We start from the raw sequence: 54672 nt of genomic DNA on the forward strand, positions 1-54672 counted from the left end.
CATCCGCGCCACGCTCGGCCCCAGAGGCGCTGGCGCCCAGCCCGCCCAGCCCGCCGCGCTGCGCGGCAGCTCCAGCCTGTCCAAAAAGCCGTGAGCGAGTCTGCTTCCAACCTCACGGCGCCCGCGCCTGCCAGCTCGCTGCAAGTGCGCAACCTGCGCAAGCACTACGGCGCGCGCCGCGTGGTGCAAGACGTGTCGCTCACCGTCAAAAGCGGCGAGGTGGTCGGCCTGCTCGGCCCCAACGGCGCGGGCAAGACCACATCGTTTTACATGATCGTCGGCCTGCTGCGCGCCGACGCGGGCAGCATCACCATTGATGGCCGCGCCATCGAAAAAATGCCCATTCACCAGCGCTCGCGCCTGGGCCTGTCTTATTTGCCGCAAGAAGCGTCCATCTTCCGGCGGCTGACGGTGGCCGAAAACGTGCGCGCCGTGCTGGAGCTGCAACGCGGGCCGGACGGCCGCCCGCTGCCCGCGCCTGAAATCGAGCGCCGCCTGGACGAGCTGCTGAAGCAGCTTTCTGTTTCCGAACTGCGCGACACCCCCGCGCCGGCGCTTTCGGGCGGCGAGCGGCGGCGCGTGGAAATCGCGCGGGCGCTGGCCACGCAGCCGCGCTTCATCCTGCTGGACGAACCCTTCGCGGGCATCGACCCGATTGCCGTCATTGAAATCCAGCGCATCGTCACCTTCCTGAAAGAGCAAGGCATCGGCGTGCTGATTACCGACCACAGCGTGCGCGAAACGCTGGGCATTTGCGACCACGCCGTCATCATCAGCGAAGGCCGCGTGCTGGCCGCTGGCACGCCCGCCGAAATCGTCGCCAACCCCGACGTGCGCCGCATCTACCTGGGCGAGCACTTCCACCTCTGAAGGCCGCAAGCCAAGTGAGCACCGGCCTGTCACTGCGCGTCTCGCAGAACCTTGCCCTCACGCCCCAGTTGCAACAAGCCATCCGCCTGCTGCAACTGTCCACCGTCGATCTGGAGCGTGAAGTGCAAACCATGCTCGACGAAAACCCCTTTCTGGAGCGCGCCGACGACGCCGCCCCGCGCGAAGAATTCGGCCTGGCGCGCGCCGATGCCCCCGTGAGCGAAGGCGACCGCAGCAGCGAGGCGGCCGCCAGCAGCGACGGCGGAAACGACGGCGAAGGCAGTGACAGCGAAACCGCCGCCCCCGACGACTGGGACGGCGACGGCAGCAGCGACCTGGCCCCTGACGACGGCGAATGGGGCGGCGAAGCTCCCGCCCGCCAGCCGGGCGACGACACGCTCGACCCCGCCGAACGCGCCAGCCTGCAAGAAAGCCTGACCGAACACCTGCACCGCCAGGCGCTGGCCCTGCGCCTGGCGCCCGAAGACATGGCTGCGCTGCGCTTTCTCATCGAATCCGTCGATGACGACGGCTACCTGCCAGACTCCCTGGCCCAGCTGGCCGCCACCCTCATGGACGACGACGACGGCGTGGAAGAAATGCAGGAACTCGTGCACCGCTTCACCCTGGCCCTGAAGCTGCTGCAATCGCTGGAACCCACGGGCGTGGGCGCGCGCAACCTGCCCGAATGCCTGGCCCTGCAACTGAAAGAACGCCTGGGCGCGTCAGACCCGAGCGATCCCGGGCGGGCGGCCATCGAAAACGCGCTGAAGCTCTGCACCCGCCACGGCGCGCTGGAGCTGCTGGCCCGCCGCGACACGCGCCGCCTGGCCGCGCAACTGGGCATCAGCGAAGACGAGCTGCGCGCCGCCCAGGCCGTCATCGCCCGGCTCGAACCCAAGCCGGGCCGGCGCTTTGCCAATGCAGAGCGCGAAATCATCGTGCCCGATGTCATCGTCACCGCCAGCGGCAGCGGCCCCACGCAGAAATTTCACGTACGCCTCAACCACGACCTCATCCCGCGCCTGCGCGTGCACGACGCCTACGCTAGCGCCCTGCGCGGCAGCAAAAATGCCGATCTGGGCCAGCGCCTGCAAGAAGCGCGCTGGTTCGTGCGCAACGTGCAGCAGCGCTTTGACACCATCTTGCGCGTGGCCGAACTCATCGTCGAGCGCCAGCGCGGCTTTTTCGTGCATGGCCCCATCGCCATGCGCCCCATGCTCCAGAAAGACATCGCTGAAGCGCTGGGCGTGAACGAATCCACCATCAGCCGCGTCACCACCGCCAAATACATGGCCACGCCGCAAGGCACCTTCGAGCTGAAGCACTTTTTCAGCTCGTCGCTGGGCACCGAAGCGGGCGGCAGCGCCTCTTCCATCGCCGTGCGCGCGCTCATCAAGCAATTCATCGAAAACGAAAACCCCGCCCAGCCCCTGCCCGATGGCCAGATTGCCGATTTGCTGAAAGAGCAAGGCATCGACTGCGCCCGCCGCACCGTCGCCAAATACCGCGAGGAAATGCACATTCCCGCCGCGCCCCAGCGCAGGCACAAGGGCTGAAAGCTTGCTGGAGCCTGCTGGCAAACAGGCCCCCAGGGCCTGCGCCATGAGCCAGACCGGGCGCAACGATGGCCAAAAGCCATGCTCTCCGGCTGGCTCCATCTGCCAAGCCGCCTTGAAAAGAAGGAGCAAATTCAAGGGGGTCGAAAAGCTGCCTGGCGCAATTTCTACTAGGACCTAATGCTATTGTTTGAGGAGCTGATTTGACTGCTTCAGCGGCTATTCCACCGTGACGCTTTTGGCGAGGTTGCGGGGCTTGTCCACGTCGGTGCCGCGCGCCACGGCGGTGTGGTAGGAGAGCAGTTGCAGCGGCACGGCGTGCAAGATGGGCGAGAGCAGGCCGTAGTGCTCGGGCATGCGGATGACGTGCAGGCCCTCGCCGCTTTCAATGCGCGTGCCGGCATCGGCCAGCACGTAGAGCACGCCGCCGCGCGCGCGCACTTCCTGGAGGTTGCTTTTGAGCTTTTCGAGCAGCGCGTCGTTGGGGGCAACGGTGACGACGGGCATGGCGCTGGTCACGAGCGCGAGCGGGCCGTGCTTGAGTTCGCCAGCGGCATAGGCTTCGGCGTGGATGTAGCTGATTTCCTTGAGCTTGAGCGCGCCTTCTTGCGCGATGGGGTAGTGCAGGCCACGGCCCAGGAAGAGGGCGTTTTCCTTGCTGGCGAACTGGCTGGCCCAGGAGATGATTTGCGGCTCCAGCGCGAGCACGGCTTGCAAGGCGGCGGGCAGGTGGCGCAAGGCCTTGAGGTGGGCGGCTTCGTCGGCGGCTGGCAGGCGCGCGCGCGTTTTGGCCAGGGTGAGCGCAAGCAGAAACAGCCCCACAAGCTGGGTGGTGAAGGCTTTGGTGGAGGCCACGCCGATTTCAACGCCCGCGCGGGTGAGCAAGGCCAGGCGGCATTCGCGCGCCAGGGCGCTGGCGGCGACGTTGCAGATGGCGAGGGTGTGCGCCATGCCCAGGCTTTGGGCGTGGCGCAGGGCGGCCAGGGTGTCGGCGGTTTCGCCGCTTTGGCTGACGGTGACCACGAGCGTGCGCGCATCGGGCACGGACTGGCGGTAGCGGTATTCGCTGGCGATTTCCACGCTGCAGGGCAGGGCGGCAAGGGCTTCGATCCAGTCGCGCGCCACGCAGCCGGCGTAGTAGCTGGTGCCGCAGGCGAGGATGAGCACGCGCTCGATTTGTGCGAAGGCGCCGGCGGCGTCGCTTTGGCCGCTAGCGCCGGTTTTGTCGAACAGGGCAGGGGTGACGGCCTGCACGCCTTCGAGCGTGTCGGCAATGGCGCGGGGCTGCTCGAAGATTTCTTTTTGCATGTAATGGCGATACGGCCCCAGTTCGACCGCGCCGCCGCTGGCCGGCACGGTTTGCACGGGGCGGCTGGCGGCGTCCAGGCGGCGGCCCCGGGCGTCGGCAATCCAGTATTTGCCGGGCTGCACGTCGGCGATGTCGCCTTCTTCCAGGTAGATGATTTGGTCGCTCACGCCCGCCAGCGCCAGGGCGTCGCTGGCCAGCCAGGTTTCGCCGTGGGCTGTGAGGCCCAGCACCAGCGGCGAGCCAGCGCGTGCGCCAATCAGGCGATGGGGTTCATCGCGGTGCAGCACGGCGATGGAGTAGCTGCCGCGCAGGTGGGCGCAGGCAGCCTGCACGGCTTCAAGCAGATCGCCCTCGTAGAGGCTGTCGATGAGGTGGACGATGACTTCGGTGTCGGTCTGGCTGGCGAAGCGGTAGCCCCGGGCCTGAAGGCGCGCGCGCAGCTCTTCATGGTTTTCGATGATGCCGTTGTGCACCAGCGTGACGCGGCCCTGGGCGTCATCGCCTGTTTGCGCGAGCGGCCCCATGCTGAAGTGCGGATGGGCGTTGTCAATGGCGGGTGCGCCGTGTGTGGCCCAGCGCGTGTGCGCGATGCCGGTGCAGCCGTGCAGGTTTTCGGCCTGCGCCTGGCGGGCCAGATCGGCCACGCGCGCGATGCCGCGCACCCGCGCCAGCCCGCGCCCGGTGTGCACGGCCACGCCGCAGGAGTCGTACCCCCGGTATTCCAGCCGCTGCAAGCCCTGTATCAGCAAGCCCACGATGTCGCGCGAAGAAACCGCGCCTACGATGCCGCACATGTTTTCTATCCTTTTGAACGGGTGAGATGCGAAGGGGCGATGCTAGGCGCTATGAGATGAAATGTGCTGTTGAAAAATCGGTTTTTAAGAATTCAAATTTCATTTCAGGATGAATGTGAAATCTGATTTCGTGAAAATATCTTTTATGGAAGAAGCGGAACTGGATGCGGTGGACTGGGCTTTGCTGGATGCCTTGCAGCAGGATGCGGCTTTGAGCAATCAGGCGCTGGCCGCGCGCGTGCATGTGTCGCCGCCCACGGCTTTGCGCCGCGTGCGGCGTTTGCATGAGCTGGGGCTGATTGAGCGGCAAGTGGCCGTTCTCAATGAAGACGCCGTGGCGCGGCGGCTGGGGCATGGGCTGAGCGTGATTGCCGAGGTGTCGCTGGACCGGCAGGGCAGCGAGTGGCTGGATGCCTTTGAGCGCCGCGCCGTGCAGGAAGCGGCCGTGCAGCAGTGCTGGCGCGTTTCGCCGGGGCCGGATTTCGTGCTGGTGCTGCGCGTGCGCGACATGCCCGGCTGGCATGCGCTGGCCCAGCGTTTGTTCACGCAGGATGCCAATGTGCGCAACGTGAAGACGTTTTTCGCCGTGCATCGCGGCAAGTTTGAAACGCGCCTGCCCCTTGACAAAGAGAAGGAGGCGGGCCGCTAAACAGGTCTGATTGCATTACAATCTGCCGCTTTTGCTTTTCTTGGAAGGACGCTTGACGGGCGTTCTTTCGTCTTTTCACGCTAGGGAAATATCCAATGCCAACCATCAATCAACTGGTGCGTCAGGGGCGGACGGTCGAGAAGATCAAGTCCAAAAGCCCCGCGATGCAAGACTGTCCGCAGCGCCGGGGCGTCTGCACCCGCGTTTACACCACAACGCCCAAGAAGCCGAATTCGGCCCTGCGCAAAGTCGCCAAAGTGCGCCTGACCAATGGTTTCGAGGTCATCTCCTACATCGGCGGCGAAGGCCATAACCTGCAAGAGCACTCGGTGGTGCTCGTGCGCGGCGGCCGCGTGAAGGACCTGCCGGGTGTGCGCTACCACATCGTGCGCGGCTCGCTCGACTTGCAAGGCGTGAAAGATCGCAAGCAGGCGCGTTCCAAGTACGGCGCCAAGCGTCCGAAGAAGGCTTGAGCGTCTTTTTCGCAGTGAGTGAATCAAAAAAGGTGTCTGAATCGGAAGGCTGACGGCCCGGATTCAGGCGTAGTGATCGAAGACAAAGATCGAGTAAGTGCAGGCCCCGGATGGACCTGCGAGGCAGCCAGGCCAAACATGACGCGCCCCGGCTGTCGGCTGAAGCAAATGAGGTGAAAACATGCCACGTCGTCGCGAAGTTCCCAAGCGTGAAATCCTGCCGGATCCCAAGTACGGCAATGTCGAGCTGTCCAAGTTCATGAACGTCATCATGGAAGGCGGCAAAAAAGCAGTGGCCGAGCGCATCATTTATGGTGCGCTGGAACACATGGAAAAGAAAAGCGGCAAAGACCCGCTGGAGCTTTTTTCCACGGCCATCAACAACGTCAAGCCCGTGGTGGAAGTCAAGTCCCGCCGTGTGGGTGGCGCCAACTATCAGGTGCCCGTGGAAGTGCGTCCGGTGCGCCGTCTGGCGCTGTCGATGCGCTGGATCAAGGAAGCAGCCCGCAAGCGTGGCGAGAAATCCATGGCTTTGCGCCTTGCCAATGAACTGCTGGAAGCCAATGAAGGCCGTGGCGGCGCCATGAAAAAGCGCGATGAAGTGCACCGCATGGCCGAGGCCAACAAGGCATTCAGCCACTTCCGCTTTTGAGCATCAAGTCGTTCCCGTTTTAGTTGTTTGAAATGCGGCCCGCCACTGTGCGGGCCTGCATGTTTCAAGAAAGAGATTCATCATGGCTCGCAATACCCCCATCGAGCGCTATCGCAACATTGGCATTTCTGCGCACATTGACGCTGGCAAGACAACGACCACCGAACGCATCTTGTTTTACACAGGTGTGAATCACAAGCTGGGCGAGGTGCATGACGGCGCTGCCACCATGGACTGGATGGAGCAGGAGCAAGAGCGCGGCATCACGATTACTTCGGCGGCCACGACCTGCTTCTGGAAGGGCATGGATATGTCCTATCCGGCTCACCGCTTCAACATCATTGACACCCCGGGCCACGTGGACTTCACGATTGAGGTTGAACGTTCCATGCGTGTGCTGGACGGCGCCTGCATGGTGTATTGCGCCGTGGGCGGTGTGCAGCCGCAGTCTGAAACAGTTTGGCGCCAGGCCAACAAATACAAAGTGCCGCGTCTGGCTTTTGTAAACAAGATGGACCGCACGGGCGCCAATTTCTTCAAGGTGGTCGAGCAGATTCAAACGCGCCTGAAAGGCAATCCGGTGCCCATCGTCATCCCCATTGGGGCGGAAGAGAACTTCCAGGGCGTGGTGGATTTGCTCAAGATGAAAGCCATCATCTGGGATGAAGCCAGCCAGGGCATGAAGTTCGAATACAAGGATGTTCCGGCAGAACTTCTGGATACCGCCAAGGAGTGGCGCGAAAAGATGGTGGAGGCTGCGGCTGAAGCCAACGAGGAGCTGATGAACAAGTACCTGGAAGAGGGCGGCTTGTCAGAAGATGAGATCAAGCAAGGCTTGCGTCAGCGCACGATTGCCACGGAAGTTCAGCCCATGCTTTGCGGCACGGCCTTCAAGAACAAAGGCGTGCAGCGCATGCTGGATGCGGTGATCGATTTTCTACCTTCGCCAGTGGATATTCCGCCGGTGGCTGGCACCGATGAGGATGAGCAGCCTGCGACCCGCAAGGCGGATGATGGCGAGAAGTTCTCTGCGCTGGCTTTCAAATTGATGACGGATCCTTTTGTGGGGCAGCTGACCTTCGTGCGCGTGTATTCAGGCGTTCTGAAGAAAGGCGACACGGTGCTCAATACCGTCAAAGGCAAGAAAGAACGTATCGGCCGTATCGTGCAGATGCACGCCAACAACCGCGAAGAAATCGAGGAAATCATTGCAGGCGATATTGCTGCCTGCGTGGGCTTGAAGGAAGTGACGACAGGCGAAACGTTGTCTGATCCATCGGCGCCTGTCATCCTGGAGCGCATGGTGTTCCCCGAGCCTGTGATTGCCCAGGCGGTGGAGCCCAAGTCCAAGGCTGACCAGGAGAAGATGGGCATCGCCTTGTCGCGCCTGGCTGCTGAAGATCCGTCGTTCCGTGTGCGCACGGATGAAGAGTCTGGTCAGACCATCATCGCCGGCATGGGCGAGCTGCACCTTGAAATCATCGTGGATCGCATGAAGCGCGAGTTCAATGTGGAGGCCAATGTGGGCAAGCCCCAGGTGGCTTACCGCGAGACTGTGCGCAAAGCAGTTTCCGATGTGGAAGGCAAGTTTGTGCGCCAATCAGGCGGCAAGGGCCAGTATGGTCACGTTGTGTTCCGCCTGGAGCCCAACGAGCCGGGCAAGGGCTTCGAGTTCATCGATGAAATCAAGGGTGGCGTCGTGCCGCGCGAATACATCCCTGCAGTGCAAAAGGGTGTGGAAGAAGCATTGACCAGCGGCGTGCTGGCGGGCTACCCCGTTGTTGACGTGAAGGTGGCGCTCACCTTCGGCTCATACCACGACGTGGACTCGTCTGAACAGGCGTTCAAGATGGCTGCCATCTTTGGTTTCAAGGAAGCGGCACGCAAAGCCAATCCTGTCATTCTGGAACCCATGATGGCGGTGGAAGTGGAAACGCCTGAAGAGTACGCTGGCACGGTTATGGGCGATCTTTCAAGCCGCCGTGGCATGGTTCAGGGTATGGACGATATGGTGGGCGGTGGCAAAGCCATCAAGGCGGAAGTTCCGCTCTCCGAAATGTTTGGCTATGCAACTTCGTTGCGCTCCATGACGCAAGGTCGCGCCAACTACACGATGGAATTCAAGCATTATGCAGAGGCGCCCAAGAATGTAGCCGACGCCATCATTGCGGCGCGCGCCAAATAAGCGTTTCTGGAAAGGACTGCCAGTGTTCGCGACAAGCGGGCTTGGCAGTGCTTTCATTTTGGCGAGCGATGTGCTTGCCAAGTCTGCGATGTGGAGTCCGCGTTGCGCCCGTGCGATGCGATCAATGGCATTCAGATGCAGACTTGAAACCAGTACGCGGGCATTGTTCATTCAATTCAGTAAAGGAAAGCCATCATGGCGAAAGAGAAATTCGAGCGGACGAAGCCGCACGTAAACGTAGGCACGATTGGTCACGTTGACCACGGCAAGACCACGCTGACGGCGGCGATCACGACTGTGCTGTCCAAGAAGTTTGGCGGCCAAGCTAAAGCTTATGACCAGATTGACGCTGCTCCCGAAGAAAAAGCGCGCGGCATCACCATCAACACAGCGCACGTGGAATATGAAACGGCCACACGCCACTACGCCCACGTGGACTGCCCTGGTCACGCCGACTACGTCAAAAACATGATCACTGGTGCGGCCCAGATGGACGGCGCCATCCTTGTTGTCTCTGCCGCTGACGGCCCCATGCCGCAAACGCGCGAACACATCCTGCTGTCCCGTCAAGTGGGCGTGCCCTACATCATCGTCTTCCTCAACAAAGCCGACATGGTTGACGACGCCGAGCTGCTCGAGCTCGTGGAAATGGAAGTTCGCGAACTCCTCTCCAAATACGAATTCCCTGGCGACGACACCCCCATCATCAAAGGCTCCGCCAAACTCGCCCTGGAAGGCGATACAGGCGAGTTGGGCGAACAAGCCATCCTGAAGCTGGCAGATGCTCTGGACAGCTACATCCCCACGCCTGAGCGCGCGGTGGACGGCACCTTCCTCATGCCCGTAGAAGACGTCTTCTCCATCTCTGGTCGTGGCACCGTGGTCACTGGCCGCGTGGAACGCGGCGTCATCAAAGTTGGCGAAGAAATCGAAATCGTCGGCATTCGCCCCACACAGAAAACCACCTGCACCGGCGTCGAAATGTTCCGCAAACTGCTGGATCAAGGTCAAGCAGGCGACAACGTCGGCATTTTGCTGCGCGGCACCAAGCGCGAAGAAGTGGAGCGTGGCCAGGTTCTGGCCAAGCCGGGCACCATCACGCCGCACACGCACTTTACTGGCGAGGTCTATGTGCTCAGCAAGGAAGAAGGCGGCCGTCACACACCCTTCTTCAACAACTATCGTCCTCAGTTTTACTTCCGCACCACGGACGTCACAGGCTCTATTGAGCTGCCTGAAGGCAAGGAAATGGTCATGCCTGGCGACAACGTGAGCATCACGGTCAAGCTGATTGCGCCGATTGCCATGGAAGAAGGTCTGCGCTTTGCCATCCGCGAAGGCGGCCGCACGGTGGGCGCTGGCGTGGTGGCAAAAATTATCGAGTAAGGCGAGTGTCGAGATGCTCAAGCAAAAAATCCGTATTCGCCTTAAAGCGTTTGACTACAAGCTGATCGATCAATCTGCCGCTGAAATTGTTGATACAGCCAAACGCACTGGCGCTGTCGTCAAGGGGCCAGTGCCATTGCCAACGCGCATGCGCCGTTTCGACATCTTGCGCTCGCCGCATGTGAACAAGACAAGTCGCGATCAGTTTGAAATTCGCACGCATCAACGCTTGATGGATATTGTCGATCCGACCGACAAAACGGTCGATGCTTTGATGAAACTTGATCTGCCTGCGGGCGTTGATGTTGAGATCAAGCTGCAATGACGCAGCTTGACAGCAGTGAACTGACGATGAAGGGTGTCTGAAACGCAAGTTTGCTGCTATACTTCTCCTCTTGCCTTGAAGCAACTCTTAACTTTTTGAGTGCTTTGAGGCAAGTCGTTCAACCCTCTTTCGCGCATCAACACACGGGCCAATTGCAGAACGTGTGGCGAAAGTTCAGGAGCTATAAATGAGTCAAAGCAATCGTTTAGGGTTGCTTGGGCGTAAGGTTGGCATGACGCGTTTTTTTACCGATGATGGCGAATCTGTTCCCGTCACGGTGGTGGATGTGTCTAACAATCGTGTGACCCAAGTTAAAACCCAAGAAAATGACGGATATGTCGCTATTCAGGTGACGTTCGGTTCGCGTCGTTCCTCTCGTGTTACCAAGCCGCAAGCGGGGCACCTCTCTAAAGCAGGAGTGGAGGCTGGAGAGATTGTTCGTGAATTTCGCGTTGATGAGGCGGTGGCGAGTAAATATCCCGCAGGGGCCGTTTTGCCGCTTGCGGATATATTTGCGAGCGGTCAGAAAGTGGATGTTCAGGGAACATCTATCGGCAAGGGTTATGCGGGTACGATAAAGCGTCATAACTTTGGGTCGCAGCGCGCTTCTCATGGCAATAGTCGCTCGCATAATGTTCCTGGTTCTATCGGCATGGCCCAGGATCCGGGACGGGTTTTCCCCGGTAAAAAGATGACGGGGCACTTGGGGTGCGAATCCGTCACAACCCAAAATCTTGATCTGTTTCGTGTGGACGCTGAGCGTCAATTGCTGCTCATTAAAGGAGCTGTTCCGGGTTCCAAAGGTGGTTTTGTAACGGTGCGTCCCGCCATCAAAAATCGGTCGGCTGCCAAAGGAGATGCTCAATGATGCAAATTGACCTTCTTAATGAGCAAGGGCAGGCTGTATCGAAGTTGGATGTGCCCGAGACTGTTTTTGGTCGCGAATACAATGAGGCACTGGTACATCAGCTGGTGGTTGCTTATCAGGCAAATGCCCGTCAAGGGACTCGTGCGCAAAAAGATCGCGAGGCGGTTCGCCATTCTACTAAAAAGCCTTTTCGTCAAAAAGGAACGGGTAACGCTCGCGCTGGTATGACGTCTTCGCCTCTGTGGCGTGGGGGCGGACGTATCTTTCCGAATTCTCCGGAAGAAAATTTCGGCCAGAAAATCAATAAAAAAATGTATCGTGCTGGAATGGCTTCCATTTTTTCGCAATTGGTACGCGAGGGGCGTATTGCTGCTGTTGAGTCCATAAAGCTGGATGCGCCGAAGACCAAATTGTTTGCGTCTAGGCTCAAGGCAATGAATCTACCTGAAACGGTTTTGCTAATTGCTGACGAAGTGGATGAGAATCTGTTTTTAGCCTCTCGTAATCTCGGCGGTGCGCTGGTGGTAGAGCCGCGTTATGCAGATCCTGTTTCGCTGGTGCATTATAAAAAAGTGCTGGTTACTAAAGGCGCTGTCGAAATGCTGAAGGAGATGTTCTCATGAGCCGAGTTAATCCGACTCCCGCAGAACGCAAGTTTGACGAAGGGCGCTTGATGCAAGTTCTTGTTGCGCCTGTCGTTTCGGAGAAGGCAACCCTTGCTGCGGAAAAGTCTAACGCAGTAGTTTTTAAGGTGCTTCAGGATGCCACCAAGCTAGAAATAAAGGCTGCTGTCGAGTTGATGTTTCCGGTGAAAGTGCAAAGCGTTTCTGTTGTTAATGTAAAAGGCAAGGCCAAGCGTTTTGGTCGAAGCATTGGCCGCCGCTCCAACGTGCGCAAGGCCTATGTGTTGCTGAAAGAGGGGCAAGACCTCAACTTTTCCGGGGAGGCTGCGTAATTTATGGCTGTCATTAAAATGAAACCGACCTCACCCGGCCGCCGTGCTGCGGTGAAGGTGACGCGTGATCATCTTTATAAAGGGGCGGCTTATGCTCCTCTGCTAGAAGCACAGTCCCAGAAAGCGGGTCGCAATAATAATGGTCATATCACGACGCGTCACAGGGGCGGCGGACATCGTCATCATTATCGAATCGTGGATTTTCGTCGCGATAAAGATGGAATCCCTGCAAAAGTTGAACGTATCGAATATGACCCTAATCGCTCGGCTCATATTGCTTTGGTGTGTTATGCGGATGGTGAGCGCCGCTATATCATTGCGCCGCGTGGAGTAGAGCCAGGTGCGCAGCTGCTGAGCGGATCTGAATCTCCAATTCGTGTCGGCAATGCGTTGCCAATTCGCAATATCCCTGTGGGTTCCACAATTCACTGTATAGAATTGAAACCAGGTGCCGGTGCGCAAATTGCCCGATCTGCTGGAGCTTCTGCAACGCTGTTGGCTCGTGAAGGGGTCTATGCCCAAGTCAGGATGCGATCTGGAGAGGTCCGAAAAATCCATATTGAATGCCGGGCTACGATTGGCGAAGTTGCTAACGAAGAGCACAGTTTGCGTCAGTATGGCAAAGCAGGTGTTAAGCGCTGGATGGGGATTCGCCCGACGGTGCGCGGCGTCGTTATGAATCCGATTGATCACCCGCATGGCGGTGGTGAAGGCCGTACGGGTGAGGGGCGTGCTCCGGTTGATCCGTGGGGTAATTTGACCAAAGGTTATCGCACTCGCAACAACAAGCGCACTCAAAATATGATTGTGTCGCGTCGTAAAAAATAAGAGGTAGCAAATGACTCGTTCTCTCAAAAAGGGTCCGTTTGTTGACCATCATCTGTTGGCCAAAGTTGATAAGGCCGCAGCATCAAAAGATAAAAGGCCCATTAAAACGTGGTCGCGCCGCTCGATGATCTTGCCTGAATTTATCGGTTTGACGATCGCTGTCCACAATGGAAAGCAACATGTGCCAGTTTACGTGACTGACCAAATGGTGGGTCACAAGCTCGGTGAATTTGCACTGACGCGTACCTTTAAGGGGCATGCGGCGGACAAAAAAGCCAAGAAATAAGGATCTGACCAATGGAAACTCGTGCAGTCCTACGTGGCGTGCGTCTCTCTGCTGACAAGGGACGCCTTGTGGCTGATCTGATTCGCGGCAAGAAAGTGGAGCAGGCGCTCAACATTCTTGCATTCACGCCCAAGAAAGCCGCAGTTATTGTCAAGAAAGTGCTGGAGTCGGCGGTTGCCAATGCCGAACATAATGACTCTGCTGATATTGATGAGCTGCGTGTTACCTCAATTTATATTGAACAGGGCACAACCCTCAAGCGCTTCACGGCTCGCGCCAAAGGTCGTGGCAACCGTATCAGCAAACCGACGTGCCATGTGTACGTGACGGTTGGTTATTGAAAGGCGGTATTCATGGGACAGAAAATTCATCCTACTGGTTTTCGCCTTGCGGTCAGCCATAACTGGGCGAGTCGCTGGTATGCCAACAACCGTGATTTCGCTGGTATGCTGGCGGAAGATGTGAAGGTGCGAGAGTACCTGAAAGCGAAGCTGAAAAATGCAGCTGTTTCTCGCGTTTTGATTGAGCGGCCTGCTAAAAGCGCGCGCATTACCATTTATTCTGCTCGTCCGGGCGTGGTGATTGGTCGCAAAGGCGAAGATATTGAAAAGCTCAAGAAGGATCTGGCCGAGAAGCTGGGAGTGCCGGTCGCGGTTAATATCGAAGAAGTTCGCAAGCCTGAAGTGGATGCCCAGTTGATTGCCGACAGCATTACGCAGCAGCTTGAAAAGCGCATCATGTTCCGCCGGGCCATGAAGCGCGCCATGCAGAATGCGATGCGTCTTGGCGCTCAGGGCATCAAGATTATGTCTTCTGGCCGCTTGAATGGTATTGAGATTGCCCGTACCGAATGGTATCGGGAAGGTCGCGTGCCGCTTCATACTTTGCGCGCCGATATTGACTATGGTTTTAGCGAAGCCAAGACGACATATGGCGTTATCGGCGTCAAGGTGTGGGTCTACAAAGGGGATACGCTGGGACGCAGCGATGTTCCCTCACTGGATAGCACACCTCGTCCCGAGGGAGATGAGCGCCGCGGTCCGCGCTCTGCTCGGCGGGGTGCTTCTCGTCGTGACCGGACTGTTGCAAATGCCGCTCCTGTTGATGGCAGCGATAAACCAGCGGAAGCAACAGGAGGTGATGCCAAATTAGCCGTTAAGCGCGTTCGTCAAGTCGCCGCGCCCGCTGCAGCAGCGGACGGCGCTCAAGGAGAATAAATATGCTGCAACCTGCACGCAGAAAATATCGCAAGGAACAGAAGGGCCGGAATACCGGTCTGGCGACTCGTGGAAATACTGTCGCTTTTGGTGAATTTGGACTGAAATCAACTGATCGCGGTCGACTGACGGCCCGGCAGATTGAAGCTGCGCGTCGTGCCATCACGCGTCATGTCAAGCGAGGTGGCCGTATTTGGATTCGTGTGTTTCCAGACAAGCCAATTTCTACCAAGCCTGCAGAAGTTCGCATGGGTAATGGCAAAGGCAACCCTGAGTACTATGTGGCTGAGATTCAGCCAGGTAAGGTGCTCTATGAAATTGTCGGTGTTCCCGAGGTGCTGGCACGGGAAGCTTTTGCTCTGGCTGCTGCCAAGTTGCCGCTGCGGACAACTTTTGTGACCCGCATGATTGGTCAGTAATCCAGAAAGGACTAAGCAGATGAACGCCAAAGAACTGCGCCAGAAGGACGAAGCTGCGCTAAAAGCAGAGGTCAAGGAATTGCAGAAGGCGCATTTTAACTTGCGCATGCAGAAAGCGACCCAGCAATTGAACAATACCAGTCAATTGCGTATGACGCGCCGTGCTATTGCACGGGCGAAAACTATTCTTGCCGAAAAGAAGGCTGCAGCCAAATAAGGAAGTGAGATGACGGAAGAAAAAAGATCCCTCAAGCGCACCCTCGTTGGTAAAGTGGTCAGTGACAAGCGTGCCAAAACTGTGACGGTGCTTATTGAGCGACGGGTGAAACATCCGATTTACGATAAGATTGTGGTCAAATCCAGCAAGTATCATGCTCATGATGAGAAAGGTGAGTACAAGCTGGGCGATGTGGTAGAAATCACGGAGAGCCGTCCCATTTCAAAAACGAAGAATTGGGTGGCTACTCGTTTGGTGCAGAAAGCCTCTGTGGTTTGATGTGGCCTGATAACCTTTGAGAAAAGGTGTTTTATAAAACCCGCGCTTCGCGCGGGTTTTATTTTGCCCGCTGGATAGGCTCTGGATGCTCACTTTGTATGTATCTGATTGATGTCGCTGGATGGCCAAAGATGGGTTGATTAATGGCTTTGCTGCTGCGACCGATATCTTGCTTGATGAGGGCAGATCTTGTTAATTTGAATTTCATGATTTTTGCGCCATGAAAATGCACCAACCAGTTGCTCATTTGTCATTCGAAACCTCGTTAGGCATGATGCGCCTGGCCGCTTCTGTGCAGGGTCTGTCTGGCGCATGGTTTGTGCAGGGGCAAAAGGACTGCCCCGATATCAGAGGCTGGGGAGAGGAGCGGTCTGATCACGAGGTGCTGGCGCAGGCAATGTGCGAAATCAATGATTTTTTAGCAGGGAAGCGAAATAGCTTTGACGTGCCTCTGGACTTGTCCGCCGGAACGCCTTTTCAACAAGCCGTTTGGCGCGCTTTGATAGGCATTCCATTTGGCTCTTCCTGTAGTTATGGGCAGATAGCTGCCGTTATTGGGCGTTCCGGGGCGGTGCGTGCGGTTGGGGCGGCGGTGGGAGCCAATCCCATCAGCATCATTGTTCCCTGTCATCGGGTTCTGGGAGGGAATGGTTCGTTGACGGGTTATTCAGGGGGACTGTCCAGAAAGGCGGCGCTGTTGCGCGTGGAGGGCTGGGCAATGGAGCATTTTGTGAATGACGAATTACCTCGTCATTTAAGACCCTTGCCTCCAGGAGGGCAGACGAAAAAATTTGATTGGCAAGAGAACGATGGATGCGATTGGCTGAAATTACCACCATACAGCTGAAGTTTGTCTGGCCAGACGGTGCATGGTTAGATATATGGAGAGCTTGGTGGAGTTAAAGACATTCAATGTCATTGGGAAGTAACTTGATAATTAGTGGAAATTAATTGCAGCCAGCCGGGTGAATAACAGCGGCAAAGCCGCTACTGCCCCTTGTCGCTGCACATGGCAAGGCGCTTGATCTCGCCAAAGAAGTTTTTGATTGGATAACGCCTGCTGTCCATGCGTTCGGCGATTGACAGTTGTATGCAGCGGCCGGGCCATCTGCGAGAGCATCGCTTTCGCCTTCTCGCCTCAAGCGCTTGAATCAGCCCGGTGGCATCGCGCTTTGTTGGGCAAGCTACGTTCCAAACGCGAGGCCATCAATACGCGAGCGCCCTATAGGCTGATTTCGGGCCGCTCTTTTGTGCTTGTCTGTGGCAGCAAGCTTTCATGCTTGTGGTATTCGTCATGGCGTATTCCTATCGGGCTTGCCGCTTGCCACATCGCAGATGCCCGTGTGAAGCACATCGGTCTTGATTCAATCGCGGCCGCGTCTGAACTTACGCTGCGGCGTTGCTGGTACGTATTGTTTATTACACGGCCTCGATGGATAGACGGCGGTTCGCACTCTTTCGCCCTGTATCGCCAGGCTTTGCAGGATCAAGGCAGGGTTATAAATTTCTACTGTTTTGCGCTTAATACTTTTGCATCGTCGCACAGTGGATATGTCCATTTTCAAAAAAACCCAACTGCTTGTGCTTGAGAAAGCCAAAAATGGGCTTTGCAGTCTGCGAGGCTTTCAAAACCGGAATGCGGTTTGTCTGGAGCAAGAGGCAGGCGCGCTTCGCTCGCTGTGGGCGGGTGCGGAATGAACGGGAGGGTCTTTCGAGCTGCTCCTGGCTTGCCCAGTTCGTCTTGAGGTATTAAAAATAGGAGCAAATTCAAGGGAGGTGAAACTTATTCTTGCGCACATTACACTAGGACATCGTGCTATGAATAAAGAAGCTAGAAGTGCTGCTTCGCCCCTGGCTCAGGTTTGGCTATTCCGATTCGATCACTTCTCTCGCAGGCAGGGCAAGCGACGAATAGACTTTTAGTTTGGCGAATGCGCTTGCGTGTATCGGCGCTGCTGCGCGCGGATAGGCATGCAATGAGACAGAATCATGGGCCGTTAAATTCAAGATCAATGGGTGAAACGCTTTTTCGATTTACGCCTTGCTGATTTTGAAAGGCGTGAGGCAATCATTTTCTGAATAGAGGCGCTTTAAACATATCCAGCTTATTTGTGACGCGAATGGCGGATCCAAATGAGACGGCGCTGGCGTTGTCAAGTGAGGACGGCTTGGCGAGCGGGTTGAATACTGGAGCTGGCGCGCCGTGTTTTAACGCACCCATACGCCGCGCGCCAGCATGACGGCGGCGATGGGGATGAGCGTCATCACGTGTGCTTCCACCATCACCAGCCGGCGCGTGCGGTTGAGCGCGGCGGCATCGGGCAAGATGCCTTTGGCGTCCAGATTGCGCTGCCAGCGGCGAATGTCACGGTGCACGAATATTCCCAAGCCGACCATGATGGCGAACAGCGTGATCTTGATGTGCAGGAGCGGCTGCCCCCAGAGCCACTGGGCGCTTTTGACGCTGAACTGCACTCGCGCCAGTCCGCTGAGCAATACGGTGACGGCAAAGATGACGACCCAGCGGTCCAGCACGGCCAGTCTGCGGATGGCGGCGGCGTTGGCCCAGTCGCTGCGGCACAGCGCCGCCTGGCTGGCGATGAAAACGGTCAGGCTCAGAAAGGCCAGAATATGGCAATAGGCAAGAATGGATTCGAGCAGCATGATGGCGCGCGATTGTGGCAGCGGGCGCGGCAGAAGCTGACGGCTGGCGCGCCTGCCCGCATGGACGGCATGGACACTGTGCGATCATGCGCGGTCTGTCTGTTTCTGCCGCTATTGCCGCAAGAGTTTCTCCATGCCTGACGACAAACACCACGCCAAGCCGCAAATTGATGTGCGCACGCTCAATTTGGCCCAGCTCAAGATGCTGGCTGATAAAGGGAGCCGGCGCGCGCGCGCCGAATTGGAGGCGCGCATGAGGGCGATGTCGGCGGGCGCCGCGCCTGAAGCCGCCAGCCGCGCCCGCAGCGGCGCACCAGCGCAGCCTTCAGCTTCTTCGGGATTCGCGCCGGTCACGGATTTTTCCGCGCTTTTGGCCCAGCCGGCTACGCAGCCAGCTTCATTGCAAAGCAGCGCGCCGCAGCCGTCGCCAGCCGCCATGCCTCTTTCGCGAGCTGCGGTACCGCCCATGCCTGCCGTGCCAGCGGCACAGAACGAGCCGCTTCATGAACATGACGCCATGCTGGAGCGCCTGCACTTGCTGGGTCAGCAGGAAGACGCACGCCGCCGCACTGAAGGGCCGCCGCGGCTGGTGGGCATGGTGCTGATGGGCTGGGGCGGGCTGGTCGTGTTGGCCGGTTTGGTCACCATACTGGCAGGCAGCCATTACCGGGGCATTGGCGGCTATTACCTTTTGGGGGGCGTGCTGTGCGCAGTGGCAGGCAAGCTGCTGTGGAATAACCGCCGCCTGGCTATTTACGTGCATGCGGCTGCATCGGCGCTGATGTTGCTTTGGGGTATGTACTGGAGCCGCTCGGATGGCGTGTTTTCAGCGCTGATGCAGTCAGCGCCCATCTGGCTGTCTGCCTGCTGGATGGTCGTGGGAGCCATCCGGGATCCGCTGGAGTGAATTCCCCGGCCGTCCATGCAGCAAAAAGCCCCCTGGCGCCCGGTGCGCCAGGGGGCTTTTTGCTGCAATCAGGCACGCGCCGCGCGCTGTTTTTGCTCCCAGCGTGATTTGCATTGGACGCAATGCTGGGTCATTGGCTCCACCTTCAAGCGCTCGAAGGGAATATTGCAGCCGCATTCCTCGCATTCGCCGTATTCGCCGGTTTCAATCAGCTCCAGCGCGCGATCAATGCGGGCCAGGTCGGCCGCGTCCAGCGCCGTCAGCGTGGCATCGACTTCGCGGGTCTGGTTGCTCAGGCGCGCGCTTTCGTCTTGCGAAACGCTGCCAGCGTGATTGACGGCGGGTGCCAGGTTCTCGCGGTTTTGCGCCATTTGCGCTTGCAGGTCACGGCGGCGCTCCAGCAGCAGTTCTTTTAATTCGGCGCGTTGGGCGGGGGTCAGTTTCGGGGTCATGATGCGAGCTTCTCCTGCAAAAAAATGTGTCGCTGGCACAGAATAGCATTCCTCATCTGTGCCATCGCGCATTCCAGAACAAGAAAGCCTGAAAGACACCCGCCATGTGCCAGCTGCTCGGCATGAATTGCAATACCCCGACCGATGTCACCTTCAGCTTCGCCGGCTTTGCGCAGCGCGGCGGGCGCACCGACCATCATGCCGATGGCTGGGGCATTGCCTTTTTTGAGGGGCGGGGCGCGCGCCTTTTCATTGACAGCAGCGCGGCCTGCTCTTCGCCCGTGGCCGAGCTGATCCGGCGCTACCCCATCAAAAGCAGGAACGTCATTTCCCACATTCGCAAGGCCACCGTGGGCGATGTGCGGCTGGAGAACTGCCACCCCTTCGTGCGTGAGCTGTGGGGGCGTTACTGGGTGTTTGCCCACAATGGCGATCTCAAGGACTACGCGCCGCGCCTGCACGGCCATTTTCACCCTGTGGGCGATACCGACAGCGAGAGCGCCTTTTGCTGGCTGATGCAGGAGCTGGCCAAGGCGCATGCCAGCGTGCCGCCCGTGGAGGAACTCACCCGCACTTTGCGTGAGCTGACGCCGCAGATTGCCTCGCATGGCACTTTCAACATGCTGCTGTCCAATGGCCAGGCGCTTTGGGCGCATGCTTCCACCAAGCTGTGCTACGTGGTGCGTCAGCACCCGTTTTCAAACGCGCGGCTGGCTGATGAAGACCTTTGCGTCAATTTCGCAGAGCACACCACCCCCAGCGACCGCGTGGCCGTGGTTGCCACCACGCCGCTCACATCCAACGAGCAGTGGACGCCCTTTGCGCCCGGCGAGCTGAAAGTGTTCGTGGACGGCGCGCCTGTGGCGTGAAAAGAGCCTCTTGAGGCATCCGGCTTCAGGCATCAAACCGCCCTGAAGCGCCCGTGGAATGGGCGCAGGCAGCTATCTTTTTGAGAGTGAAGGCGCAAACGGCGCTTTCCAAACGGCGCTTTCTATTCGCCGGCTTTGGCGTCCATGCGCCTGAGCGCCTGGGCGAAGGCTTGCAGGGTTTGCGGGGGCACTTCGCCCACGGCGGTCAGCCACCAGCCGCTGGCTGGCGCGGGCAGGCGCAGCATCAGGCTGTGGGTTGCGCCCATCGCAAGCAGGCCGCCGCGCGTGTGGCGGCGGGCGTCGTAGGGTTCCAGAAAAAGGGAAACGGTGGCCAGGCCGTCGGAAAAAATCCACTGCACCACGCCGCCTGCGCCGGAAGCGTTTGATGCGCCGCCGTGCTGGTAGCACTGGCGGGGCCGAAAGCCCGGCACGGGGCTGGCAAGCGTCCAGCCTTCGCTGTCGGCGCGGGTGGGGGCGTGGCCTGCCTTTTCAATGTGCCAGCCCTGGGTGTCATCCATCATTTGCGCGAGCTTGTCCGCCTCCAGCGGGGAGCTGAATTGCAGCTCTGAAAAGGCCGACTGCTCCAGCACGCGGCCTGCGGCGTCCAGCGTTTGCATCTTGATGACCAGGCCGGTGCGCCGCTCGCTCCAGATGCGGTAGCCATAGCGCCAGCCGTCTTGCGCGGCCAGGCGCACGATGTCGGCGTCAAACCCGGCCACGCGGCCCTGGCCTTCGGGGCGGGCGTCGTAGTAGCGTGCGACTTCGGCTTCTTCGCCGGGGCGCAGCTGGCCCTTGAAAAGGCTGCCGGATTCGCGCCGCTCGGCGCGGATGGTGCGCTGGCCAGGCTGGAAGATGAGGATGTCGTCATCGCGCCGGTACGTGGCGCGGGGCGGGCCGGAGAGGTTTTCCACGCGCTCGATTTCCTGCGCGCCCTGGCAGGCGTGCCAGATGCGGGCGCTGGAGAGCACGCCTTCAGGCGCGGAAACGACAAAAGTGCCGCTGTAGGCCGGCACGCGCGAGGCGCGTTGCAGGCGCGCCAGCCACTGGGCCACGGTGCGCGGCGGCGCTTCGGATTCGGAAACGGCGGGCGAAGCGGCTGGCTGCGCGGCGGCGGGCGCGCGGGTCTGGGCCAGCGCGGGGCTGAAGGCGGCCAGGCAAAGCAGGGCGGCGCAGGCGTTGCGGGTCATGCCGGTGTCGGAAGTGTTCAGGCGGCCTGCCGGAAGTCAGCGGCCTGCCGCGCTGCCATCCACAAAGGTGGCGTTGCGCAAAAAGCCTTGCGTCTGCCCCAGTGCTGAGGCGCCAGCGGCCTGGCGATGGGCGGCCAGAAACTCGTCCAGGCGGCTGTCGCGCAGCATGGCGCCTTGCGGCGTGCCGACGGCGTAGGCGGCCGGGGCGGCAGCCTCAACAGGGGCGGCAGCTTGTGCGGCAACTTGTGTCGCAGGCGCGGTTTGCGCCAGTTGGGGGCCGGCGGCGCTGCCGGACAGGCTCCAGAAGTTCCAGCCGATGGCGGCTGCGGCGGCAAACGAAGCCAGGCCCGCCGCCAGCTTCCAGCGGCGGTCATTGGCCGCTGGCTGCGCGGGCGGCAGGGCCGTGGCGGCAATGGGCGGCTGAGCTTCCTGGCCAATGCGCTGCATCACGCGGGCGGTGAAGGCTGCGCCGTGGCGGCAGGCAGCCAGGTCGGCCGAGCGCAGCACATCGCCCGCCACATGCCAGGCGTGCCAGTCGGCGCGGGCCGCATCGCCGCTTGAGTCGCTGGCGCAAGCCTGGGAAATGGCCTGATGCAGCGGCTCGCCTTGCAGGCGGCCGTCCATCAAGTCGCAAAGGGTTTGGCGGGGGTCGGTCATGGGAGCGTCGGTCATGGTTGCGGCTTACCAGCGCTTGCCGCCCTGATGGCTCAAAAGCGGCTTGACTCTGGCTGAAATGGCCTCGCGCGCGCGGAAGATGCGCGAGCGCACCGTGCCAATCGGGCAGGCCATCAATTCAGCGATTTCCTCGTAGCTCAGGCCCTCGATTTCGCGCAGGGTGATGGCCTGGCGCAAATCGGGCGAGAGCGCTTGCATGGCTTCATTGACGGCGGCGGCGATTTCGCGCGCGGCCAGCTCGGTTTCGGGCGTGCTGTCCGAAATAGGTTCCGCGTCGGGGCGGAAATTTTCATCGTCGTCGCCCTGGCCCTTCAAGGCCGCTTGCGTGATGAGCGGATCGCGCTTGAGGCCCAGCAGCGCGCGCTTGGCGGTATTGACGGCAATGCGGTAGAGCCACGTGTAGAACTGCGCCTCGCCCCGGAACTGCGGCAGCGCGCGCCAGGCGTTGATGAAGGTTTCTTGCGCGATGTCCTGCACCAGATCCACATCGCGCACCATGCGGCCAATCAGGCGCTCGATGCGGCGCTGGTACTTGATGACCAGCAGCTCGTAAGCGCGCGTTTGGCCCTGCACGGCGCGCGCGACCAAAGCGGCGTCGCTGTCGTCGGGGGAAGGGGCGGATTCAGGCACGGGGGCGGGCNNGGGCGGGCGAATATAGCGCGCAGCGCAGCAGGCGCCATGCGGCAGCGGCGGCGCTGCCCGCGCCGCGCCGCAGGCACAGCCAAAGGGGCGGCGCGCCCGCGCGCTCCAGCCGCAGCAGCAAAAAGCGCTGGCCGTCCAGCGCCACCTGAACGCGTGAGACGGCCTGGCCAGGGCGGCCCGGCTCGCGCAGCAGCCAGCCCTGCCCGTCAAACGCCAGCTCGCGCGGCGTCTGCTGCCGCCAAAAGCGCCACAGCCCGCCGCCTATCAGCGCCAGCGCCAGCCAGGGCGCGGCCAGCCACGCGCCGGTGCGGGCGCTGCCGCTCAAGGCCGCCGCCAGCGTGGCCAGCAGCGCAGGCAGCCACAGCGCCAGCAGCAGCGCCGCCAGCCAGCTGGCGCGGCCAGCGGGGTGGGCCAGGGCAGGGGGCGTGCGCATGGCGGCGGTCAGCTTTGGGCGCTGGCCCGCAGCCTTTTCTTGCGGAGAAGGAGCGGGCCGGAAGGTGGGAAGGGGCGCATCAGAGGCATGATTCTTTCGCTCTTGTATCCATAGCAAGAGGTCTTAGTAGAGACTGCGCAAAGCGGCATTCCATGCTCCTCGAATTCGCTCCTGATTTTGATGTGTTGCGGCCCGTTTTCAGCGCATCAGGGGCTGGCCGTTGAGCAGCATCTTGCCGCCGGGTTCGACTTCAAAGTTGGCGCTCCAGGCGCCGTTTTCGTTTTTCACGAAGCCCTGGGCGGCAAAGCCGTCGGCCATTTGCTCCAGCGATTCGGCGCTGACGCGGGGGTCGCCAGCCATTTTGGCGACGACGGCGCTCCAGGCGCGCGGGATGTGAAGGCTGGCCTTGATGCTGGCGCGCTGCATCAGCTTGAACATCGCGGGCAGCTGGATGGGCGATTCCTTGGCCTGCGCGTCGGCGGCGGCCAGGGCCACGCTGTATTCAAGCGAGCCGGCCTGCTGGTCGATGGTGGCGCCGTAGCGCACCTGCACGGCTGGCTCGCCGGCGAGCAGCTCTTGCAGCAGCGCCTCGGTTTCGCCCTTGAACTGCTCTTGCATGGCTTGCAGCGCGGCCTGGCGCTCTTCGCCTTGCAGGCTCTTGTCGGTGAGCGCGCCCCACGCGCGCGCCAGCATCTGCTGGGCTTGCAGCAGGGCGGCGGCGTTGATCTTGTCGAGCTTGACGTCGTAGTTCAGCGCTTGCAGCGCCACGCCGCCGATTTCGCCTGCGGTGGCGTAGTGGCCGTGGGAGCTGATGGCGTCGCCCTGGCGGCTGGTGTCCACTTTGTAGGTGAGCTGGTCGAAGCGGAAAAGGTCCTTGCCACCCATGCTGGCCTGCATGCTGGCAACGCGGCCCTCTTGCTGGCCGGGGGCCAGCAGCCACAGGCCGGAGCCGATGTCGGCGCTGAACTGGCCTTGCATGCCGCCCACGCGCATTTGCAGCGCGGGCTGGGCGCCGGGGCCGGGCGCGGCTTTGGCGGCTTCAGGCGCGGGTTCTGGCGCTGTTTCGGGCGCGGCTTCAGATGCCTTGGCGGCGGGGGCGAAGGTCATTTCCATGCCTTTGAAGTCCACCTGGCCGGACAGGCGCTGGCGGTCCTGGCTCAGGCGCAGGTCGTAAGTCAGGGGCTGCCAGCTCGCCTGGCTGGCGGGCTGGCCGGGCTGGCCGGGCTGGCCGGGCTGTTGCACGGCGAAGCGGCCGGCGGGCAGCAGCAGCTGCGCCGTCATGTCGCCCGCCAGCGGGCGGTGGAGCGTGACTTCGGGCGGCTCGGCCTGGGCGAAGGCCTGGCGCACTTCATCGGGCAGGCCCTCCACCTTGGCCAGCTTCAGGCGCGTGGTCACGCCCAGCGCGCCGTGGCTGACGTGCTGGCTGATGTGAAAGCGCACGGGCGGCAGCGGCGCGCTGCTGTCCGCCTGGCTTTCGCGGCTGCTTTCGGCCTGGCTTTCATGGCCTTCGCCAGCTTTTGCGGCGGCGCTCTGGGCCGCCTTGGGCGGGCGTTTGAGTTCCACGACGATGGTGTTTTCGTCGCTGAACAGGCCGCGCTGGTAATTGCTTTGCACCACGGCGTGCTCGCCCAGCTTGTCTTTCACCCAGTTCAGGGCCTGGTCGGTGTGGTGCTCGGCCTGCTGGCCCATCCACCAGCTGGCGCCGGCGTAGCCAGCGGCGGCGATGACGGCGGCGGCGGCCGCGATTTTGGTGAGTTTGCTCATGTTGATGATGGCGTGGCGTTTGAAAAAGGAAGGCGGCGGATTGTCAGGGCCGCGAAAAATCATGAAAAACGCCGCCAGCGCCCGTGGATTGGGCGCGGGCAGCTATCAAAAGCGCAGTGGCAGCGGGCATGGGGCGCTTCAGTCTAGCCGCAGGCCCAGGGTGCGCACGATCTGGCCGAGCGCTTCGGCCTCTTTGCCGATGTGCTGGCGCAGCTCTTCGGGGCTGGAGCCAACGGGCTGCCAGCCCAGGGCGAGCAGGCGCTGGCGCAGCGGCTGGGCCTGCATGACGGCGGCTACGGCCTGCGCCAGCTTTTGCCGCGCGGCGGCGGGCAGGCCGGCGGGGGCGATGAGGGCGTTCCACACCTGCAAGTCGTAATCGGGCACGCCCAGCTCGGCGAGCGCGGGCACGCCGGGGGCCAGGGGGCTGCGGCTGGCGGTGGTCAGGCCAATGGCGCGCAGCCGCCCTTCGGCCACGTGCGGCATGGCGACGCCGGGGGCCATCAGCCCCATCTGAATTTGCCCACCGATCAGGGCGGTGATGACGGCGGGCTGCCCGTTGTAGGGCACGTGCAGGGGGTTGAAGCCGGGCAGGCGGGCCTTGATGAGTTCCACGCCCAGGTGGGCGATGGAGCCTGTGCCCACGGAGCCGTAGTTCCAGCGCTCGCCTTCCTGGCGGGCCTTTTGCAGAAATTCCTTGCCGCCGGGCAGGCCGGCCGGGGCCACGAGCACGGCGGGGGCGGTGGTCAGCAGGCTGATGGGGGCCAGGTCTTTAGCCGGGTTGTAGGCGAGCTTGCGGTACAGCAGCGGGGCGGTGGTGAGGTTGCCGTTGATGGCGATGCCCAGCGTGTGCCCGTCGGCGGCGCGGGCGACTTGCGCGGCGGCGATGTTGCCGCCCGCGCCGGGCTTGTTTTCAACGATCACGGGCTGCCCCAGCGCGGCGGCCAGCGGCTCGGCCAGCGCGCGCGCCGTCAGATCGGGCGAGGAGCCGCCGGGAAAGCCGACCATGAGCTTGACGGGCTGCACGGGCCAGCTTGCGGCCGGAGCATCGGCGGCCTGCGCGCGCGGCGCGGCGGCGGCCAGGGCGGCCAGCAGGAGGGAGCGGCGTTGCATTTTGTGGGTGGTTGGCATGGGAGTCAAAACGCTTTTGCTATTGATAGTGAGGCAAATTCAGGCCCATCGAAACGGCTGAGGTCCTAGTGGAATCTGCGCAGTGCGCTATGAAACAAGGAGCAAAGAAACCGTTCTGTTCATGGCTTGGCGTCCTGCGCGCGGGCCTGCTCGCGCGCCAGTTTTTCGGCTTTTTCCTGCGCTTCGCGGGCTTTTCTGGCGCGGCGCTCCTGCACGCGGCGCTTGGCGAGCACGCGGATTTCGTCAGGGGTGAGAAAGCCGTCGCCATTGGTGTCGGCGGTGTGGAATTCCGAGCGCAGGGGCTTCCAGGGCACGAAGCGCACTTCCTTCCATTCCAGGCGGCCATCGTGGTTGGTGTCGAGCATGTCGAACCAGACGCGGGCCTGTTTCTCGCCCTGGCCGGGTTCTTCGGCGGGTTTTCCGGCAGATGTTTCAGCAGCGGGCGCATCGGCGGCAGCGCAAGGCAGGGCCAGCAGCAGCGCCAGCAGGCCAGCGGGCAGGGCGGGTGTTTTCATGGAGGCGCAATCATGCCGTTGGCGGCTTTGCGCCCTGGCTGCGGGCGGGCGGCTCGTTGGCCACGCCGGCGGCCACATGGCCGGCGGGCACGTGGCGGGCGGCGTGTTCGGTGTGGCCGGTCTGGTCGTCAAAAAAGAAATCGGGCGCGAATTCGCGCAGAAAACCGCCTTTGGGCAGGCCGCCGAGGAACATGGCTTCGTCCACGGCAATGCGCCAGGCCATCAGCGTTTGAATGGCGCGCTCGTGCGCGGGGGCGCTGCGGGCGGTGACGAGCGCGGTGCGCAGGCGCATCTTCGGCGCGCCGCCATCGCTGCCATCGCCGCCGCCAGCGTTTTGCAGGCGGTTGAGCGCGTCCAGCAAAGGCTTGAAAGGGCCGGGCGGCAGGGGCTGGCGGGCCTTTTCGCGCTCGTGCGTGTGGAAGGCGGCGATGCCCCCGCTTTGGTAGATGCGCTCGGCTTCGTCGGAAAACAGCACGGCGTCGCCGTCAAAGGCGATGCGCACTTCATCAGGATGGGCTTCGCTGGCGGGGGCCGATTCGGTGAGCACGCGGGCGGCCGGAAAGCCCAGCGCCAGCGCCTGCTTCACATCGGCCTCGTTGGCCGAGAGAAACAGATGCGCGCCCAGCGGCCGCAGGTAGCCAAAGGGCGCGCGCCCCTGCGTGAACACGCCCCTCTCCAGCGCAACGCCATTGGCGGCGGCGCTGCGGAAGGCGCGCATGCCGCTGACAGGGTCGTTGCGCGAGAGCATGACCACTTCCACCCGCTTGCGCTCCAGCGTGTTGAAGGCCAGCAGCTTTTTCACCAGCGCGAAGGCCACGCCGGGGCGCGCGGGCGCGTCCAGCCGGTCGAGCTGCAACCGCATGTAGGCGGCGGCGTCGCCCGTTTCAAACAAGTGGTTTTCTTCCTCGAAGTCAAACAGCGCGCGCGAGGAAATGGCGACGACGAGCTGGTCTTGCAGGCTGGCGGGCATGGGCGGGCGAAGCGAGGCGCGAAGCGGGGCGGAGCGAAAAAAGCAAGAGGCAAAAGCAGGAGGAGCAAATGTACCCGCCCAATACAATCCGTTGCACTCCAGGCTCCCGCTCATGAAGATTCTGCTCTGCAACGACGATGGCTATCAGGCCCCCGGCATCTGCGCGCTGCATGCCGCGCTGGCGGCCGCACCCGGCGTGCAGGTGGAAGTGGTGGCGCCGGAGCGCAACAACAGCGCCAAGTCCAACGCGCTCACGCTGCACGCGCCGCTGTTCGTGCACGAGGCAGCAAACGGCTTTCGCTACGTGAGCGGCACGCCCGCCGACTGCGTGCACCTGGCGCTGACGGGGCTGCTGGGCTACCGGCCCGATCTGGTCGTCTCCGGCATCAACAACGGCGCCAACATGGGCGACGACACGCTGTATTCAGGCACCGTGGGCGCGGCGATGGAGGGCTATCTGTTCGGCATTCCGGCCATCGCCTTCTCGCAAGTGCAAAAGGGCTGGGCGCACCTTGAAGACGCCGCGCTGAAGGCGCGCGACATCGTGCTGGGCGTGGCCGCTGGGCGGGTGGGCGAGGGCGCCGGCGGCCAGCCCTGGCTGCTCAACATCAACATTCCCAACCTGCCGCTGGCGCAGCTGGGGCGCGTGAAAGTCTGCCGCCTGGGCCGCCGCCACGCCGCTGAAAAAGCCTGCGTGCAAGTCAGCCCGCACGGCGACACGATGTACTGGATAGGCGGCGCAGGCCCCGCGCTGGACGCCGCCGAAGGCACCGACTTTCACGCCACGGCGTCTGGCTGCGTCTCGCTCACGCCGCTGCAAGTGGATTTGACCGACCACGATCGGCTGGCCTACTGGCACCAGGGCCTGGCGGGCACGCTCACCGGAAAGGGGCCGGAGCGGCCATGAGCGCGCCGCCGCGCCGCCCGCCGCCGGGCCAGGGCCGTTCAGGGCGCATCGTGCCCGCCCTGCAAGCCCAGGCGCGCGCGCCCGCCGAAGGCGATTTCAACGACCCTATCCCCGCCCGCGCCCACATGCTGCGCCAGCTTGCGGCGCAGGGCCTGCGCGACGCCCAGGTGCTGCGCGCGCTGGGCGCGGTGGACCGCCGCCGCTTCGTGGAAGCCGCGCTGGCGCGCCGCGCCTATGAAGACACGGCCCTGCCCATTGGCCTGGGGCAGACCATCTCCAAACCCAGCGTGGTGGCGCGCATGGTGGCGCTGCTGCGCGGCGGCCTGACCGACCCCGCAACCGGCAAGCTGGGCCGCGTGCTGGACATCGGCACCGGCTGTGGCTATCAGGCCGTCGTTCTCTCGCACGTGGCCGACGAGGTCTACAGCATGGAGCGTCTGCGCGGCCTGCACGAGAAAGTGCGCGAAACCCTGCGCCCCTTGCGCGTGAGCAACGTGCACCTCATTCTGGGCGACGGCATGGAAGGCTTTCCCAGCGGCGCGCCCTACGCCGGCATCATCGCCGCCGCCAGCGGCGCCGCCGTGCCCCCCGCCTGGGTCGAGCAGCTGGCCGTGGGCGGGCGCATCGTCGCGCCGGTGGACGTGCGCGGCGACGGCGGGCAGGCGCTCGTCGTCATCGAGAAAACCCGCCAGGGGCTGACGCACGCCGTGCTCGAACCCGTGCACTTCGTGCCCCTAAAATCCGGCATTTCCTGAGAAAATTTTCACAGTCTGGCAACGCGCCTTCACAAAAACGCCGGGCAGGCGTTCAGGCGCGGGCCACGCCCGGCGGAAGGCGCTTCAGCCCCCGCCAGGCTGCCCCGCCCCATGCAGGCGGCGGCAGGCGGCCCCACCGAACAAAGGAAATCCAGCATGGTTCTTCTCACACGCAGCACTCACACGACGCGGGCCTGGGCGGCGCTGACGCTGGCCGCCGCGCTGGCCATCAGCGGCTGCTCCACCACACGCGCGCCGCGCGCTTCCGGCACCAACGTCACCCTGCCCGGCGCGTGGAGCGCGCAGCCTGGCGGCACGGGCGCGGCCGCCGCGCCCGCCACCCCCACGGTCGATCCTTCCACCCTGCCCGGCGCCGAAAACGCGGGCAAGCCCGGCTACCACACCGTCCGCCCAGGCGAAACGGTGCGCAAGATTGCCGCCGAATACAACCAGGACTGGCGCGACATCATCCGCTGGAACCAGCAGCTGCCCAACCCGGACGTGATTGAAATCGGCCAGGTTCTGCGCGTTCTGCCGCCCGCCAAAGCGCCTGCGCACGCCAGCGCCACGCCGCCCGCCGCCACCACCACCACCACCACCACCCCGGCCGCTGGCGACGTGGCCGTGGCCACGCAGACCACGCCGGGCGTGACGCCTGCCGCCACGACGCCCCCGCCGGTTTCTCCGCCCGCCGCCACGGCCCAGACGGCCAGCCAGGCCGACGCGCTGGACGAGAAAGTCTCCTTCATGTGGCCCGCCAGCGGCGCGGTCATCAGCGGCGGCGCGGGCGAAAAAGGCAAAGCCCTGTTCATCGGCGGCAAGGCGGGCGACCCCGTCGTGGCCGCCGCCGACGGCAAGGTCGTGTATGCCGGCGCGGGCCTGCGCGGCTACGGCAATCTGCTTATCGTGCAGCACACCGACGCCGTCATCAGCGCCTACGCCCACAACCGCGCCCTGCTCGTGAAGGAAAAGCAGACTGTCAAGAAAGGCCAGCGCATCGCCGAAATGGGCGACAGCCACGCCAGCCGCGTCATGCTGCGCTTTGAAATCCGCAACAACGGCAAGCTGGTCGATCCCCTGCGCTACCTGCCCGCGCGCTGAGCGCCGCTGGCCGCGCGGCCTCTTTCACGACGTCAAAGGGCGCTGGCAGCGCCCTTTTTCATGCGGCCAAGGCGCAGCCAGACTTGGGTGAATGGCGATATTTCGCTCTCTTATTCATAGCATGATGTCCTAGTGGAAACTGCGCAAGAGGCATTTTTAGGTCCTTTGAATTCGCTATTGTTTTTGATGATGTTTGACCGTTGCAGAGCCGCTGCGCAATCTGGCTTTGCCCGTCTGCCGCCCAATCTGGATCTGCGGTGCGGGTTGATGGCAAGCGGGCGGCATCAAGCCGCAGTAGGGATTTCCGGCATTCCCAAGCGGGCAGCAAAGGCCAACACTTTGGGGCAGGATTGACTGCCATGACTTCTTCCAGCCTTCAGCATCTCATTGACGCCAATCACGCCTGGGCCGAGGGCGTGAGCCGCCAGCAGCCCGGCTTTTTCCAGCAGCTGGCCAAGCAGCAAAGCCCGCGCTACCTGTGGATTGGCTGCTCCGACAGCCGCGTGCCCGCCAACCAGGTGGTGGCGCTCGCGCCGGGCGAGGTGTTCGTGCACCGCAATGTGGGCAATGTCATCGTTCACTCCGATCTCAACGCCCTCTCGGTCATCCAGTACGCGGTGGACTATCTGAAGGTGGAGCACATCATGGTGGTGGGCCACTACGGCTGCGGCGGCGTGCTGGCGGCCCTGCACGGGCAGCGCGTGGGCCTGGCCGACAACTGGCTGCGTCACATTGGCGACGTGAAGATGCGTCACTACGCACGCCTGGCCAGCCTGTGCCGCCACGAGCAGGAAGATGCGCTGTGCGAGATGAACGCCATTGAGCAAGCCTTCAACGTGGCGCAGACCAACGTGGTGCGAGACGCCTGGAAGCGCGGCCAGCCGCTTTGCGTGCATGGCTGGTGCTACGGCCTGAAAGACGGCAAGGTCAAGGACCTGGGCGTGACCATGAGCTGCGCCGAAGACGCCGGGCAGATTTACCGCGCCGCCCTGCAACGCTACCCGTGTGCGCGGCCGCCAAGGCTTGACGTTTCGCTTGATGTTTCGCAGGAAGGCGCGCCTCAAAAACGGTAACAATTCCCGGCGAGAACCTGTTTGCGCCCCGCATTGCCATGCCACCGCTGCCGGTGGCAGACAGATTCCAAGCCGCCCGCGCCCCGGCCCAAGCGGCGTTTTGCAAGTACCTGAAAGGAGACTCTCTCATGAGTGAAACCATCGTCATCGTTTCCGCCACCCGCACCCCGATGGGGAGCTTCCAGGGCGACTTCACTCCGCTGTCCGCCAACGAACTGGGCGGCGTGGCCATCAAGGCTGCCGTTGAAAAAGCGGGGCTGCAGCCGCAGCAAGTCGATGAAGTCATCTTCGGCAATGTGCTCACCGCCGGCCAGGGGCAAGCGCCCGCGCGGCAAGCCGCCATCAAGGCCGGGCTGCCCATCTCCACGGGCGCGGTCACGCTCAACAAGGTTTGCGGCTCGGCCATGAAGGCCGTCATGCTGGCCGCTGACGCCATCAAGGCAGGCTCTGCCAGCGTGGTGGTGGCTGGCGGCATGGAAAGCATGACCAACGCGCCCTACCTGCTCAAAAAAGCGCGCGGCGGCTACCGCCTGGGCCACGACAAGATTTATGACCACATGATGCTCGATGGCCTGGAAGACGCCTACGAAGAAGGCCGCAGCATGGGCCTGTTCGGCGAAGACTGTGCCGCCAAGTACAACTTCACGCGGCAAATGCAGGATGACTTCGCCATGGCCAGCGTGCAGCGCGCGCAGCAGGCCATCGCCTCCGGCGCGTTCAAAGATGAAATCACCCCCGTCACCATCAAAGACCGCAAAGGCGAGCGCGTGGTGGACACCGATGAAGGCCCGGGCCGCATCAAGCCCGAAAAAATCCCCACCCTCAAGCCCGCCTTCAAAAAAGACGGCACCGTCACCGCCGCCGCCAGCTCCAGCATCAATGACGGCGCAGCCGCCGTGGTGCTCATGACCGAAAGCCGTGCCAAGGAGCTGGGCTGCAAGCCGCTGGCGCGCATCGTCAGCTACGCCACGCACTCGCAAGAGCCGGGCTGGTTCACCACCGCCCCCGTGCAAGCCAGCGAAAAGGCGCTGAAAAAAGCCGGCTGGCAAGTGGGCGATGTGGATCTGTGGGAAGTCAACGAAGCCTTCGCCGTGGTGCCCATGGCGCTGATGCACGAGCTGAAAGTGCCGCATGACAAAGTGAACGTCAACGGCGGCGCTTGTGCGCTGGGCCACCCGATTGGCGCCAGCGGCGCGCGCATCATCGTCACGCTGCTTTACGCGCTGAAAAAGCGCGGCCTGAAAAAAGGCCTGGCCACGCTGTGCATCGGCGGCGGCGAAGGCACGGCCATGGCGCTGGAACTGCTGTAAACCACTGGCGCGCCTGCTTTTTTTGAATAGGGACAGGCGCGTTTGATGAGAAAAGCGGCCCTTGAGGCCGCTTTTTCTTTTCTGTTCCGGCGCTTCGCGGTGAGTGGCTTGACCTCGCGCGGGCAGATTGCAAACAGGCTTCCAAAGTCGCTCCCGGCATTCATGACAGCCCATTCAGGCTGCGCCAAGGCACTTGAGCAATTGAGTATTCGGATGCCTGGCTGAAATGAAAAACGGGGCGGATGTTGCTGCCCCGTTTTTTCGTCATTGGCGTGCGATGCGCCAGCTGCGCTTCAGGGGTAGAGGCCGCGCAGATCGCGCGCTTGCAGGATGCGCGTGCAGGCCACGATGTAGGCGGCCGTGCGCAGCGTGACTTTGTGCTGCTGGGCCACGTCCCACACGCTGGTGAAGGCTTCTTTCATGATGCGCACCAGGCGTTCATTGATTTCGGTTTCCGTCCAGAAGAAGCTGGAGAAGTCCTGCACCCATTCAAAGTAGCTGACCGTGACGCCGCCTGCATTGGCAATGACGTCGGGCACGACAAGCACGCCCTTGTCTTTCAGAATGTCGTCGCCGGCCGGTACCGTGGGGCCGTTGGCGCCTTCCACAATCAGTTTGGCCTTGATTTGCCCGGCGTTGGCGGCGGTAATCTGGCCTTCCAGCGCGGCGGGAATGAGGATGTCGCAAGGGGTGGCCCAGAAATCGGCGGCATCCATGGCTTCAGCGCCTTTGAAGCCCGCGACGCTGCCGGTTTGCGCCACGTGTGCGAGCAGGGCGGGCACATCCAGCCCCTTGGCGTTGGCGATGCTGCCGCCGTGGTCTTGCACGGCCACGATGAGCGCGCCCGCTTCGGCAAACAGCTTGGCCGCAATGCCGCCCACGTTGCCAAAGCCTTGCACGGCCACGCGCGCGCCGGGCACGCTCAGGCCCAGGCGCTGGGCGGCTTCCACGCCCACGGTGAACACGCCCCGGCCCGTGGCTTCGCGCCGGCCCAGCGAGCCGCCCAGCGAAATGGGCTTGCCGGTGACCACGCCGGTGGCGGTTTCGCCCAGATTGACGGAGTAGGTGTCCATCATCCAGGCCATGATTTTTTCGTTGGTGTTCACATCAGGCGCGGGAATGTCCTTGGTCGGGCCGATGATGATGCCGATTTCGCTGGTGTAGCGGCGCGTGAGGCGCTCCAGCTCGCCTTGCGAGAGCTTGCGCGGATCGACGCGGATGCCGCCCTTGGCGCCGCCATAGGGCACGCCGACGGCGGCGTTCTTGATGGACATCCAGGCCGACAGCGCCATCACTTCCGACAGCGTCACGTCCTGGTGAAAGCGCACGCCGCCCTTGCCGGGGCCCCGGCTGGTGTTGTGCTGCACGCGGTAGCCCTCGAAGTGGGCGATGCTGCCGTCATCCATCTGGATGGGCACATCCACCACCAGCGCGCGCTTGGGGCGCTTGAGCGTTTCCACCCATTTGGACAAGGGTCCCAGATAAGGCGTGACGCGATCGACTTGCGTGAGGTAAATGCCCCACGGCCCCAGACGCTCCGGATTGAGGTACGAAGGCAAGGCATGAGTGGCGGTTTGGCTGGATGTCATGCGAACTTCCCGAAATGAAAAACAAAAGGTCTTGAAGCTTAACGGTTTGCAACAGCGTCTTGCGCTTTCCTGCGCCCTGCTTTGCTCGGAGCCTGTTCAAAGTCCTTTGATCAAGAGAGCCAGAAATTTTCAGCCAGACCAAGCAGAGCTCAACGATTCAGCGCTTGGGTTTCACCTTGAATGCGTGAAGTTCGCCTCTTCTGGCTATCTGCACCGTCACATGCTCGCCAAGGATGTTTTTGACGTTCTGCGCACTGACCTGCGTGACCGCAATCGCGCAGCAGGCTTTGCAGGCAGCCCTGGCTGTGTTTGCTGCGCTCCGGCACAGCCAGCGCCTTTTGACGCTGCCGCTGGGAGGGCGGGCTTGCGCGGTGACATCGCGAAGACAGAGCCAGCCTGATTCACACGCCGTGGTTTTCGCGCTGTTTCGCTTGCTGGGTGCCGCCAAGCCCGGCACTGTGCGCTGGGCATCGCGCCAGATGACTCGGTGACCGCAGTCTGCGCCCTGCTGGCGCTGACTGCATGCGCGGCTTATTTTGCTCCTCTATTCATAGCATGATGTCCTAGTAGGGGTGCGCAAGACGGGTTTTTGGCGTCTGTTTTTTCGCTCCTTTTTTGTTTTTGTGTGCGCATCTGTCGCGGGTTGGGCTGCCAGGCCAGCATGGCGTCCCAGATGGCGTAGCCGCCCTGGCTCACGCGGGCGGCGGGCACGCGGCCGCCCAGCCGCCACGCGCCGCCTACCACTCGGCCACACCGTAGAGCGTGGTGTTTTTGCGGTGCGCGGTGCGGAAGAAATATTCGCGATTGGCCTGGCTGGCAATCAGGCGCACGCCCAGGCTGCCATCGGCCAGCAGGCAGCGGTTCACGTCCACGGTGGCGCGGCGCTGCTCCCATGAACCCAGCGCCGCTTCGCCCAGCACGTGCGGCGCATCTTGCGGGCGCTTGCGCGTGAGGTTGATTTGCCCGGCGGGGTGGCTTGTTCTTCAGCCTGCGTTTGGGGCTGAGGCTGGGGCTGCTGTTGCGTTTGTTGCTGCGCCCGTTGCTGCGTCTGCTGCTGCGTTTTGGCTTGTGCCTGGGCTTACGCGTGGGCGGGCCGCAAGAGCGAGGGACGGGTGCGGGCGGGGGCAAAAGGCGCCATGAAGTCAATCTCCCTGATGCAGGTTTGAAAACAGGAAAAGCCAAATGCCATTCAAATATCAAGCATCAATGCGCCTGATTTTTCAAAAATCAAATAAAATCGCGTTCCATATTGATTTATTTGATTTTTAATGGCATTCCATGAAAATGGAATGAATATTCTATGCAGGAAAACATGAAAATATTTTCCTTTCATTGGATATATGCCCTGAAACCGGCTTTCATCCGGCATGGCGGCCCGCCGCTGTGTACGCATGCTTCATGCGCTGGCCTATAGTCACGCCCTTTTTCTTTTCCCGGTTTTTTCCGAATGAACCTGACTGCTTTCAAGCCCCGGGCTTTTTCCCTTGCTTCTTCTTGCGCGGCCGCGCTGGCCGCCCTTTGCGGCATGGCCGCGCTGGCCCCTGCCCATGCCGCCGATGCCTGCCCGCACCGGGGCGATCTGGACGCGCAGTACTGCGACGCCAACAAAGACCTGGTGGCCGACACGCCCACTGACGCGCGCCAGCTCAAGGACCCCGGCACGCTGGTGTTTGCCTTCACGCCGGTGGAAGACCCGGCGGTGTACGAAAAGCTGCTGCGCCCCTTCATGGCTGATTTGGCGCAGTGCGTGGGCAAGAAGGTGGTGTTTTTCCCCGTGCAGTCCAACGCCGCGCAGATTGAAGCCATGCGCTCGGGCCGCCTGCATGTGGCCGCCTTTTCGCCGGGGCCGGTGAATTACGCCGTCAATCTGGCGGGCGCGGTGCCTTTTGCCATTCGCGGCAACGAGCAAGGCCCCGTGGGCATGTATCTGAAGATGATCGTCCGCAAAGACAGCCCCTACCAGAAGCTGCAAGACCTCAAGGGCAAGCGCATTGCGCACACCTCGCCGTCGTCGAACTCGGGCAACATGGCCCCGCGCGCGCTCTTTCCCAAGATTGGCCTCACGCCCGATGCGGACTACAAGGTGGTTTATTCCGGCAAGCATGACCAGTCCATCCTGGGCGTGAAAACGGGCGATTACGACGCTGCCCCCGTCGCCAGCGACGTGCTGGAGCACATGACCGACCGGGGCATCGTGGGCAAGGATGATTTCCGCGTGCTCTACACCAGCGAAATGTTCCCGACCGACGCCTACGCCTACGCCTACAACCTCAAGCCCGAATTGCAGGAAAAGATCAAGCAATGCTTTTTCGCCTACCGCGCGCCGGCCGAAATGGCCAAGGGCCTGGGCGGCGACCGCTTCTTGCCCATCTCCTACCAGAAAGACTGGGAGCTGGTGCGCACGGTGGCCGAAGCGGCGGGCGAGAAGTTCACGCGCGATGCGTACAACCAATCGGCCCGCAAGTAACACGGCTGATCAACGGCCCGCCCAGGCGGGCTTTTTCATGGATTTTCGCTATTTTTCTGATAGCATGATGTCCTAGTGGAAACTGCGCGAGGCGGCATTTTCACCCGTCTGAATTCGCTCTCTTTTTTGATGCCCGCAGTGCGTGCTGCCGCCTCCGGGCCGCTTTTTTTTCATCGCGTCTGCAATGACCGGACAGACTCTTACGCCATCTTCATGCGGCGCGCTGCGCATTGAGCAGCTCGTCAAGGAATACCGCCCCGGCCAGCCGGTTCTCAAGTCCATCAGCTTTGCCGTGCAGGGCACGGGGCTGACCAGCATCATCGGCCCATCGGGCACGGGCAAATCCACGCTGATTCGCTGCATCAACCGGCTGGTGGACCCCACGTCGGGAAAAATCATGCTGCAAGCGGACGGGCAGGCCGTGGACATGGCGCAGCTCAAGGGCGCCGATTTGCGGCGCGCGCGTCGGCGCATCGGCATGGTGTTTCAGGAATACAACCTGGTGGAGCGCCTGACGGTGATGGAAAACGTGCTCACCGGCCGCCTGGGCTACCTCTCGGCCTGGCGCGCCTGGCGGCGCAAGTTCGACGAGGCCGACATTCAGCAAGCCTTTGAGCTGCTGCAAGTGGTGGGCCTGGCCGCTTTTGCCAGCCAGCGCGCCGACGCCTTGAGCGGCGGCCAGCGCCAGCGCGTGGGCATTGCGCGCGCGCTCATGCAGCAGCCCGCGCTGCTGCTGGCCGATGAGCCGACTTCGTCGCTCGACCCCAAAACCTCCGTCGAAATCATCCAGCTGCTGCACGAGCAGGGCGTGCGGCGCGGCATTCCGGTGATGGTGAACATTCACGACGTGGAGCTGGCGCGCCGCTACTCCAGCCGCATCATCGGCATGACCGGCGGGCACGTGGTGTTTGACGGCGCGCCGGGCGAGCTGACGGACGAGCACCTGAACACGATTTACGGGGGCCGCGCATGGCTGAACTGAACCAGGCCGCCCAGGCCGCGCGCCGCCCCTTTTCCTGGAGCGCGGGGCAAAAGGCCCTGCTGCTCATCACCGCCGCCTACTGCGCCTGGAGCCTGGCGCACATGGGCGTATCCGGCGAGCGGCTGGCCGACGGCTGGCGGCAAGGCGCGAAATTTCTGGCCAGCATGTTCCCGCCCGAGCTGGGCAAGATGGACGAGCTGTGGCAAGGCATCAAGGAAACGCTGCAAATTGCCGTGCTGGCCACCGCCGCCGGGCTGGCGCTGAGCCTGCCGGTGGGGCTGATGGCGGCGGCCAACCTCTCGCCCGCGCCGCTGCGGCTGGCCGGCAGAACGCTGATTGCGGCCTGCCGCGCGCTGCACCCGGTGATCAGCGCCATCTTGTTCGTCAAGGCCGTGGGCTTCGGGCCGCTGGCGGGCATTCTGGCGCTGGTGGTGGCCACGGTGGGTTTTGTGGGCAAGCTGTTTGCCGATGCCATCGAAGAGATTTCGCCCAAGCCCATCGAGGCCATCCGCGCCACGGGCGCTTCGTTTGCCAACGTGGTGCTGTTTGGCGTGCTGCCGCAAGTGACAACGCGCTTTGTGGGCTTTGCCACGTATCAGCTCGATTCCAACCTGCGCAATTCAACGATGGTGGGCATCGTCGGCGCGGGCGGCATTGGCGGGGCGCTGTTTTCGGCCTTTCTGCGCTACGAATACGGTTTTGTCTGCACCATTTTGGCGACGGTCATCGCCATCATCGTGCTGGGTGAAGTGGCGGTAAACGCCGTGCGAAAGGCGCTCGATGTCTGAACCCGCCGCAACGTCAGCCGCCGCGCCGCAAACCTGGCAGCGGCGCAGCATGGGCCAGCGCCTGCTGCGCTACGCGCTGGGCCTTTTCATCATTGCCGCCATCGTGCAGGCCGCGCGCACGGTGGAAGTCATTCCCGAATTCCTCTACGACGCGCCCGAGCAAATGGGCGACATGCTCCGGCGCATGTGGCCCGTGGACTGGAGCTACTTCGGGCAAGCCGTGGGCAGCGCCCTGCTGGAAACATTGCACATGGCCACGCTGGGCACGCTGCTGTCTCTGGCGCTGGCGCTGCCGCTGGGCGTGATGGTGGCGGGCAACGTCACGCCCAACCGCCTGCTCAACTTCGTGGCGCGCTTGCTGCTGGTGGCCAGCCGCTCGGTCAATTCGCTGGTGTGGGCGCTGCTGTTCGTGGCCATCTTCGGCCCCGGCCCGCTGGCGGGCATGCTGGCCATTGCGCTGCGCTCGGTAGGCTTTGTGGGCAAGCTCGTGGGCGAGGCGCTGGAGCAGGCCCCGCGCGGCCCCATCGAAGCCTTGCAGGCCGCAGGCGCCACGCGCTTTGCGCAAATCTGGTACGGCTACTGGCCGCACATCAAGCCCTCTTTCTGGTCGGTGGCGCTGCTGCGCTGGGACATCAACGTGCGCGAATCGGGCGTGCTCGGCCTGGTGGGCGCAGGCGGCATCGGCGTGGCGCTGAACACCGCCATCGACCTCTTTTACTGGGACCGCGTGGCGCTGGTGCTCATCACCATTTTCGCCGTCGTCATCGCCGCCGAAGTGCTGGTGCTGTGGGTGCGCAAGCGGGTGATTTGAAGGCCCTGTTCAGCTGGCCGTAAAGGCAAAAGCGTGGGGGCAGGATGGGCCGCAAAGCGCGAACGGGCAGATTGCAAACAGGCTCTCAAAAATCCACCGTCGCGCTCAGCAGCACGGTGCGCGGCGCGCCCAGGCCGGAGTAGAGCTGGCCGGCCCAGTAAGCCTTGTTCGTCACGTTTTGCACAGCGGCGCGCAAGGTGACGCGGCGGCCTGCCGTGGGGAGCACGTAGCGCGCGCCCACATCAAAAACGGTGCGGCCGGGCGTGTGCAGCGTGTTGGCCGCGTCGATGTACTGGCGCGAGGCGCTGCGCAGGTTGCCCGCCAGCGTCAGGCCTGGCAGCGCGTCCCACTCCAGCCCCAGCTTGGCTTGCCGGCGCGGCGTGGCCACGGCCTGTTTGCCCTGGTTCACGCCGCCAGCGGTGCGCGTGAGGGTGGCCTGCGTCCAGCTGGCGCCGCCCAGCACGCGCAGGCCAGCCCGCAGCTGGCCGGTCACGCTCCACTCCAGGCCGCGATTGCGCTGGCGGCCGTCGGCCGCGAAGCGGTTGGTCACGGGGTCGGTCCAGGCGCTGGGCTGTTTGATTTGAAACAGCGCCACGGTGTGCGTCAGATCGCCTTGCGCCAGTTTCACGCCGATTTCGTGCTGTTTGGTCTTGTAGGGGGCGAACAATTGCCCCGCATTGGCCGTGCCCAGCGGGGCGCTCTGGCCTTCGCTCAGGCCTTCGATGTAGTTGGCGTACACCGACACCTGTTCGCTGGCCTTGAGCAGCACGGCCACGGCGGGCGAGGTGGCGCTGGATTTGTAGAACGTCCACGGCGCGGCCGGGTTGAACCATGAGCTGCTGGCGCTGCTGACCTTCTGGCGGCGCACGCCCACGGTGAGCTGCACGCGGCCATCGGCGAATGAGAGCGTGTCGGCCACGGCCAAGCCGGACAGGCGCGAGTTGCCCGACGGCGGCAGCGCCGCATTGCTGAAGGCGCGGCTGACCGCAGGCCCCCATGCGGGGCGGTAGAGGTTGGTGACCCACGGCGCGGAGAGCATGCGCAGCAGAAAGCCGAATTCACGCTGCTCGTGCTGCCAGTCAAAGCTGGCCGCCAGCTGGTGCGCCACGCTGCCCGTGGCAAAGCGCGCGTGCAGCCCCGCGCTGGCCGCACGCCGGTCGCGCTGGTCACGCTGGTGGGCGAAGTCGTTGATGAACGTGCCCTGCGTGTCGGCCACCCTGTAGACGGAGCTGGCGATGGAGTCGAAATCAAACTTGCCCTGCCCGGCATTGGCCCACAGGGTGACGTTTGGCGTCACGTCCCACTCGCCGCGCAGGATCACGGCCCTGTCTTTGGACTTGCCAAAAGTCCAGTCTGGCGCCAGCAGCGTGCGCGGGTTGGGCGCGCGCGGCAGCGGCACGCCCGGCGCCAGGCTGATGCCCCGGTTCACGCCATCCAGGCTGTCGCGAGACTCGAACAAATCGGCCGAAAAGCGCGCCCGCGCGCCGCGCCAGTCCAGGCCCAGGGCCGCCAGCCGTGCGCCCAGCTTTTGCGGCTTGACAGGGCCTTTGCCGTCGCGCCAGACGGCGTTGAAGCGCACGCCCCATTCCTGCTGCGGGCCAAAGCGCCGCCCCACGTCGGCATGCAGGCCCCACTGGCCTTCGTTCATGAACGCGCCCGTCAGCTGCGTCAGCGGTTTGCTACCCGCACGCTTGGGCACGAGATTGACCGCGCCGCCCACCGATCCGCCCGGCGGCATGCCGCCCAGCAGCGCCGAAGGCCCTTTGTGGACTTCCACGCGCTCGAACATCTCCGGCGTCACGCGGTAAAAGGGCGTCAGCCCATACAGCCCGCCCAAGGCCATGTCGCGGTGCGCCACGTTGAAGCCGCGAATGCTCATGCTCTCAAGCAGCATCCCTGTCGCACCGTTGTTGAACACCGCCGGGTCTGTGCGGCTGACAACGTCTGCCAGCCCGTGTGCCTGGGTGTTTTGCACGTGTTCGCTGGTGTAGCTGATGGTGGAAAAGGGCGTTTCCATCACCTCGCGGCTGCCCAGCAGCCCCAGCCGCGTGCCGCTGGCCACCTGCCGGCCGGCATGCGCGGGCGGCAGATCCATGGGCCGCAGCGCCGCATTTTCGCGCACCGTCACCGCTGGCAGAGTGGCGGCTGCGCCGCCGCTGGCCTGGCCGTCATCACGCGCCGTCTGCGCCTGCGCGGCCTGCACACAGCCCAAGGCCGCCAGAGCGATCAGGCCCGCGCGCATGGCAGGCCGCCGGATGGGATGGGATGAGATGGGCATGGCGAAACTCCTTTGCGCGCCAATGTGTTGATGAAAAACGGCATCTGAATGCAAATGATTACAAACGATTCTTATTGTCTTTGAAATCAATGCCTATGACGGCTTCACTGCCATAGGGGGGATCGCGCCGTTCCCGCTTCCGTCAGTTCAAAAAAAAGCAAATCCAGTGGCTGAAAAAGCTGTTCTACGCTGATTCCACTAGGACCTCTTGCTATGAAATAAAGAGCTGATCACCTCTTTCTTCTTTTTCCGGCGTAGCAGATAGCGCCGCCGCATCAGAGCCTGGCAATGAGGAGTGACGGACTGAGTTGGGGAAGCGAGTCTCAAGCTCTCGCGAGACGGCGCTTTTCACGCCCTTGGATGGACTTCACACAGGTTCTTACACTCCCGCCCCAAAACTTCACGCATTGCCGTTTCCCATGAGCATTCCCTGCACTCCTTACGCCGGCCGTCGCGCCCGCCTGGCCGCGCACATTGGGCCAGAGGCCCTGGCTCTCATTCCCACCGCGCCGCAGCGCTTGCGCAACCGCGATTGCGACTTTCCCTACCGGCACGACAGCTACTTTTATTACCTCACCGGCTTTGCCGAACCCGACAGCTGGCTGGCGCTGACGGGCGAAGGCCAAAGCGTGCTGTTTTGCCAGCCCAAGGATGAAGAGCGCGAAATCTGGACGGGCATCCGCTTAGGCCCGCAAGCCGCGCCCGCCGCGCTGGGCGTGGATGAGGCCCACGCCATCAGCGAGCTGGACGAGCGCCTGCCCGCGCTGCTGGAAAACCGCCGCGCCGTGTGGTTTCCCTTTGCCGTGCATGAAGGGCTGCCCGCGCGCGTGGAAAGCTGGCTGGGCAAGGTGCGCGCCCGCGCGCGGCAGGGCGCGACAGCGCCTGCCGAGCTGCATGACGCCTGCGCCCCGCTGGACGAAATGCGCCTGATCAAGGACGCGCACGAGCTGGAGCTGATCCGCCGCGCCTGCGCCATCAGCGCGCGCGCCCACATTCGCGCCATGCAGCGCAGCGCCGCCATGCTGCGGCAGGGGCAGGACGCGCGCGAACACCATCTGGAAGCGGAGCTGCTGCACGAATTCCGCCAAAGCGGGGCCGAATTTCCGGCCTACGGCAACATCGTCGCCAGCGGCGCCAACGCCTGCGTGCTGCACTACCCGGCTGGCAGCGCGCCCGTGCGCCCGGGCGACATGGTGCTGATAGACGCCGGCTGCGAGCTGCACGGCTACGCCAGCGACATCACCCGCAGCTTTCCCGCCAGCGGGCGCTTCACGGCCGCGCAGCGCGCGCTTTACGACGTGGTGCTGGCCATGCAGCAGGCCGCCATTGACGCCACCCGCCCCGGCGCGCGCTTCAATGAGCCGCATGAAGCCGCCGTGCACACGCTCACGCAAGGGCTGTTTGATCTGGGCATCCTCACGCACAACCAGCACGGCAGCGTGCAAGACGCCGTGGCCGCCCGCGCCTACGCCCCCTACTACATGCACCGCACCAGCCACTGGATGGGCATGGACGTGCACGACTGCGGCAGCTACGCCGAGCCAGGCGCGCCCCGCCAGGCCGATGGCGCCCTGCCCAGCCGCGTTCTGCGCCCCGGCATGGTTCTCACCGTGGAACCCGGTCTTTACGTGCGCGCTGGCAGCGCCGCGCCGGAAAAATTCTGGAACACCGGCATCCGCATTGAAGACGACGCGCTCATCACCGCCGAAGGCTGCGAGCTGCTCACGCGCGGCGTGTCCGTGGCGGCCAGCGAAATCGAAGAGCTGATGAGCTGAAGACCCGCCATGCGCCCCTCGCCCTTCGTGCTTGAAAACCCCAACGTCCTGCTGGTTTCGGAACTCGACTGGCCGCCCGAGCGCGACCGCATCCCGCATGAAACCGCCTTTCTGCTGTGCCCGCGCCCCATGCGCAGCCACGCCATTGGCGTGGCCGAATCGCTGCCCAGCGACTGCCTGCTGCCGCACTCGCCCATTGAAAGCGTGCGGGCGCTGCACCTGTGCGGCCACCATGAGCACCTGGAGCCTGTGCTGGCGCTGCTGACCGCGCTGGCGGACAACTCGCCAGAGCCGCCGCAGGGACGCCGCATTGGCTTTGACTGGGCCAGCGTCGCTGAAATGGCCCGGCTGCACACACCCGCAGGCGAGCCGCCGCCCCGCCCAGCGCCGCAAGGCCGCCTCATCGCCCTGTACGGTGAAGGCGGCAGCCAGCAGGCCGCCTTTGAAAACCTGCAAGCCAGCGCCACGGCCCGCCTTGTGCTGGCCGCCCGCCGCCCGCCCGCACCCAACGTGCTGTGCCTGATGCAAGCGCCGCAGCCCTTCAGCCTGGGCCAATGCCAGCCCATGCTGCGCGAAATGCGGCAATGGTGGCCGCGCACCGGCTTTCTCTACGGCCACCGGCAAGCCAGCGAAGCCCTGCACCGCATGGCGCTGCTGCTGCCTGCGGCCTGAGACTGTTTAGAGCGGGGCCGTGAAGGGCGAAAAGGCGGATCGGGGATGGGTTGCAAGACGCCGATTGCTCCAGCAACCCCGCGAGGGCCTGCCACGCAGCAGAGCGCCTGAGTTCACGCTTTCCGCACCCGTGGACAGATTCTGAAAAACCGCCTGCCATCCGCTGCGCGAGGCAAAGCGCAGGAGCAGTGAACCGGCGTGGACAGGCTGGCAGCAGGGGTTTGCTCCTTAATCAATAGCAATACGTCCTAGTGGAAAGAGCGCGGAAGCCGTTTTCCGGGGTCATGAATTTGCTCCTGTTTTTAATGCCTGCATGCCTTTCTGGAAGCCTGCTCAAGACCAGAAATCGATTTTTTACCCTCAAGATCATTCCCTGCCCCATGCAAACCTTATGACCTGCCTTGCGGCATCAACCGTTGCTTCAACATTCAACGGAACAATGCACCTCGGCGTTGCGTGCCCGACATTCAAGTTATACACAACCGGCAAATCCGGCTTGTTTATTTCGCTTATCAAGAGGCGCTTGTATTCTTCATAATGCACCTCATTCATTGGCTTTCCGGCAAGAACGCCATTGACAACTTCAAAAATGCCGGCCGCTTTCAATGTTTGCAGCATCTTTTGATAGATTTCAGGTTTGGCGCACTCTTCGCTTGATTCCAGAAGCAGTATTTTGCCACGCCAGTCATCAACACTCGGGAAAATATCATACTGGCGGCACAGGGCAGGGCTGTCATCATGGCGGGTATTGTCAAACATATCATATATTGTTTCAATGCAACCGCCCAGGATTTTGCCGGAAAATACGGCATTGCCTTGCAACAATTCAAATCCGCGATTCGGATGCCGCACCCGTTTGACGCCAATTTGCGATTCATCAAATGCCGTGCGTTCACCATACCAGACATCGCTCGGGCGTATCTCTTGTATTGTGCCGGTTGCGAGCAATTCCTCAAAATACTTCCGCGAATAGAGCAGCATTTCATCTTCAAGCTCGCACACATCTGACAAAAACGACTGGCCATAAAACGTATGGATGCCTGCTTTATGCAGCATGAAATGATTCACCGTCGCATCGGAAAAGCCGAGAAAAATCTTTTGGCTATTTCTGGCTGCATGCAGCAATTCATCATGTCCAAACAAATGCGGCAGCAGCCGATAGGTGTCATCTCCGCCAATGGCGCACAGTATCATGTCGACAGACGGATCACGAAAAGCATCCAGCAAATCCTGCGCGCGGGCTTCGGGATGGCGTTTGAGAAACTCAATGCCCTTGCAGGCATTTGCTGCGGCAACCACTTCTATTCCGTATGAACGCAAACGCCTGAAGCCTATTTCTTTCTCGTGCTTCACAAACGGCTCGCCAAGCAAGCCCAGCGAAGGGCTGACAATAGCGATCTTTTTTACCCTCACAGGTTTTCTCCCAATATTTCTCCGGCATGCAGAGATTTCTTTTGTCTGCGGCAAACCCCTTAATATCAGCCCCGGCGCTTGCAGGAATTAAAATGGCTTTACTGTTACCATCTGGATGATAAGGTTTAACAGTGAGGGGCCGCGAATCGGCATGGGCTGCAAAGCGCAGACCAGCCTGACTATCTGCAACACGGCAGCCCCGCCCAATACCACCCACGCTTTTTGCGCCCGCGCACAGACTTTGAACCGGCCCCGAACGCCGCCGCCACACCCGCTCCCTGCTTCGCTCATGCCTGCCCCAACCTGTTTCGCCCGCCGCCGCTGGCTCCGCGTTCTTGCCTGCGTGGCCGCCATCCTGGCCGCCCTGCCGCTCATGGCCTGGGCGCTGCTGCGCGCCGCGCTCGCCCCGCAGGCGGGGGAATGGGCCGTCACCCTCGGCAGCGGCCCCTGGGCCATACGCGCCAGCGCCGTGCAACTGGCCTGGCTGGGCACCTCTCCCTGGCTCGGCCCGCAGCTTGACGGCCTGCAACTGCGCACCCGCTATGGCCCGCTGGATATCGCCTGGCTGCCCGCCCGGGGCAAGGGCTTGAACGAAGCGCCCATCCTCATCCTGCACTGCGAGCCTTGCGCACTGCCCCTGCCTGCCGCAGGCCGGCCCGCCCATGCCCTGCGCCTGCCCGCCGTCCAGCTCGCCCTCATGCGCGACCGCGTGCAGCACCTGCGCGGCACCCTCATGCTCGGCGCCAACCCGCTTACCGCGCCGCCCGCGTCAGACAGCCTGCCCGCCAGCCCGCAGCCGCCCCTGATCACCCTGTGGTGGCAGGCCGACCGCGCCCCGGAACAAGACGGCCGGGGCTGGCTGCTGCGCCTGCACGGCCCCGCCATTCCCGTGCAGGACTGGCTGGCCTTGCTGGGCGCGCCCGGCAGCGGCAAAACCAGCGGCACCCTGGCCCTGGACGCCGAACTGCCCATGCCCGGCCCCGCCAGCGCCTGGCGCGTGCGCTGGCGGCACGACGGCCCCTCGCCCTTGCCCGTGCGGGCCTTTCCCGCCTTTTTGCAGACCTGGCTGACCCGCCCGGCCAGCGCCCCGCCCAGCCTCCCCGCCCCAGCCCTGCCCGCTGGCGAAGACGACGACGCTGGCAGCGCCCCCGCGTAAGCGCCTGCATGCAATCTGTCCGCGAGTGCGGAAAGCGCAGATTGGGGCGCGGCCTCGGCCCACGCGCTTTTTGCCCGCCAGTGCGGGGGATTGGCCCATCAAAAGCAGGAGCGAATTCAAGAGGCAAAAAACAGCGTTCGCGCACATTCCACTAGGACGTAACGCTGTGAATACGGGAGCGAACTGAAGGCGGCTTTCCCTTTTCCGCCAGCGCGGGCGTTCCGTTCGTCAGGAACAGACGGGGCAGGGGCGGGAGCACTCTACGCGCAGGCCGCGCCGGAGCTTGCGGCGTTGTTGCGCCTTGATGGCCGGGGCAGGCCGCTTCAAGCAAAACGCCGCCTGCATGCACATCAGAAAAAGGAGCGAATTCAAGGGCATGAAAACGGCTCTTGCGCCCGCAGCACCAGGACATCATGCTATGAATCAGGGAGCTGAATCAACGCCTTGCCAAGCCCTCTGCCCGCGCCCTCAGAACCGGTTCAGAGCCTGACCGTGAGGGCAAAAGCGCGGGCCGGGATGGCGGCAGGCAGCGCTTGCGGCCCGGCAGGGCGGCTGCAAGGCCCCAAAGCGCCCAAGGCCGCGCCTGTCGCTCCCTCAGGCAAACGTTGAGCCGGTTTTCAGTGCGGCAGCGTGCCTTGCACGCCCTCGGCCAGCCAGTTCATTTCCATGATTTGCTGATCCGTGAGCGTTTGCCCGGCGGGCAGCACTTCGCGGCCCGTGTTGTCGCGCAAGGGGCCGGCAAAAGGGTGCAGGCGGCCTGCGGCCATGTCGGCCTGGCGGGCAAGCACCTGCTTTTGCACGGCTTCGGGCACGCGCGGGCCGAAGTGGCCCACGCTGACCATGCCGTCTTTCACGCCGCCCCACAGGCGCTGGCTTTGCCATGTGCCGTCCAGCGCGGCTTGCAGGCGGCGCGTTTCGTAGTCGCCCCACTGGTGCGTCACAGCCAGCAGCTGCGCATCGGGCGCGGCCATGCGCATGTCGGAGTGGTAGGCCACGGCGAGCTTGCCGCGCTCCTGGGCGGCGGCCATCACGGCGGTCGAGCCGGTGTGAAAGGCCAGCACATCGGCGCCCTGGTTGATGAGCGTCATGGCCGCATCGCGCTCGCGCGGCGGGTTGAACCATTCGTTCAGCCACACCACCTTGACGCGCGCCTTGGGCGCGACGCTGCGCAGGCCCTGCGCGAAGGCGTTGATGCCTTGCAGCACTTCAGGAATGGGAAAACCGGCCACATAGCCGATTTGCCCGCTTTCGCTCATGCGGCCCGCCGCAATGCCGGCCAAATAGCGCCCTTCGTAAAAGCGGGCATTGGCCACGGCCACATTGGGCGCGGTTTGCAGGCAGGTCAGGCACTCGAATTTCACGCCGGGAAACTCCGCCGCCACCTTCATCACGGGCTGCATGTAGCCAAAGCTGGTGGTGAAGATGACGCGCTTGCCTTGCCGCGCCAGATCGCGCAGCACGCGCTCGGCGTCGGCGGCGTTTTCGGGCACATCAGGCACGGCGCTGGTTTGCACGCGCCCGCCCAGCGCGCGCTCGGCTTGCAGGCGGGCCTGATCGTGCTGGCGCGTCCAGCCCGCAGGCGGCACCACCGACATGTAAACCCAGGCGGCCTGCAGCGGCGCGCTTTCGGACGCGCTTTTGGGTGCGCTTGCGGGCTGGGCCAAAGCGGGCTGGGCCAGGGCAGATTGGGAAGCAGCGGCCAGCACAAGGCAGGCAACTGCACAAGCCCGCGCAGAAAAGGCAGCCGCACGTGCAGAAAGGGAAAGCGCCGCGCGTGCCCTCGCAGAATGCGAAATCGCCGCGCGTGCCCTCGCGGCGGGGAGGTTTTTGTACATGGTTGTCCTCGACATGGCCCCGGATGAAATGAAAACCGCGCGCCAGCCGGGGCAAAGCTGGCGCGCGGGCGGCGGCGATTGTAGGCAGGCGGCGCTTTTGATGCCTTTTGCTTTCACGCACCGCAAAACCGCACGGCCTCAAAACCGCGCTGAAAAATGCACTCCACCGTCCGTGCGCTGATGGCTCCTTGGGCTGCAAGGCCCCACAGCCTGCCAGCCGCCGTACCATCGCGGCCCTTTTCCTGACGCTCCCGCTGCCGCATGCAAGCCACGCCGCCCCTTTCTTTTCTCTGGCACGACTACGAAACCTTCGGGGCCAATCCGCGCCGCGACCGGCCGGCGCAGTTCGCCGCCATCCGCACCGATGCCGATCTGAACGAAACGGGCGAGCCGCTCATGCTGTACTGCCGCCCTGCGGCAGACGCGCTGCCCGAGCCTGAAAGCTGCCTGATCACCGGCATCACCCCGCAGCTTTGTGCGCAGCGCGGCCTGCCGGAGAGCGAATTTGCCGCCCGCGTGAACGCCGCGCTGGCCGAGCCGGGCACCGTGGGCGTGGGCTACAACAGCATCCGCTTTGACGACGAAGTCACGCGCCATCTGCTGTGGCGCAACCTCATCGACCCCTACGCGCGCGAATGGCAAAACGGCAATGGCCGCTGGGATTTGCTCGACGTGGCCCGCTGCGCCCACGCCCTGCGCCCCGAAGGCGTGCAGTGGCCCACGGGCGAAGACGGCCTGCCCAGCTTCAAGCTCGAACACCTGGCCGCCGCCAACGGCCTGGCGCATGAAGCCGCGCACGACGCCCTGTCCGACGTGCGCGCCACCCTTGCCCTGGCCCGCCTCATCCGCCAAAGCCAGCCGCGCCTTTTTGACTTCTGCCTGGCCCTGCGCAGCAAAGAGCGCGTGGCGCAAGAGATGGGCCTGCCCGCTGCCGTGGCCTCGGCGCGGCCCTTCCTGCACGTCAGCGGCATGTTCGGCGCGGCGCGCGGCTGCATCGCCCTCATGGCCCCGCTGGCCATGCACCCGGCCAACAAAAACGAAGTGCTGGCCTGGGACTTGATGCACGACCCCGCCGAGCTGGCCGCCCTCACGCCCGAGCAAGCCCGCCAGCGCCTGTTCACCCCCGCGCAAGATCTGCCCGAAGGCACGCCGCGCCTGCCCATCAAGGGCGTGCACCTGAACAAGGCGCCCATCGTCATCGCCGCCCTCAAAACCCTGCGGCCCGAACAGGCGCGGCAATGGGGCATCGACTTTGCCCAGGCCCAAACCCACCTGGAGCGCCTGCGCGCCCTGCCGGACTTGAGCGCGCTGTGGCAGCAGGTTTATGCCCGCCCCGAAGCTGCCGCCGCCGTGGATGTGGACGAAGACCTTTATGGCGGCTTCACAAGCCGCGACGACCGCCGCCGCCTGGACGAGCTGCGTCGCGCCTTCAAGCCCGGCAGCAGCGAGCCGCCCCGCCTGCCCGGCTTTGACGACGCGCGCCTGCACGAGCTGGTCTGGCGCTGGCGCGCCCGCAACCGCCCCGAAAGCCTCACGCCCGACGAGCAGCGCCGCTGGCGCGAACACTGCCAGGCCCGCCTGCTGCACGGCGCGGGCGGCGCGCTCACCCTGCAAAGCTACTTCGACCGCATCGACGCGCTGGCGCAAGCGCGCGAAGACGAACGCTCGCAAGACATCCTCGGCGCGCTCTACGAATGGGGCGAAATGCTGGGCGAAGGGCTGGATGAAGCGGCCTGACCAGCGCAGCCCGCACCGGTTGTCTTTGCTTTCAGCGCATCCAGCGAGTTCACCGCAGCGAACGCCACCGCCTGCGCCAGCCCGAAATGCTTGTGTCCGCAGGCAATCTTGAGGCGTTCATCCCGGCGCAGGTTTTTGTTTGCCGTACTGAACTTGGTCTCCGCCACAAAAAACACGCGCGCGCCGTTCTGAAACACCACTGCCCAATCCGGGTTGTAAGTGCCCAGCGGCGTATCTATCCTGAAGCGGCCCGGCAGCTTGAAGAAAAAGCGCACGCGCTCATCCAGTGCGCAGTCGCGGGCAAAGTCGCTTTCCACCTGGCTGTCGCTGATCACGCAGTCAAACGGCGCGGCTGCCGCATCTGTATTCAGCGGCTGCGCCTGCATCAGCGTTTTGCTCAAAGGCGGCGCGTTTGTGTCACCCGCTGGCGGATACACGCTGCTCGAAAAAACTTCCACCGGATCAAACAGCGTCATTTCATATTGGCTGTCCAACTTTTGATATTGAATGCCTTGCACCTGCAATTCATTCAAAGTATCTTTCAGGGCCGCCACTGTCATATCCAGAAACGCTTGCGGATTCACCATCAATTCATCCAGCCGCCCGCACCGGTCAAGAATGGAAAACAAGCTGGCGCGGCTCATGTGAACGCGCTCCTGAATATAGGCATACACATCCGGCACTATCACAGGAAAATCCGCATCCCTTCCATTCACGCCGCAGGCCACGCCCGCCACACCCGCTTCATTCATCACGATTTTCCCTCGGCTGGCCTGCACGCCCGGCCTGGCCACCGGCGGATATTGCTGCCGGTCAGACAAAGCCTTCACGCATTCGTCAATCAGCTTTCTTGAATCAAGCTCTACGCTGTAGCGCGTCTGGTAATTGATTTTCTGCCAGATGGCTTCAAACAACGCCTGCTCTTTGGCATCGAGCAATTTGCGCTTTACGCACGCCTTCTTGCGGGCATTTTGTATGCGCCCTTCAAAATGAATGCCGGTATCTTCTTCAATTTCGGCCTGCAAGGCGCTGGCAAAAGTCTCATAGCTTTCATTGGCAATCACGGTCAGTATATTGATGGCCTTGTCCTGCACGCGCGCGCCATTTGCATTCACGCAAAGGCGCAGGCCACGGCCTATTTCCTGGCGTTTTTTCAGCGCGCTTTGCGTTTCATTCAGCGTGCAAATCTGAAACACATTGGGATTGTCCCAGCCTTCACGCAGCGCCGAATGGCTGAAAATGAATTGCAGCGGCTCATCCGGCGAAAGCAGCCGCTCCTTGTCGCGCATGATGAGCGCGTAGGTGTCGTCATCTTTCGCGGTATTGCCGCCCGTGTCTTTCCATTCGGTGCGCGCCTGGCTGCCCCTGCCTTTTTTGTCGCCTGAAAAATAGCCGCCATGCACCTGGCCGGCATCATGCGCAATCAGGCCCTGGTATTGCTCCAGGGCGGCATGACGGGCAAATATTTCCTCAAACCACTGCGCAAATGGGCCGGGTTTCTGCCCGTTTTCATCGTACTGGCGGTAATTGGCCACCTTGTCAATGAAAAACAGGCTCAAAACCTTGATACCCAAAGGCTTCAGCTTCTTCAGCTTTGCAAAATGCGCCGCCACGGTGCGCTCGATCTGGTAGCGCATCACCTCGTCTTTCAGCGCGTCTTGCCGCTCGCCCAGGCGCAGCACGCGTCCGCCGGAAAATGCAATTTCATCCCCGCGAATATCGTTCAGTTTATAGCCTTCACGGTACGCCTCGCGCCCGTTTGATTTTTCATGCAAATCATCGCCAGGCCGAATGCGTATTTCCTTGCGCAGCACGCCGTTTTTGCCATTCACATCCATGCGCACGCGCGCGTTCATGCTTTTGGCGCCCGCGCCGATTTCCAGCAGCTCGATATACGCCTGATTATGGCCGTCATGGCCCGTTACGCCATCCACCTCAATCTGCTTGACCAGCCCCATGTCATAAGCCTGAACAGGGCCTAGCGAATACAGCAGGTTGTATGTGTTTCTATGCGTGGCCGAATAACGAAGCGTGCAAAGCGGATTCAAATCCAGCAGGGCCTGCCGGCGAATGTCCGTCTCAAAATTCTGCGGTTCATCCACAATCACGATGGGCCGCACGGAGCGGATATATTCAATGGGCGCAAAGGCGCGCTCGCCCTGCTGCCTGATTTTGTTGTCATCCTTGGTGAAACTGTCGATATTGATCACCAGAATACTCAATGCGTCGCCTTGCGCGAAGTGGCGCAAATCATTCAGGCGGCCACTGTCATAAAGCATATGCACGCAAGGCACATGGCCATAATCTTGCGCGAAATGATCGCGCGTGACGGCCAGGTTTTTCATGGCGCCTTCGCGTATGGCCACGCTGGGCGTCACGATCACGAATTTCCTGAAACCGTATACCTTGTTCAGCTCGTAAATGGTCTTGATGAAGGTGTAGGTTTTGCCCGTGCCGGTTTCCATTTCCAGCGTGAAATGGGGGCAAAACCATTCTGTTTTTCCTTCATTTCTGCGATCGGCCGCCAGCTTTTCAATCACGGGCATGGGTTTCCGGCCCTGTTTTTCCTGCTCTTCCGCCATTGCCCTTTGTATTTTTTGCACATTCTGCGAAATCTGTTCTTCCGTCAGCAAAAGCTGGTTGGCAATGCTGCCATCGGGCGCATATTCCACGCTGCCCGAAGTCTGTTGCAGGCGAAAGCCGGGGCTGCTGATGGGCTGGCCTTCAAAAGCCTGCACCACAGCGCTCACGGCGCGGGTTTGATAATCCTGCGGCGTGAATTGCAAACGCAAGCCGCCTGGCAGAGTCGCTTTGTTTTCATTCATGGCGGCGCCTTTCAAATCACGGTCAGGGCAATACCCAGCCCCTGCAATTCCAGTTGCAAATTGGCCAGTTGCTCGTCCGCCTTTTCGCCCGTAAAGCAGGAATTGAGCAAGACTACTTGCGCTGGGCGCGCTTTGGCGATTTCGTCCTTCAATGCGGACTGGTAAGGTTCAAAGCACAGCCAAAGCTCCCGGTTTTCATTGAGCAAAACGCGGTGAACCGTGAGGCCCGCCACGGTTTCGGATTTGACAATGGCTTGCACGCCCAATGCGCCCAGGCCCATTTTCAAAAGCAGCTCGGCCAGCATGGCCGTTTGCGCGTCGGTTTTTTCCTCTTTTTCCGCGTGCCGGAACATTTCCAGTTGCTCGCGCAAGGCGGCGCCATCGGCCACATCGGCGCGCCAGACCTTGAAGCAACTGGGCGACAGCGTGAATTGGGCGCAAGCCTGATTTTGCGTTTCGGCGGATTTTTCCTTTTTCAGTTTTTCAATCACCTTGGCTATGCGCGCGCGGGTAATGTCGGCAATCGTGTGATAACCGGCCTTGTAGGCTTCGGTATTTTCTTCCAGTTTTTCGGGGAGTTGCACGCAAATGCATTGACGATGGCCGCCGTCTTCCAGATTAAGTTCCATCACCGCTTGCATGGTGGTTCCGGAGCCGGCGAAGAAGTCGAGAATCAGGCTATCGGATTGTGTTGCCAGATTCAATAAATACTTGATCAAACCTGTTGGTTTTGGTGTATCGAAAATCTCTCTCGGTAAACCCAAATTGGCAATTTCATCTTTTGCCGTGGCCAAACTACCGCAATCCGTCAGTAAATTGTAATATACGTTTTTTGATTGCGAGTAGTCATCAGGGCGTTTTATTACATAAACTTTCTTTTTCTCGTCATCAAAATACAGCCTGTTTTCCTTGATCAATTCTTCAATCTTTTCTTTTCCCAAGGTCCAGCGCATGCCACTGGATGGATAAAACAATTCTTTCGTTTTCTGATTTTTTATTCCGAAAAGCATCGTGGGACGTTCATAAATTCCGGAATTGGTTTTTTCAATTCCCTCAAGGTTGTATTCAGAAATCTCATCTTCATATTTGTATACTCTGTCCATATTCCTGTAATTAAATATGTCTGCCGCTTTCTTCCTGAAGTAACAAAGAACATGTTCTGTCAAACAACCCAGAATTTTTTCGGTGTTGCCTGCTCCACCTTTTTTCTTCCAGACGATTGATTCAAAATTATCTTCTCCAAATATCTCATCACAAAGCAGCTTCAAATTCGCCGCCTCATTGTCATCTATGCTGATGAAAATCACGCCGTCGTCGCGCAGCAGGTTGCGCGCCAGATACAGGCGCGGATACATCATGGAAAGCCAGGCGCTGTGGTAATGGCCGTTTTCTTTTGTGTTTTTCTTCCACAGGCTTTGCCGGTTGAGAAAACCGGCTTCGTTTCTATCGCCGGTGCGGCGCTGGTATTCGGCGAGCGTTTCCGAATAATCGTCGGGGTAAACGAAGCTGTCGTTGCCGGTGTTGTACGGCGGGTCGATGTAAATCATCTTCACCTTGCCGTAATAGCTTTTTTGCAGGATGCGCAGCACTTGCAGGTTTTCGCCCTCGATGAGCATGTGCGGCGCTTGCGGCGGGTTGCCGGCGCCGGGCAGCAGGGTGTCGCTGGTGGTTTGCTGGATTTCGCGGCGGGCGGCGGCCTTGCCCGCCCAGCCCAGTTCGTA

Annotated in this window: 58 protein-coding genes (2 of these 58 cut by a window edge); 40 read left to right on the plus strand and 18 right to left on the minus strand. The window is 62.2% G+C overall.

Annotated features, from left to right (window positions below; all coding sequences use genetic code 11):
• The 3 genes in view from lptA to rpoN are tightly spaced (at most 14 nt apart) and all read left to right on the plus strand, a layout consistent with a single transcriptional unit that may run on beyond the window.
• Positions 1 to 94, plus strand: the 3' end of a protein-coding gene (gene lptA / locus C1720_RS06265; RefSeq protein WP_102283608.1) for a lipopolysaccharide transport periplasmic protein LptA. 524 nt of this gene lie to the left of the window's left edge; only the last 94 of its 618 coding nucleotides appear in the window; its start codon lies off the left edge, out of view; its stop codon occupies positions 92 to 94.
• Entirely contained in the window at positions 91 to 870 is a 780-nt protein-coding gene (gene lptB / locus C1720_RS06270; RefSeq protein WP_050715138.1) for an LPS export ABC transporter ATP-binding protein, read from the plus strand. The genes lptA and lptB overlap by 4 nt, the downstream gene beginning before the upstream one ends.
• A 14-nt stretch (positions 871 to 884) precedes the next feature.
• Positions 885 to 2429, plus strand: coding sequence for an RNA polymerase factor sigma-54 (gene rpoN / locus C1720_RS06275; protein ID WP_102283609.1), 1545 nt, complete (start codon positions 885 to 887; stop codon positions 2427 to 2429).
• 219 nt (positions 2430 to 2648) lie between these two features.
• Here the strand turns inward: rpoN and glmS are convergent, their stop codons facing one another.
• Complete coding sequence (gene glmS / locus C1720_RS06280; protein WP_102283610.1) at positions 2649 to 4532, minus strand: glutamine--fructose-6-phosphate transaminase (isomerizing); 1884 nt, start codon at positions 4530 to 4532, stop codon at positions 2649 to 2651.
• Between the two features lie 145 nt (positions 4533 to 4677).
• Here glmS and C1720_RS06285 point away from each other — a divergent pair, with 145 nt between their 5' ends.
• The 17 genes from C1720_RS06285 to C1720_RS06365 all read left to right on the plus strand — a co-directional run bounded on the left by C1720_RS06285 (position 4678) and on the right by C1720_RS06365 (position 16118).
• A complete protein-coding gene (locus tag C1720_RS06285; RefSeq protein WP_050715135.1) occupies positions 4678 to 5181 on the plus strand; it encodes an Lrp/AsnC family transcriptional regulator in 504 nt (167 codons plus the stop codon).
• A 95-nt stretch (positions 5182 to 5276) separates the two neighbouring features.
• Positions 5277 to 5654 (plus strand): 30S ribosomal protein S12, encoded by a 378-nt coding sequence (gene rpsL / locus C1720_RS06290; RefSeq protein WP_050715134.1) that lies wholly within the window; start codon positions 5277 to 5279, stop codon positions 5652 to 5654.
• 181 nt (positions 5655 to 5835) lie between these two features.
• Positions 5836 to 6306, plus strand: a complete 471-nt coding sequence (rpsG, locus tag C1720_RS06295) for a 30S ribosomal protein S7 (protein ID WP_050715133.1) — start codon at positions 5836 to 5838, stop codon at positions 6304 to 6306.
• 82 nt (positions 6307 to 6388) lie between these two features.
• On the plus strand, positions 6389 to 8491 hold the full coding sequence (fusA, locus tag C1720_RS06300; RefSeq protein WP_102283611.1) for an elongation factor G: 2103 nt from the start codon (positions 6389 to 6391) through the stop codon (positions 8489 to 8491).
• Between the two features lie 195 nt (positions 8492 to 8686).
• On the plus strand, positions 8687 to 9877 hold the full coding sequence (tuf, locus tag C1720_RS06305; RefSeq protein ID WP_050715131.1) for an elongation factor Tu: 1191 nt from the start codon (positions 8687 to 8689) through the stop codon (positions 9875 to 9877).
• Positions 9878 to 9890: 13 nt separating this feature from the next.
• Positions 9891 to 10202, plus strand: coding sequence for a 30S ribosomal protein S10 (gene rpsJ / locus C1720_RS06310; protein WP_050715130.1), 312 nt, complete (start codon positions 9891 to 9893; stop codon positions 10200 to 10202).
• A 187-nt stretch (positions 10203 to 10389) separates the two neighbouring features.
• Positions 10390 to 11070 (plus strand): 50S ribosomal protein L3, encoded by a 681-nt coding sequence (gene rplC, locus C1720_RS06315; protein WP_102283612.1) that lies wholly within the window; start codon positions 10390 to 10392, stop codon positions 11068 to 11070.
• Positions 11070 to 11693: a 50S ribosomal protein L4 gene (gene rplD, locus C1720_RS06320; RefSeq protein ID WP_102284542.1), complete on the plus strand. Its 624-nt coding sequence runs from the start codon at positions 11070 to 11072 to the stop codon at positions 11691 to 11693. Before rplC ends, rplD begins: the two co-directional genes overlap by 1 nt.
• Positions 11690 to 12025, plus strand: coding sequence for a 50S ribosomal protein L23 (rplW, locus tag C1720_RS06325; protein ID WP_050715128.1), 336 nt, complete (start codon positions 11690 to 11692; stop codon positions 12023 to 12025). Before rplD ends, rplW begins: the two co-directional genes overlap by 4 nt.
• 3 nt (positions 12026 to 12028) lie before the next feature.
• Positions 12029 to 12853, plus strand: a complete 825-nt coding sequence (rplB, locus tag C1720_RS06330; protein ID WP_102283613.1) for a 50S ribosomal protein L2 — start codon at positions 12029 to 12031, stop codon at positions 12851 to 12853.
• A 10-nt stretch (positions 12854 to 12863) separates the two neighbouring features.
• A complete protein-coding gene (gene rpsS / locus C1720_RS06335; RefSeq protein ID WP_082203141.1) occupies positions 12864 to 13139 on the plus strand; it encodes a 30S ribosomal protein S19 in 276 nt (91 codons plus the stop codon).
• Between the two features lie 11 nt (positions 13140 to 13150).
• Positions 13151 to 13480, plus strand: a complete 330-nt coding sequence (gene rplV / locus C1720_RS06340) for a 50S ribosomal protein L22 (RefSeq protein ID WP_050715126.1) — start codon at positions 13151 to 13153, stop codon at positions 13478 to 13480.
• Between the two features lie 12 nt (positions 13481 to 13492).
• The gene (gene rpsC, locus C1720_RS06345) at positions 13493 to 14356 is read left to right on the plus strand and encodes a 30S ribosomal protein S3 (RefSeq protein WP_102283614.1); all 864 of its coding nucleotides are present in this window, start codon (positions 13493 to 13495) and stop codon (positions 14354 to 14356) included.
• A 2-nt stretch (positions 14357 to 14358) separates the two neighbouring features.
• Entirely contained in the window at positions 14359 to 14775 is a 417-nt protein-coding gene (gene rplP, locus C1720_RS06350) for a 50S ribosomal protein L16 (protein WP_050715124.1), read from the plus strand.
• 19 nt (positions 14776 to 14794) lie between these two features.
• A complete protein-coding gene (rpmC, locus tag C1720_RS06355) occupies positions 14795 to 14992 on the plus strand; it encodes a 50S ribosomal protein L29 (RefSeq protein ID WP_050715123.1) in 198 nt (65 codons plus the stop codon).
• A gap of 9 nt (positions 14993 to 15001) precedes the next feature.
• A complete protein-coding gene (gene rpsQ / locus C1720_RS06360; protein ID WP_102283615.1) occupies positions 15002 to 15271 on the plus strand; it encodes a 30S ribosomal protein S17 in 270 nt (89 codons plus the stop codon).
• 220 nt (positions 15272 to 15491) lie between these two features.
• Positions 15492 to 16118 (plus strand): methylated-DNA--[protein]-cysteine S-methyltransferase, encoded by a 627-nt coding sequence (locus C1720_RS06365; RefSeq protein ID WP_102283616.1) that lies wholly within the window; start codon positions 15492 to 15494, stop codon positions 16116 to 16118.
• Between the two features lie 1361 nt (positions 16119 to 17479).
• On the opposite strand, the gene C1720_RS06370 is transcribed toward C1720_RS06365, so the two are convergent.
• On the minus strand, positions 17480 to 17935 hold the full coding sequence (locus C1720_RS06370) for a DUF2214 family protein (RefSeq protein ID WP_102283617.1): 456 nt from the start codon (positions 17933 to 17935) through the stop codon (positions 17480 to 17482).
• A gap of 133 nt (positions 17936 to 18068) precedes the next feature.
• Between C1720_RS06370 and C1720_RS06375 the strand changes: the two genes are divergently transcribed.
• Positions 18069 to 18842, plus strand: coding sequence for a hypothetical protein (locus C1720_RS06375; RefSeq protein WP_102283618.1), 774 nt, complete (start codon positions 18069 to 18071; stop codon positions 18840 to 18842).
• Between the two features lie 68 nt (positions 18843 to 18910).
• Here C1720_RS06375 and C1720_RS06380 read toward each other — a convergent pair whose 3' ends face one another.
• The gene (locus C1720_RS06380) at positions 18911 to 19294 is read right to left on the minus strand and encodes a TraR/DksA family transcriptional regulator (protein ID WP_050715119.1); all 384 of its coding nucleotides are present in this window, start codon (positions 19292 to 19294) and stop codon (positions 18911 to 18913) included.
• Positions 19295 to 19398: 104 nt separating this feature from the next.
• Between C1720_RS06380 and C1720_RS06385 the strand changes: the two genes are divergently transcribed.
• The gene (locus C1720_RS06385) at positions 19399 to 20163 is read left to right on the plus strand and encodes a class II glutamine amidotransferase (RefSeq protein ID WP_102283619.1); all 765 of its coding nucleotides are present in this window, start codon (positions 19399 to 19401) and stop codon (positions 20161 to 20163) included.
• Positions 20164 to 20285: 122 nt separating this feature from the next.
• On the opposite strand, the gene C1720_RS06390 is transcribed toward C1720_RS06385, so the two are convergent.
• From C1720_RS06390 to C1720_RS06425, 7 genes are all read right to left on the minus strand, one after another.
• A complete protein-coding gene (locus C1720_RS06390; RefSeq protein ID WP_102283620.1) occupies positions 20286 to 21350 on the minus strand; it encodes a MucB/RseB C-terminal domain-containing protein in 1065 nt (354 codons plus the stop codon).
• Positions 21351 to 21386: 36 nt separating this feature from the next.
• Positions 21387 to 22007, minus strand: coding sequence for a sigma-E factor negative regulatory protein (locus tag C1720_RS06395; protein WP_199170963.1), 621 nt, complete (start codon positions 22005 to 22007; stop codon positions 21387 to 21389).
• Between the two features lie 24 nt (positions 22008 to 22031).
• The gene (gene rpoE, locus C1720_RS06400) at positions 22032 to 22655 is read right to left on the minus strand and encodes an RNA polymerase sigma factor RpoE (protein ID WP_050715115.1); all 624 of its coding nucleotides are present in this window, start codon (positions 22653 to 22655) and stop codon (positions 22032 to 22034) included.
• 643 nt (positions 22656 to 23298) lie between these two features.
• The gene (locus C1720_RS06410) at positions 23299 to 24864 is read right to left on the minus strand and encodes a DUF945 family protein (protein ID WP_158241653.1); all 1566 of its coding nucleotides are present in this window, start codon (positions 24862 to 24864) and stop codon (positions 23299 to 23301) included.
• 138 nt (positions 24865 to 25002) lie between these two features.
• Complete coding sequence (locus C1720_RS06415) at positions 25003 to 25974, minus strand: Bug family tripartite tricarboxylate transporter substrate binding protein (RefSeq protein WP_102283624.1); 972 nt, start codon at positions 25972 to 25974, stop codon at positions 25003 to 25005.
• 137 nt (positions 25975 to 26111) lie between these two features.
• On the minus strand, positions 26112 to 26507 hold the full coding sequence (locus tag C1720_RS06420) for an EF-hand domain-containing protein (protein ID WP_158241654.1): 396 nt from the start codon (positions 26505 to 26507) through the stop codon (positions 26112 to 26114).
• Positions 26508 to 26517: 10 nt separating this feature from the next.
• A complete protein-coding gene (locus C1720_RS06425) occupies positions 26518 to 27477 on the minus strand; it encodes a 5'-nucleotidase (RefSeq protein ID WP_102283626.1) in 960 nt (319 codons plus the stop codon).
• Between the two features lie 112 nt (positions 27478 to 27589).
• On the opposite strand from C1720_RS06425, the gene surE reads away from it, so the two are divergent.
• Positions 27590 to 28384: a 5'/3'-nucleotidase SurE gene (gene surE / locus C1720_RS06430; protein ID WP_102283627.1), complete on the plus strand. Its 795-nt coding sequence runs from the start codon at positions 27590 to 27592 to the stop codon at positions 28382 to 28384.
• Positions 28381 to 29139, plus strand: coding sequence for a protein-L-isoaspartate(D-aspartate) O-methyltransferase (locus tag C1720_RS06435; protein ID WP_102283628.1), 759 nt, complete (start codon positions 28381 to 28383; stop codon positions 29137 to 29139). The genes surE and C1720_RS06435 overlap by 4 nt, the downstream gene beginning before the upstream one ends.
• 29 nt (positions 29140 to 29168) lie before the next feature.
• On the opposite strand, the gene C1720_RS14420 is transcribed toward C1720_RS06435, so the two are convergent.
• Positions 29169 to 29297 (minus strand): hypothetical protein, encoded by a 129-nt coding sequence (locus C1720_RS14420; protein WP_255397815.1) that lies wholly within the window; start codon positions 29295 to 29297, stop codon positions 29169 to 29171.
• Between C1720_RS14420 and C1720_RS06440 the strand changes: the two genes are divergently transcribed.
• The 4 genes from C1720_RS06440 to C1720_RS06450 all read left to right on the plus strand — a co-directional run bounded on the left by C1720_RS06440 (position 29296) and on the right by C1720_RS06450 (position 32623).
• The gene (locus C1720_RS06440) at positions 29296 to 30240 is read left to right on the plus strand and encodes a peptidoglycan DD-metalloendopeptidase family protein (RefSeq protein ID WP_102284544.1); all 945 of its coding nucleotides are present in this window, start codon (positions 29296 to 29298) and stop codon (positions 30238 to 30240) included. The two genes, C1720_RS14420 and C1720_RS06440, sit on opposite strands and share 2 nt — an antisense overlap.
• A 132-nt stretch (positions 30241 to 30372) precedes the next feature.
• Complete coding sequence (locus tag C1720_RS13990) at positions 30373 to 30594, plus strand: hypothetical protein (protein WP_199170964.1); 222 nt, start codon at positions 30373 to 30375, stop codon at positions 30592 to 30594.
• 5 nt (positions 30595 to 30599) lie between these two features.
• Complete coding sequence (gene can / locus C1720_RS06445; protein WP_102283629.1) at positions 30600 to 31313, plus strand: carbonate dehydratase; 714 nt, start codon at positions 30600 to 30602, stop codon at positions 31311 to 31313.
• A gap of 128 nt (positions 31314 to 31441) precedes the next feature.
• Positions 31442 to 32623 (plus strand): thiolase family protein, encoded by a 1182-nt coding sequence (locus C1720_RS06450; RefSeq protein ID WP_102283630.1) that lies wholly within the window; start codon positions 31442 to 31444, stop codon positions 32621 to 32623.
• Between the two features lie 293 nt (positions 32624 to 32916).
• Here the strand turns inward: C1720_RS06450 and C1720_RS06460 are convergent, their stop codons facing one another.
• Complete coding sequence (locus C1720_RS06460) at positions 32917 to 34212, minus strand: Glu/Leu/Phe/Val family dehydrogenase (RefSeq protein WP_050715107.1); 1296 nt, start codon at positions 34210 to 34212, stop codon at positions 32917 to 32919.
• On the opposite strand from C1720_RS06460, the gene C1720_RS14720 reads away from it, so the two are divergent.
• Entirely contained in the window at positions 34211 to 34612 is a 402-nt protein-coding gene (locus tag C1720_RS14720) for a hypothetical protein (RefSeq protein WP_439650742.1), read from the plus strand. The two genes, C1720_RS06460 and C1720_RS14720, sit on opposite strands and share 2 nt — an antisense overlap.
• 337 nt (positions 34613 to 34949) lie before the next feature.
• Here the strand turns inward: C1720_RS14720 and C1720_RS06470 are convergent, their stop codons facing one another.
• Positions 34950 to 35132 carry a hypothetical protein gene (locus tag C1720_RS06470; RefSeq protein ID WP_102283632.1) on the minus strand — a complete coding sequence of 61 codons (183 nt, stop codon included), beginning with the start codon at positions 35130 to 35132 and terminating at the stop codon, positions 34950 to 34952.
• 56 nt (positions 35133 to 35188) lie between these two features.
• Between C1720_RS06470 and C1720_RS12900 the strand changes: the two genes are divergently transcribed.
• The 5 genes from C1720_RS12900 to phnE (C1720_RS06490) all read left to right on the plus strand — a co-directional run bounded on the left by C1720_RS12900 (position 35189) and on the right by phnE (C1720_RS06490) (position 39260).
• Positions 35189 to 35428 (plus strand): hypothetical protein, encoded by a 240-nt coding sequence (locus C1720_RS12900; RefSeq protein WP_146006896.1) that lies wholly within the window; start codon positions 35189 to 35191, stop codon positions 35426 to 35428.
• 231 nt (positions 35429 to 35659) lie between these two features.
• Positions 35660 to 36679 carry a phosphate/phosphite/phosphonate ABC transporter substrate-binding protein gene (gene phnD / locus C1720_RS06475; RefSeq protein WP_439650743.1) on the plus strand — a complete coding sequence of 340 codons (1020 nt, stop codon included), beginning with the start codon at positions 35660 to 35662 and terminating at the stop codon, positions 36677 to 36679.
• A gap of 184 nt (positions 36680 to 36863) precedes the next feature.
• The gene (gene phnC / locus C1720_RS06480; RefSeq protein ID WP_050716438.1) at positions 36864 to 37661 is read left to right on the plus strand and encodes a phosphonate ABC transporter ATP-binding protein; all 798 of its coding nucleotides are present in this window, start codon (positions 36864 to 36866) and stop codon (positions 37659 to 37661) included.
• Positions 37649 to 38449 carry a phosphonate ABC transporter, permease protein PhnE gene (gene phnE / locus C1720_RS06485; protein WP_102283633.1) on the plus strand — a complete coding sequence of 267 codons (801 nt, stop codon included), beginning with the start codon at positions 37649 to 37651 and terminating at the stop codon, positions 38447 to 38449. The genes phnC and phnE (C1720_RS06485) overlap by 13 nt, the downstream gene beginning before the upstream one ends.
• Positions 38442 to 39260 (plus strand): phosphonate ABC transporter, permease protein PhnE, encoded by an 819-nt coding sequence (gene phnE / locus C1720_RS06490; protein WP_102283634.1) that lies wholly within the window; start codon positions 38442 to 38444, stop codon positions 39258 to 39260. The genes phnE (C1720_RS06485) and phnE (C1720_RS06490) overlap by 8 nt, the downstream gene beginning before the upstream one ends.
• A gap of 85 nt (positions 39261 to 39345) precedes the next feature.
• Here phnE (C1720_RS06490) and C1720_RS06495 read toward each other — a convergent pair whose 3' ends face one another.
• Positions 39346 to 41538 carry a TonB-dependent receptor gene (locus C1720_RS06495; protein WP_102283635.1) on the minus strand — a complete coding sequence of 731 codons (2193 nt, stop codon included), beginning with the start codon at positions 41536 to 41538 and terminating at the stop codon, positions 39346 to 39348.
• Between the two features lie 419 nt (positions 41539 to 41957).
• On the opposite strand from C1720_RS06495, the gene C1720_RS06500 reads away from it, so the two are divergent.
• Both C1720_RS06500 and C1720_RS06505 read left to right on the plus strand, forming a co-directional pair.
• Entirely contained in the window at positions 41958 to 43313 is a 1356-nt protein-coding gene (locus C1720_RS06500) for an aminopeptidase P N-terminal domain-containing protein (RefSeq protein WP_102283636.1), read from the plus strand.
• Between the two features lie 9 nt (positions 43314 to 43322).
• Positions 43323 to 43985 (plus strand): hypothetical protein, encoded by a 663-nt coding sequence (locus C1720_RS06505; RefSeq protein ID WP_102283637.1) that lies wholly within the window; start codon positions 43323 to 43325, stop codon positions 43983 to 43985.
• A 366-nt stretch (positions 43986 to 44351) separates the two neighbouring features.
• On the opposite strand, the gene C1720_RS06510 is transcribed toward C1720_RS06505, so the two are convergent.
• A complete protein-coding gene (locus tag C1720_RS06510) occupies positions 44352 to 45398 on the minus strand; it encodes a S66 family peptidase (RefSeq protein WP_102283638.1) in 1047 nt (348 codons plus the stop codon).
• Between the two features lie 289 nt (positions 45399 to 45687).
• Here C1720_RS06510 and C1720_RS06515 point away from each other — a divergent pair, with 289 nt between their 5' ends.
• Positions 45688 to 46554 carry a hypothetical protein gene (locus C1720_RS06515; protein WP_102283639.1) on the plus strand — a complete coding sequence of 289 codons (867 nt, stop codon included), beginning with the start codon at positions 45688 to 45690 and terminating at the stop codon, positions 46552 to 46554.
• Between the two features lie 617 nt (positions 46555 to 47171).
• Here C1720_RS06515 and C1720_RS06520 read toward each other — a convergent pair.
• Positions 47172 to 48260, minus strand: a complete 1089-nt coding sequence (locus C1720_RS06520) for a BMP family ABC transporter substrate-binding protein (protein WP_439650744.1) — start codon at positions 48258 to 48260, stop codon at positions 47172 to 47174.
• Positions 48261 to 48387: 127 nt separating this feature from the next.
• Between C1720_RS06520 and C1720_RS12905 the strand changes: the two genes are divergently transcribed.
• A complete protein-coding gene (locus tag C1720_RS12905) occupies positions 48388 to 48570 on the plus strand; it encodes a hypothetical protein (protein WP_146006897.1) in 183 nt (60 codons plus the stop codon).
• A gap of 80 nt (positions 48571 to 48650) precedes the next feature.
• Positions 48651 to 50126 (plus strand): exodeoxyribonuclease I, encoded by a 1476-nt coding sequence (gene sbcB / locus C1720_RS06525; protein WP_102283641.1) that lies wholly within the window; start codon positions 48651 to 48653, stop codon positions 50124 to 50126.
• Here sbcB and C1720_RS06530 read toward each other — a convergent pair.
• Both C1720_RS06530 and C1720_RS06535 read right to left on the minus strand, forming a co-directional pair.
• Positions 50078 to 52951 carry a restriction endonuclease gene (locus C1720_RS06530; RefSeq protein ID WP_199170965.1) on the minus strand — a complete coding sequence of 958 codons (2874 nt, stop codon included), beginning with the start codon at positions 52949 to 52951 and terminating at the stop codon, positions 50078 to 50080. The two genes, sbcB and C1720_RS06530, sit on opposite strands and share 49 nt — an antisense overlap.
• A gap of 11 nt (positions 52952 to 52962) precedes the next feature.
• Entirely contained in the window at positions 52963 to 54567 is a 1605-nt protein-coding gene (locus C1720_RS06535; RefSeq protein WP_102283642.1) for a site-specific DNA-methyltransferase, read from the minus strand.
• Between C1720_RS06535 and C1720_RS06540 the strand changes: the two genes are divergently transcribed.
• Positions 54541 to 54672, plus strand: the 5' end (the start) of a protein-coding gene (locus C1720_RS06540; protein WP_102283643.1) for a hypothetical protein. Its footprint extends 321 nt past the window's final position; only the first 132 of its 453 coding nucleotides appear in the window; the start codon lies at positions 54541 to 54543; its stop codon lies beyond the right edge, outside the window. The genes C1720_RS06535 and C1720_RS06540 overlap by 27 nt on opposite strands.

Source organism: Ottowia massiliensis (assembly GCF_900240305.1).
GTDB classification, from domain to species: domain Bacteria; phylum Pseudomonadota; class Gammaproteobacteria; order Burkholderiales; family Burkholderiaceae_C; genus Ottowia; species Ottowia massiliensis.

What these genes read in the sequence shown, in the direction of transcription:
- glmS (WP_102283610.1), bottom strand. Translation starts at nt 4,532, where the DNA reads ATGTGCGGCATCGTAGGCGCGGTTTCTTCGCGCGACATCGTGGGCTTG.
- C1720_RS06285 (WP_050715135.1), top strand. Translation starts at nt 4,678, where the DNA reads ATGGAAGAAGCGGAACTGGATGCGGTGGACTGGGCTTTGCTGGATGCC.
- rpsL (WP_050715134.1), top strand. Translation starts at nt 5,277, where the DNA reads ATGCCAACCATCAATCAACTGGTGCGTCAGGGGCGGACGGTCGAGAAG.
- rpsG (WP_050715133.1), top strand. Translation starts at nt 5,836, where the DNA reads ATGCCACGTCGTCGCGAAGTTCCCAAGCGTGAAATCCTGCCGGATCCC.
- fusA (WP_102283611.1), top strand. Translation starts at nt 6,389, where the DNA reads ATGGCTCGCAATACCCCCATCGAGCGCTATCGCAACATTGGCATTTCT.
- tuf (WP_050715131.1), top strand. Translation starts at nt 8,687, where the DNA reads ATGGCGAAAGAGAAATTCGAGCGGACGAAGCCGCACGTAAACGTAGGC.
- rpsJ (WP_050715130.1), top strand. Translation starts at nt 9,891, where the DNA reads ATGCTCAAGCAAAAAATCCGTATTCGCCTTAAAGCGTTTGACTACAAG.
- rplC (WP_102283612.1), top strand. Translation starts at nt 10,390, where the DNA reads ATGAGTCAAAGCAATCGTTTAGGGTTGCTTGGGCGTAAGGTTGGCATG.
- rplD (WP_102284542.1), top strand. Translation starts at nt 11,070, where the DNA reads ATGCAAATTGACCTTCTTAATGAGCAAGGGCAGGCTGTATCGAAGTTG.
- rplW (WP_050715128.1), top strand. Translation starts at nt 11,690, where the DNA reads ATGAGCCGAGTTAATCCGACTCCCGCAGAACGCAAGTTTGACGAAGGG.
- rplB (WP_102283613.1), top strand. Translation starts at nt 12,029, where the DNA reads ATGGCTGTCATTAAAATGAAACCGACCTCACCCGGCCGCCGTGCTGCG.
- rpsS (WP_082203141.1), top strand. Translation starts at nt 12,864, where the DNA reads ATGACTCGTTCTCTCAAAAAGGGTCCGTTTGTTGACCATCATCTGTTG.
- rplV (WP_050715126.1), top strand. Translation starts at nt 13,151, where the DNA reads ATGGAAACTCGTGCAGTCCTACGTGGCGTGCGTCTCTCTGCTGACAAG.
- rpsC (WP_102283614.1), top strand. Translation starts at nt 13,493, where the DNA reads ATGGGACAGAAAATTCATCCTACTGGTTTTCGCCTTGCGGTCAGCCAT.
- rplP (WP_050715124.1), top strand. Translation starts at nt 14,359, where the DNA reads ATGCTGCAACCTGCACGCAGAAAATATCGCAAGGAACAGAAGGGCCGG.
- rpmC (WP_050715123.1), top strand. Translation starts at nt 14,795, where the DNA reads ATGAACGCCAAAGAACTGCGCCAGAAGGACGAAGCTGCGCTAAAAGCA.
- rpsQ (WP_102283615.1), top strand. Translation starts at nt 15,002, where the DNA reads ATGACGGAAGAAAAAAGATCCCTCAAGCGCACCCTCGTTGGTAAAGTG.
- C1720_RS06365 (WP_102283616.1), top strand. Translation starts at nt 15,492, where the DNA reads ATGAAAATGCACCAACCAGTTGCTCATTTGTCATTCGAAACCTCGTTA.
- C1720_RS06370 (WP_102283617.1), bottom strand. Translation starts at nt 17,935, where the DNA reads ATGCTGCTCGAATCCATTCTTGCCTATTGCCATATTCTGGCCTTTCTG.
- C1720_RS06375 (WP_102283618.1), top strand. Translation starts at nt 18,069, where the DNA reads ATGCCTGACGACAAACACCACGCCAAGCCGCAAATTGATGTGCGCACG.
- C1720_RS06380 (WP_050715119.1), bottom strand. Translation starts at nt 19,294, where the DNA reads ATGACCCCGAAACTGACCCCCGCCCAACGCGCCGAATTAAAAGAACTG.
- C1720_RS06385 (WP_102283619.1), top strand. Translation starts at nt 19,399, where the DNA reads ATGTGCCAGCTGCTCGGCATGAATTGCAATACCCCGACCGATGTCACC.
- C1720_RS06390 (WP_102283620.1), bottom strand. Translation starts at nt 21,350, where the DNA reads ATGACCCGCAACGCCTGCGCCGCCCTGCTTTGCCTGGCCGCCTTCAGC.
- C1720_RS06395 (WP_199170963.1), bottom strand. Translation starts at nt 22,007, where the DNA reads ATGACCGACCCCCGCCAAACCCTTTGCGACTTGATGGACGGCCGCCTG.
- C1720_RS06410 (WP_158241653.1), bottom strand. Translation starts at nt 24,864, where the DNA reads ATGAGCAAACTCACCAAAATCGCGGCCGCCGCCGCCGTCATCGCCGCC.
- C1720_RS06415 (WP_102283624.1), bottom strand. Translation starts at nt 25,974, where the DNA reads ATGCAACGCCGCTCCCTCCTGCTGGCCGCCCTGGCCGCCGCCGCGCCG.
- C1720_RS06420 (WP_158241654.1), bottom strand. Translation starts at nt 26,507, where the DNA reads ATGAAAACACCCGCCCTGCCCGCTGGCCTGCTGGCGCTGCTGCTGGCC.
- C1720_RS06425 (WP_102283626.1), bottom strand. Translation starts at nt 27,477, where the DNA reads ATGCCCGCCAGCCTGCAAGACCAGCTCGTCGTCGCCATTTCCTCGCGC.
- surE (WP_102283627.1), top strand. Translation starts at nt 27,590, where the DNA reads ATGAAGATTCTGCTCTGCAACGACGATGGCTATCAGGCCCCCGGCATC.
- C1720_RS06435 (WP_102283628.1), top strand. Translation starts at nt 28,381, where the DNA reads ATGAGCGCGCCGCCGCGCCGCCCGCCGCCGGGCCAGGGCCGTTCAGGG.
- C1720_RS06440 (WP_102284544.1), top strand. Translation starts at nt 29,296, where the DNA reads ATGGTTCTTCTCACACGCAGCACTCACACGACGCGGGCCTGGGCGGCG.
- C1720_RS14420 (WP_255397815.1), bottom strand. Translation starts at nt 29,297, where the DNA reads ATGCTGGATTTCCTTTGTTCGGTGGGGCCGCCTGCCGCCGCCTGCATG.
- can (WP_102283629.1), top strand. Translation starts at nt 30,600, where the DNA reads ATGACTTCTTCCAGCCTTCAGCATCTCATTGACGCCAATCACGCCTGG.
- C1720_RS06450 (WP_102283630.1), top strand. Translation starts at nt 31,442, where the DNA reads ATGAGTGAAACCATCGTCATCGTTTCCGCCACCCGCACCCCGATGGGG.
- C1720_RS14720 (WP_439650742.1), top strand. Translation starts at nt 34,211, where the DNA reads ATGCGAACTTCCCGAAATGAAAAACAAAAGGTCTTGAAGCTTAACGGT.
- C1720_RS06460 (WP_050715107.1), bottom strand. Translation starts at nt 34,212, where the DNA reads ATGACATCCAGCCAAACCGCCACTCATGCCTTGCCTTCGTACCTCAAT.
- phnD (WP_439650743.1), top strand. Translation starts at nt 35,660, where the DNA reads ATGAACCTGACTGCTTTCAAGCCCCGGGCTTTTTCCCTTGCTTCTTCT.
- phnC (WP_050716438.1), top strand. Translation starts at nt 36,864, where the DNA reads ATGACCGGACAGACTCTTACGCCATCTTCATGCGGCGCGCTGCGCATT.
- phnE (WP_102283633.1), top strand. Translation starts at nt 37,649, where the DNA reads ATGGCTGAACTGAACCAGGCCGCCCAGGCCGCGCGCCGCCCCTTTTCC.
- phnE (WP_102283634.1), top strand. Translation starts at nt 38,442, where the DNA reads ATGTCTGAACCCGCCGCAACGTCAGCCGCCGCGCCGCAAACCTGGCAG.
- C1720_RS06495 (WP_102283635.1), bottom strand. Translation starts at nt 41,538, where the DNA reads ATGCCCATCTCATCCCATCCCATCCGGCGGCCTGCCATGCGCGCGGGC.
- C1720_RS06500 (WP_102283636.1), top strand. Translation starts at nt 41,958, where the DNA reads ATGAGCATTCCCTGCACTCCTTACGCCGGCCGTCGCGCCCGCCTGGCC.
- C1720_RS06505 (WP_102283637.1), top strand. Translation starts at nt 43,323, where the DNA reads ATGCGCCCCTCGCCCTTCGTGCTTGAAAACCCCAACGTCCTGCTGGTT.
- C1720_RS06515 (WP_102283639.1), top strand. Translation starts at nt 45,688, where the DNA reads ATGCCTGCCCCAACCTGTTTCGCCCGCCGCCGCTGGCTCCGCGTTCTT.
- C1720_RS12905 (WP_146006897.1), top strand. Translation starts at nt 48,388, where the DNA reads ATGGTTGTCCTCGACATGGCCCCGGATGAAATGAAAACCGCGCGCCAG.
- sbcB (WP_102283641.1), top strand. Translation starts at nt 48,651, where the DNA reads ATGCAAGCCACGCCGCCCCTTTCTTTTCTCTGGCACGACTACGAAACC.
- C1720_RS06530 (WP_199170965.1), bottom strand. Translation starts at nt 52,951, where the DNA reads ATGAATGAAAACAAAGCGACTCTGCCAGGCGGCTTGCGTTTGCAATTC.
- C1720_RS06535 (WP_102283642.1), bottom strand. Translation starts at nt 54,567, where the DNA reads ATGCTCATCGAGGGCGAAAACCTGCAAGTGCTGCGCATCCTGCAAAAA.